Origin of the sequence: Kistimonas asteriae (genome assembly GCF_018263925.1) — a bacterium.
GTDB lineage: Bacteria > Pseudomonadota > Gammaproteobacteria > Pseudomonadales > Endozoicomonadaceae > Kistimonas > Kistimonas asteriae.
Genome location: NZ_JAEVHF010000017.1, coordinates 57,672 through 115,342, shown reverse-complemented (window position 1 = coordinate 115,342; position 57,671 = coordinate 57,672). Strand labels below are relative to the sequence as shown.

General features: G+C 52.0%; 55 protein-coding genes (2 of these 55 cut by a window edge). 27 read left to right on the top strand and 28 right to left on the bottom strand.

From position 1 onward, the window contains the following. On the top strand, positions 1-431 hold the 3' portion of the coding sequence (locus tag KHS78_RS17745; protein ID WP_211829953.1) for a TetR/AcrR family transcriptional regulator. The gene continues 241 nt to the left of window position 1, outside the view; the window shows 431 of its 672 coding nt (coding positions 242-672); its start codon lies beyond the left edge, outside the window; it ends in the stop codon at positions 429-431. Between the two features lie 24 nt (positions 432-455). Here KHS78_RS17745 and KHS78_RS17740 read toward each other — a convergent pair whose 3' ends face one another. After that, positions 456-1,970 carry a hypothetical protein gene (locus KHS78_RS17740; protein WP_211829951.1) on the bottom strand — a complete coding sequence of 505 codons (1,515 nt, stop codon included), beginning with the start codon at positions 1,968-1,970 and terminating at the stop codon, positions 456-458. 235 nt (positions 1,971-2,205) lie between these two features. Between KHS78_RS17740 and dps the strand changes: the two genes are divergently transcribed. Further along, positions 2,206-2,694, top strand: a complete 489-nt coding sequence (gene dps, locus KHS78_RS17735) for a DNA starvation/stationary phase protection protein Dps (protein ID WP_211829950.1) — start codon at positions 2,206-2,208, stop codon at positions 2,692-2,694. Here dps and KHS78_RS17730 read toward each other — a convergent pair. Next, on the bottom strand, positions 2,685-3,722 hold the full coding sequence (locus KHS78_RS17730) for a hydrolase (RefSeq protein WP_211829948.1): 1,038 nt from the start codon (positions 3,720-3,722) through the stop codon (positions 2,685-2,687). The genes dps and KHS78_RS17730 overlap by 10 nt on opposite strands. A gap of 101 nt (positions 3,723-3,823) precedes the next feature. Then, positions 3,824-4,414 (bottom strand): 16S rRNA (guanine(966)-N(2))-methyltransferase RsmD, encoded by a 591-nt coding sequence (gene rsmD / locus KHS78_RS17725; RefSeq protein WP_211829946.1) that lies wholly within the window; start codon positions 4,412-4,414, stop codon positions 3,824-3,826. 212 nt (positions 4,415-4,626) lie between these two features. Between rsmD and ftsY the strand changes: the two genes are divergently transcribed. The 4 genes from ftsY to rpoH all read left to right on the top strand — a co-directional run bounded on the left by ftsY (position 4,627) and on the right by rpoH (position 8,947). Further along, complete coding sequence (ftsY, locus tag KHS78_RS17720; protein WP_211829944.1) at positions 4,627-5,985, top strand: signal recognition particle-docking protein FtsY; 1,359 nt, start codon at positions 4,627-4,629, stop codon at positions 5,983-5,985. Positions 5,986-6,059: 74 nt separating this feature from the next. Next, positions 6,060-6,734, top strand: a complete 675-nt coding sequence (gene ftsE, locus KHS78_RS17715; RefSeq protein WP_211829962.1) for a cell division ATP-binding protein FtsE — start codon at positions 6,060-6,062, stop codon at positions 6,732-6,734. After that, complete coding sequence (gene ftsX, locus KHS78_RS17710; RefSeq protein WP_211829941.1) at positions 6,731-7,882, top strand: permease-like cell division protein FtsX; 1,152 nt, start codon at positions 6,731-6,733, stop codon at positions 7,880-7,882. The genes ftsE and ftsX overlap by 4 nt, the downstream gene beginning before the upstream one ends. A gap of 207 nt (positions 7,883-8,089) precedes the next feature. Then, on the top strand, positions 8,090-8,947 hold the full coding sequence (gene rpoH, locus KHS78_RS17705) for an RNA polymerase sigma factor RpoH (protein WP_211829940.1): 858 nt from the start codon (positions 8,090-8,092) through the stop codon (positions 8,945-8,947). Between the two features lie 71 nt (positions 8,948-9,018). Here rpoH and rep read toward each other — a convergent pair whose 3' ends face one another. Next, positions 9,019-11,028: a DNA helicase Rep gene (gene rep, locus KHS78_RS17700; protein WP_211829938.1), complete on the bottom strand. Its 2,010-nt coding sequence runs from the start codon at positions 11,026-11,028 to the stop codon at positions 9,019-9,021. A 521-nt stretch (positions 11,029-11,549) separates the two neighbouring features. Here rep and KHS78_RS17695 point away from each other — a divergent pair. Further along, on the top strand, positions 11,550-12,728 hold the full coding sequence (locus tag KHS78_RS17695) for a hypothetical protein (RefSeq protein WP_211829936.1): 1,179 nt from the start codon (positions 11,550-11,552) through the stop codon (positions 12,726-12,728). A 175-nt stretch (positions 12,729-12,903) separates the two neighbouring features. On the opposite strand, the gene ppx is transcribed toward KHS78_RS17695, so the two are convergent. After that, positions 12,904-14,406 carry an exopolyphosphatase gene (ppx, locus tag KHS78_RS17690; protein WP_211829934.1) on the bottom strand — a complete coding sequence of 501 codons (1,503 nt, stop codon included), beginning with the start codon at positions 14,404-14,406 and terminating at the stop codon, positions 12,904-12,906. 200 nt (positions 14,407-14,606) lie between these two features. Here ppx and trxA point away from each other — a divergent pair, with 200 nt between their 5' ends. From trxA to ubiD, 3 genes are all read left to right on the top strand, one after another. Continuing rightward, positions 14,607-14,933, top strand: a complete 327-nt coding sequence (trxA, locus tag KHS78_RS17685; RefSeq protein ID WP_211829924.1) for a thioredoxin TrxA — start codon at positions 14,607-14,609, stop codon at positions 14,931-14,933. 341 nt (positions 14,934-15,274) lie between these two features. Then, on the top strand, positions 15,275-16,534 hold the full coding sequence (rho, locus tag KHS78_RS17680; RefSeq protein ID WP_211829922.1) for a transcription termination factor Rho: 1,260 nt from the start codon (positions 15,275-15,277) through the stop codon (positions 16,532-16,534). A 90-nt stretch (positions 16,535-16,624) separates the two neighbouring features. Next, on the top strand, positions 16,625-18,091 hold the full coding sequence (gene ubiD, locus KHS78_RS17675; protein WP_211829920.1) for a 4-hydroxy-3-polyprenylbenzoate decarboxylase: 1,467 nt from the start codon (positions 16,625-16,627) through the stop codon (positions 18,089-18,091). 65 nt (positions 18,092-18,156) lie between these two features. Here ubiD and hdeA read toward each other — a convergent pair whose 3' ends face one another. Further along, complete coding sequence (gene hdeA, locus KHS78_RS17670) at positions 18,157-18,501, bottom strand: acid-activated periplasmic chaperone HdeA (protein ID WP_211829918.1); 345 nt, start codon at positions 18,499-18,501, stop codon at positions 18,157-18,159. A 220-nt stretch (positions 18,502-18,721) separates the two neighbouring features. Here hdeA and KHS78_RS17665 point away from each other — a divergent pair, with 220 nt between their 5' ends. Together KHS78_RS17665 and mltC are read left to right on the top strand one after the other, a co-directional pair. After that, entirely contained in the window at positions 18,722-19,471 is a 750-nt protein-coding gene (locus KHS78_RS17665) for an FAD-binding oxidoreductase (RefSeq protein WP_211829917.1), read from the top strand. Positions 19,472-19,673: 202 nt separating this feature from the next. Beyond that, complete coding sequence (gene mltC / locus KHS78_RS17660) at positions 19,674-20,816, top strand: membrane-bound lytic murein transglycosylase MltC (protein WP_211829916.1); 1,143 nt, start codon at positions 19,674-19,676, stop codon at positions 20,814-20,816. A 14-nt stretch (positions 20,817-20,830) separates the two neighbouring features. On the opposite strand, the gene KHS78_RS17655 is transcribed toward mltC, so the two are convergent. The 7 genes from KHS78_RS17655 to KHS78_RS17625 form a co-directional block, all read right to left on the bottom strand. Further along, positions 20,831-21,313, bottom strand: a complete 483-nt coding sequence (locus tag KHS78_RS17655; protein ID WP_211829915.1) for an MEKHLA domain-containing protein — start codon at positions 21,311-21,313, stop codon at positions 20,831-20,833. Positions 21,314-21,397: 84 nt separating this feature from the next. Then, a complete protein-coding gene (locus tag KHS78_RS17650) occupies positions 21,398-22,033 on the bottom strand; it encodes a class I SAM-dependent methyltransferase (RefSeq protein ID WP_211829914.1) in 636 nt (211 codons plus the stop codon). Positions 22,034-22,071: 38 nt separating this feature from the next. Further along, positions 22,072-22,551, bottom strand: a complete 480-nt coding sequence (locus tag KHS78_RS17645) for a GlcG/HbpS family heme-binding protein (protein ID WP_211829913.1) — start codon at positions 22,549-22,551, stop codon at positions 22,072-22,074. Between the two features lie 90 nt (positions 22,552-22,641). Next, complete coding sequence (locus KHS78_RS17640; protein ID WP_211829912.1) at positions 22,642-23,160, bottom strand: DUF2937 family protein; 519 nt, start codon at positions 23,158-23,160, stop codon at positions 22,642-22,644. Positions 23,161-23,252: 92 nt separating this feature from the next. Beyond that, entirely contained in the window at positions 23,253-23,588 is a 336-nt protein-coding gene (locus tag KHS78_RS17635; protein ID WP_211829911.1) for a VOC family protein, read from the bottom strand. Positions 23,589-23,654: 66 nt separating this feature from the next. After that, the gene (locus tag KHS78_RS17630) at positions 23,655-23,837 is read right to left on the bottom strand and encodes a hypothetical protein (RefSeq protein ID WP_211829909.1); all 183 of its coding nucleotides are present in this window, start codon (positions 23,835-23,837) and stop codon (positions 23,655-23,657) included. Positions 23,838-24,037: 200 nt separating this feature from the next. Then, entirely contained in the window at positions 24,038-24,985 is a 948-nt protein-coding gene (locus tag KHS78_RS17625) for a hypothetical protein (protein ID WP_211829908.1), read from the bottom strand. A gap of 247 nt (positions 24,986-25,232) precedes the next feature. On the opposite strand from KHS78_RS17625, the gene KHS78_RS17620 reads away from it, so the two are divergent. Further along, positions 25,233-25,676 (top strand): DUF3429 domain-containing protein, encoded by a 444-nt coding sequence (locus KHS78_RS17620; protein ID WP_211829905.1) that lies wholly within the window; start codon positions 25,233-25,235, stop codon positions 25,674-25,676. A gap of 72 nt (positions 25,677-25,748) precedes the next feature. Here KHS78_RS17620 and KHS78_RS17615 read toward each other — a convergent pair whose 3' ends face one another. From KHS78_RS17615 to KHS78_RS17570, 10 genes are all read right to left on the bottom strand, one after another. Then, entirely contained in the window at positions 25,749-26,936 is a 1,188-nt protein-coding gene (locus tag KHS78_RS17615; RefSeq protein ID WP_211829903.1) for an iron-containing alcohol dehydrogenase, read from the bottom strand. Beyond that, complete coding sequence (locus KHS78_RS17610; protein WP_211829902.1) at positions 26,937-27,467, bottom strand: hypothetical protein; 531 nt, start codon at positions 27,465-27,467, stop codon at positions 26,937-26,939. A gap of 196 nt (positions 27,468-27,663) precedes the next feature. Next, on the bottom strand, positions 27,664-27,972 hold the full coding sequence (locus tag KHS78_RS17605) for a hypothetical protein (protein ID WP_211829901.1): 309 nt from the start codon (positions 27,970-27,972) through the stop codon (positions 27,664-27,666). A gap of 10 nt (positions 27,973-27,982) precedes the next feature. Beyond that, positions 27,983-28,603, bottom strand: coding sequence for a glutathione S-transferase family protein (locus KHS78_RS17600; protein ID WP_211829900.1), 621 nt, complete (start codon positions 28,601-28,603; stop codon positions 27,983-27,985). 105 nt (positions 28,604-28,708) lie between these two features. Then, complete coding sequence (locus KHS78_RS17595; protein WP_211829899.1) at positions 28,709-29,029, bottom strand: rhodanese-like domain-containing protein; 321 nt, start codon at positions 29,027-29,029, stop codon at positions 28,709-28,711. 87 nt (positions 29,030-29,116) lie between these two features. Further along, positions 29,117-30,031, bottom strand: coding sequence for a cation diffusion facilitator family transporter (locus KHS78_RS17590; RefSeq protein ID WP_211829898.1), 915 nt, complete (start codon positions 30,029-30,031; stop codon positions 29,117-29,119). Between the two features lie 106 nt (positions 30,032-30,137). Further along, entirely contained in the window at positions 30,138-30,701 is a 564-nt protein-coding gene (locus KHS78_RS17585) for a GNAT family N-acetyltransferase (RefSeq protein ID WP_211829897.1), read from the bottom strand. 89 nt (positions 30,702-30,790) lie between these two features. After that, complete coding sequence (locus KHS78_RS17580; protein ID WP_211829896.1) at positions 30,791-31,264, bottom strand: GNAT family N-acetyltransferase; 474 nt, start codon at positions 31,262-31,264, stop codon at positions 30,791-30,793. Positions 31,265-31,288: 24 nt separating this feature from the next. Continuing rightward, positions 31,289-31,795, bottom strand: coding sequence for a methyltransferase family protein (locus KHS78_RS17575; protein ID WP_211829894.1), 507 nt, complete (start codon positions 31,793-31,795; stop codon positions 31,289-31,291). A 49-nt stretch (positions 31,796-31,844) separates the two neighbouring features. Then, positions 31,845-32,216: a SpoIIAA family protein gene (locus KHS78_RS17570; RefSeq protein WP_211829892.1), complete on the bottom strand. Its 372-nt coding sequence runs from the start codon at positions 32,214-32,216 to the stop codon at positions 31,845-31,847. Between the two features lie 217 nt (positions 32,217-32,433). Here KHS78_RS17570 and KHS78_RS17565 point away from each other — a divergent pair, with 217 nt between their 5' ends. Then, entirely contained in the window at positions 32,434-32,721 is a 288-nt protein-coding gene (locus KHS78_RS17565; RefSeq protein WP_211829890.1) for a hypothetical protein, read from the top strand. 4 nt (positions 32,722-32,725) lie between these two features. Beyond that, the gene (locus tag KHS78_RS17560; protein WP_211829888.1) at positions 32,726-32,920 is read left to right on the top strand and encodes a hypothetical protein; all 195 of its coding nucleotides are present in this window, start codon (positions 32,726-32,728) and stop codon (positions 32,918-32,920) included. 123 nt (positions 32,921-33,043) lie between these two features. Here KHS78_RS17560 and KHS78_RS17555 read toward each other — a convergent pair whose 3' ends face one another. Further along, on the bottom strand, positions 33,044-33,784 hold the full coding sequence (locus tag KHS78_RS17555) for a L,D-transpeptidase family protein (RefSeq protein WP_211829887.1): 741 nt from the start codon (positions 33,782-33,784) through the stop codon (positions 33,044-33,046). 224 nt (positions 33,785-34,008) lie between these two features. On the opposite strand from KHS78_RS17555, the gene betI reads away from it, so the two are divergent. The 4 genes from betI (at position 34,009) to KHS78_RS17535 (ending at position 39,196) form a co-directional block, all read left to right on the top strand. After that, on the top strand, positions 34,009-34,608 hold the full coding sequence (gene betI, locus KHS78_RS17550) for a transcriptional regulator BetI (RefSeq protein WP_211829885.1): 600 nt from the start codon (positions 34,009-34,011) through the stop codon (positions 34,606-34,608). After that, entirely contained in the window at positions 34,608-36,062 is a 1,455-nt protein-coding gene (gene betB / locus KHS78_RS17545; RefSeq protein WP_211829883.1) for a betaine-aldehyde dehydrogenase, read from the top strand. The genes betI and betB overlap by 1 nt, the downstream gene beginning before the upstream one ends. Positions 36,063-36,082: 20 nt before the next feature. After that, the gene (gene betA, locus KHS78_RS17540) at positions 36,083-37,771 is read left to right on the top strand and encodes a choline dehydrogenase (protein WP_211829881.1); all 1,689 of its coding nucleotides are present in this window, start codon (positions 36,083-36,085) and stop codon (positions 37,769-37,771) included. Between the two features lie 126 nt (positions 37,772-37,897). Beyond that, positions 37,898-39,196 carry a BCCT family transporter gene (locus tag KHS78_RS17535; protein WP_343216933.1) on the top strand — a complete coding sequence of 433 codons (1,299 nt, stop codon included), beginning with the start codon at positions 37,898-37,900 and terminating at the stop codon, positions 39,194-39,196. A 113-nt stretch (positions 39,197-39,309) separates the two neighbouring features. On the opposite strand, the gene parC is transcribed toward KHS78_RS17535, so the two are convergent. The 3 genes from parC to KHS78_RS17520 all read right to left on the bottom strand — a co-directional run bounded on the left by parC (position 39,310) and on the right by KHS78_RS17520 (position 45,499). Beyond that, positions 39,310-41,583 (bottom strand): DNA topoisomerase IV subunit A, encoded by a 2,274-nt coding sequence (gene parC, locus KHS78_RS17530; RefSeq protein WP_211829877.1) that lies wholly within the window; start codon positions 41,581-41,583, stop codon positions 39,310-39,312. A gap of 253 nt (positions 41,584-41,836) precedes the next feature. Continuing rightward, on the bottom strand, positions 41,837-44,617 hold the full coding sequence (locus KHS78_RS17525) for a hypothetical protein (protein WP_211829875.1): 2,781 nt from the start codon (positions 44,615-44,617) through the stop codon (positions 41,837-41,839). A 171-nt stretch (positions 44,618-44,788) separates the two neighbouring features. Beyond that, positions 44,789-45,499, bottom strand: coding sequence for a sulfite exporter TauE/SafE family protein (locus KHS78_RS17520; protein WP_211829874.1), 711 nt, complete (start codon positions 45,497-45,499; stop codon positions 44,789-44,791). Positions 45,500-45,986: 487 nt separating this feature from the next. Here KHS78_RS17520 and KHS78_RS17515 point away from each other — a divergent pair, with 487 nt between their 5' ends. Further along, complete coding sequence (locus KHS78_RS17515; RefSeq protein WP_211829873.1) at positions 45,987-47,024, top strand: P1 family peptidase; 1,038 nt, start codon at positions 45,987-45,989, stop codon at positions 47,022-47,024. A gap of 364 nt (positions 47,025-47,388) precedes the next feature. Here KHS78_RS17515 and KHS78_RS17510 read toward each other — a convergent pair whose 3' ends face one another. Next, on the bottom strand, positions 47,389-48,924 hold the full coding sequence (locus KHS78_RS17510) for a hypothetical protein (protein WP_211829872.1): 1,536 nt from the start codon (positions 48,922-48,924) through the stop codon (positions 47,389-47,391). A gap of 243 nt (positions 48,925-49,167) precedes the next feature. Here KHS78_RS17510 and KHS78_RS17505 point away from each other — a divergent pair, with 243 nt between their 5' ends. The 7 genes from KHS78_RS17505 to KHS78_RS17475 all read left to right on the top strand — a co-directional run. Beyond that, the gene (locus KHS78_RS17505; RefSeq protein WP_211829871.1) at positions 49,168-50,202 is read left to right on the top strand and encodes an AraC family transcriptional regulator; all 1,035 of its coding nucleotides are present in this window, start codon (positions 49,168-49,170) and stop codon (positions 50,200-50,202) included. A 200-nt stretch (positions 50,203-50,402) separates the two neighbouring features. Next, complete coding sequence (locus KHS78_RS17500) at positions 50,403-50,921, top strand: hypothetical protein (RefSeq protein WP_211829869.1); 519 nt, start codon at positions 50,403-50,405, stop codon at positions 50,919-50,921. A gap of 190 nt (positions 50,922-51,111) precedes the next feature. After that, positions 51,112-52,317, top strand: coding sequence for an acetyl-CoA C-acetyltransferase (locus tag KHS78_RS17495; protein WP_211829867.1), 1,206 nt, complete (start codon positions 51,112-51,114; stop codon positions 52,315-52,317). A 12-nt stretch (positions 52,318-52,329) separates the two neighbouring features. Continuing rightward, positions 52,330-54,489, top strand: a complete 2,160-nt coding sequence (locus KHS78_RS17490; RefSeq protein ID WP_211829866.1) for a 3-hydroxyacyl-CoA dehydrogenase NAD-binding domain-containing protein — start codon at positions 52,330-52,332, stop codon at positions 54,487-54,489. A gap of 39 nt (positions 54,490-54,528) precedes the next feature. Next, a complete protein-coding gene (locus tag KHS78_RS17485; RefSeq protein ID WP_211829865.1) occupies positions 54,529-55,716 on the top strand; it encodes a CaiB/BaiF CoA transferase family protein in 1,188 nt (395 codons plus the stop codon). Positions 55,717-55,861: 145 nt separating this feature from the next. Beyond that, positions 55,862-57,430, top strand: a complete 1,569-nt coding sequence (locus tag KHS78_RS17480) for a WD40 repeat domain-containing protein (RefSeq protein WP_211829864.1) — start codon at positions 55,862-55,864, stop codon at positions 57,428-57,430. Between the two features lie 142 nt (positions 57,431-57,572). After that, positions 57,573-57,671, top strand: partial view of an acyl-CoA dehydrogenase family protein gene (locus KHS78_RS17475; protein ID WP_211829863.1) — the beginning only. It continues 1,059 nt past the right edge of the window; 99 of the gene's 1,158 nt are visible here — the first part of the coding sequence; the start codon lies at positions 57,573-57,575; its stop codon lies off the right edge, out of view.

Genomic DNA, 57,671 nt, shown 5'->3' with positions numbered 1-57,671 from the left:
TCAGTGCGAAACGGCATTACCTTGAAGCGGCGTTGCAGGCCATGTGGCATTACCGGTTTCTGCATCGTGATATGCAGCGCCTGGCCGCAGAGGAAGTGCTTCGCAGTGAGTATGAAAAGCTGGCCGGTTTTGCGGTGCAGCGGATTATCACGATCTACCGCAGTTTGATCGACAGTGGAGTGATGGTGATTGATGAGCGGGAGCTGGAGGCACTGGCTTACAACCTCTGGCTGGTGATTGTCTCCTGGGTCAGCTTTGTGGGGTCTGGTTTGGCGGCCGGGGCGGGGCAATTTTCCAAGGATACGATTCGGCGGGCTATCTATCAGGCACTGTTGCTGGATAAACCTTATGTCACTGATGAGGCCCGGAATGATTTTGAGGCATTGCTGGAAGAGTTCTATGTGCCGATCAATCAGTGGTTCATGCCGTAATTCCTAGCCAAAGGGTAGTACACGTTAATTTGTCTGTATTGTCTCTATCTCCCTATAGGTGATTTGAACGATCGGTTTGGTTGCAACCAATGTCCCTCGTTTCAGATGTTCGCCATCAAAGGTTGCCTGGGAAAAGAGTGTGTATTCCACGCCAGAAAGATTCACCAGTGTGTTATGTGCAAAGCAGTCTGGGCGGGTTGATGTGATGCGATACCCGATGGAATAATCACCATTGCTGTGTTGGGTGATGGTGCATTGTTTGCGGCAATACTTCTCATCAACCATGGCCGTGATATGTAAGGGGGTGATTTGCTGTAAACGCGCAGTTTCCAGAGCGGTCATATAAGAAGGAAAGGTCTGGGTAGCCATTTTGGATAGTGTTTCTGCGATTGTATCGTCGCCGGTAAAACGCTTCAGGTCGGCTTCAGTCAGAGCATTTTCTTTCGATCTATAGATGACGGCATTCTGTGAATCGTCGGCAAGTATGTAATCGTCTCGTCGGCAATCACCTTCAAACTCTTGCCCAAAAGGTGACAATCCATTCGTGTACTTGAGGGTGTCGTCCCAGTCTTCAGCCGAGGCCTTATCCAGCCCTAGCAACTCAGGTTTTATTTGGCCGTTGCTGGTACCTTGATGGAATAACGTCGGCAGTCGTTGCAGTGAAATTTGGGCCAGTTTGTCTTGCTGTGTATCGGCTTCTTTCCTTAGCCAGCGTTTGCGCTTATCGGAAAGATCAGTGTTATTGACTGAGTCGGTTAACTGTTCAAGAAACTTATATGCCGCCGAGAGGGCTGCGTCATACTCAGCATCATTTTCCATTTTCTCATAATGGTCAGCGAGCATCTTGCATGAACAGACAATAGCGTTATTAGGGTATTTTTCTGAGGCATATCGGGTAGCGTTTCGCGTGAGGCCATCAGCCAATGACTGCATGTCGTCGTGGTATTGCCGACTCCATTCACTTTCACGGGTAGTGTTGGGTTCTAACGGCGGATCAAGCGGTTTGCGCGCATTATCTAAAGCGTATATCAGTGAGGATTTATGTCGGTTGATCAATCGGTGGCTTAATAATATCGACAGCTGGTAGTCATCAAGGCGATCGGCAGATAAACATTCATTGGCGATATCCTGGCAGGCACTGTAAAGCACTTCCTGTATTTCCCCGCTAGGCATCTTTTGAGCTAACTGCCTGAGATGCTCACAGAGTGTCAATCCGCTGCAGCCTTGCATATTGGTCAGCAACCGATCAATGACCGTTTCACTGTCCGCATCGTCACACATATCCCAGTCACTATCCGTATCATTTTCATTGTCAGTGGAAGTATCGGAATCACCTTCTGGTTGTTGATTATCGCTGAGGGTGATCTGGCGATCCTGCACTGCGGTGGTGTCGCTGTTGTTTTCCGAGGGATCAATGACGTGTTGCCGCCGGACGTTTCTCAGGCTGGCAACTTTCCGTCGCAACCATGCGCCGAAGGCCAGAAAGGGCTGCCCAACGGTTGTGATGCCGGTTTTTATTAGCCGAGAAATCGATTCCATCGAAGCGCTATTCCTGACGACCTGTCGTTAATTGTAGGAAACTTTTACATCCTGGATTGGACGTCATTTCTCTATCCAGTGCCGCGTTTCAGCATGATTTATTTTGCAGAAATGCCCGTTTTCTCCTAAATGCTTCTTTATACGACTGGATGATAACGACTGACTAATAACTGTGTTGTCATTCCTCAGGATGAGCTTGGGCACGATCATGAGGGGGTATGACGGAGTTTGTCTTATGACGCATACCTATGAAGCATTGAAGGACGATGTCAAACTGCACTCCTCCGGGGAGCTGCAGACGCTGCTCTATTGTGGACTAGACCTGTATCTTCAAATCAAGGAGTCCCACTGGACGCTGGCGGGTCGGGAGTTTCTTTCTGTCCACCGACTGCTGGATGACGTGGCGTCCTGCGTCAGTGACGCAGTGGATGACATTGCAGAGCGGATCGCACAGCTGGGCGTTAGACCCCGTGGTACGCTTCAGATGGCGGCAGAGCATTCCAACCTGTTGCCTTATCCTCATGACGTCGATTCCATCGATCGGCATATTGAGGTCATCAGCGAACGGCTGGCCTTTTTCACCAGTGAGTGTGTACGAGTCATCGGCAGTGTTGATGAGCAGGGCGATGTGATATCCGCCGATCTGCTGACATCACGGGCCCGTGAAATCGATAAGTTGCTCTGGCTGGTGGAATCCCACCTCCCCACAAAAACCTACAAGTGAGCCGCAGACTGTTTGGATGTGTGATCTGATAGCTGTTCTTTCAGCCAGGCAGGGATACGCTCCTCAAGCCAGTAGCGTGGTTTCAGGGGCGATCCTGTGACGAAGCCCACATGGCCGCCACGGGGGGCTAATTCCAGTTGTGTCGATGCTGAGAGTTCCGTTTTTTCTGGAATGGAGGATGCGAAAACAAATGGGTCATCCATGGCGTGAATAATCAGCATCGGTATCTGGATGGAAGGCAGGAACTGGCGGGAACTGCAGCAGGCATAATACGCTTCCCCGCTCTCAAAACCGTGCAGCGGCGCTGTGAACTGGTGATCGAAGTCCTGAAAGGTTTTGATGGATTCGACATCGCCCAGCGCCTCCAGCGTTTCCAGCAGCTCATGCCTCTGTTGCTGGTGGAAATGCTGTTTCTTCCGGGTGATGTAACCCATCATGTCGCGCAGCAGCCGGTTACGGTAGGCGCGGGAGAATCCTTGGTTGATGCGTTCCGAGCTGCGGGAAAGCTCAAAGGGGACGGAGACTGCGACAGCGCATGTCAATGGCGTTGTCGCCTGTTGTTCTCCGAGATATTTGAGCAGGACATTCCCGCCCAGTGAAAAACCGACAGCCCCCAGGGGGCGGTTGGGGTAGCGCTCAGCCAGCTGGTTGGCAACAGCGTCCAGATCCTCTGAAATACCGGAGTGATACCCTTTGGTGTGATGGTTCACTTCTCCCCCGCAGCCGCGGAAGTTCATGGCGACACTCTGGTAGCCCTGTGCCAGCAGCGCAGCCTGCAGGCCGAGAATATATTTGGAGCGTGAACAGCCTGTCAGGCCATGCAGCAGGATGATCAGTGGTTGTCCCTGGGCATGGCCGCACCAGTCCAGGTTGATAAAGTCCCCGTCAGGCAGTATCAGCTTTTCCCGTGTTCGGTGAGGCATGGGCTGGCGCTTCAGCAGGGGCGACCACAGAGTCTGCAGATGCGGCCCGGGTAGCCACCAGGCAGGCTTGAACGGCGCATCAGAGGCAGTGCGAGAGGTTCCCATGCTGGTAGTCCTGACCGTGAGTATTCGGAAGATTCTCTGTTTGTTGGGCTATGATGCCATAACAATATGATCAGGCAGAGCGTCAGCCTGCCTGAGAAATCTTATACAACGCGATAGAGGCAGGAAATCACCTGGCCGGCACTTTTCTCTTTCCACAGTTCCCAGTTGGCGGGTACGGGTAATGGGCTCAGCTCTTTTTCTGCTTCCACATAGACCAGTGCGTCCTGCGCCAGCCAGCCGTTGGATTGTAACTGCTCGCACACCGGCTGCAGCAGTTGTTTGCGAAAGGGCGGGTCCAGAAATACCAGGTTAAATGTCTGTAACGCTGGACGGCTGAGCCATTGCAGGGCATCGGTTTGTTCAACCCGGGCGTTCTCGGAGCGAAGGGCTTGCAGGTTGTTTTTCAGGGTTTGTGCAGCTTTGGCTGAATATTCAAGGAATACGGTCTCGCTGGCGCCTCGGGATAACGCTTCCAGGCCCAGGGCGCCGGTCCCGGAAAAGGCATCCAGGCAGCGGGCATCAGCGACCCAGCCGGTCAGCCAGTTAAACAGGGTTTCCCGCACCCGGTCAGGCGTGGGGCGTAATCCTTCGACATCGGCGACGGGGAGTTTCCGGCTTCGCCAGGTGCCGCCAATAATGCGTAGCTGGCCGCCACCGGCATGGGACTGCTGACGGCCACGTGTATGTTTCATGTTGCGTTCGGGTCAGTTGGCATTGGGCGGCGATTCTAGCATGGCTCAGGATTGGGTATGAAATGCAGGACTTAATGTCGACTAATATCGTTTCAAGCCGGTACAAATGGTAGGATTGCAGTTATCTTCCACGTTGTTTTTGCCTGCCGCTGAATCTGCGTCGATTCCGGTCCGCAACAACGTCCACTCAGCTCGATAATCAAGTAACGACGATGTTTGGCAAAAAAGATGAAAATGGTGCGGAAAAACGCCGTTTCTGGCCTTGGGGCAAGAAAGACGAAACCGTCGCACCGCAACCGGCTGCTGAAAACCAGCCGGAAACCGAAAAGCCTGTAGCGCCAGAGTCGGCCATTGCGGAGGGTCATCAACCTCCAGTGGCTGAGTCTGTCGAAAAACGTGAACCGACGATAGACCCGAAGCCCGAATCCCCTGCAGAGCAGGTAGTCGCCGACAAGGCTCCTGATGTTGCAGATGTAGCGCCAAAGGTCGTGGTGCCGGAAGTGCCACAGGCACCTGTTCAGGCGGCAGTGCCCGCTGCACCGGACGTTCCGCAGGCATCTGTACAGACCGCTGTGCCCGCGGAACAGGGCGTTGTACCAGAGCTTGTTGCTCAGCCTGAGGTCGAGCCGGAGCAGGCCGATGGTGGTTTCTTCAGCCGGATGAAAAAGGGGTTAACCAAGACCCGGGCTTCCCTGGTGGAAGGTGTCGCCACGCTCTTTATCGGTAAGAAAGAGATCGATGATGAGCTGATGGAAGACCTGGAAACCGAGCTGGTCATGGCGGATGTCGGGGTGGAAGCCACCCGCGACATCATGGCCGGCTTGACGGAACGGGTCAAATACAAGGAGTTGGATGACGCCGATGCCCTGATGACGGCGCTCAAGGTCGAACTGGCTAAGATCCTGGAACCAGCCGATAAACCCCTGGTGATTGACCAGAGCCGCCAACCCTATGTCATCCTGGTTGTAGGGGTAAATGGTGTGGGCAAGACCACCACCATCGGTAAGATGGCCAAACGCCTTCAGAAAGAAGGTCGCAAGGTGATGCTGGCGGCCGGGGATACCTTCCGTGCAGCCGCTGTTGAGCAGCTGCAGGTCTGGGGTGATCGCAACCAGATCCCGGTGATTGCTCAGCATACCGGTGCAGACAGCGCCTCTGTGATTTACGATGCTTTCGAAGCCGCAAAAGCCCGTGGCGCGGATGTTCTGATTGCCGATACCGCTGGTCGTCTGCATAACAAAGAACACCTGATGGAAGAGCTGAAAAAGGTCAAGCGGGTGTTAGGCAAACTGGATGAGGCGGCGCCGCACGAAGTCTTGCTGGTGATGGATGCCGGCACTGGCCAGAATGCCCTCAGCCAGGCCAAGCTCTTCAATGATACCGTCCAGGTGACGGGCATGGCGTTGACCAAGCTGGATGGCACCGCCAAGGGCGGGGTCGTCTTTGCCCTTGCACGTCAGATGCAGTTGCCGATCCGTTTTCTGGGCGTTGGGGAGCAGATTGATGATCTGCGGCCTTTCAAGGCGGCGGAGTTTGTGGATGCCTTGTTTGCCGATACCGAGTTTCAATAACAGGGAGATGGGGGCGTCGGGTGTTGCATTCATGATAACACCGGGACGCCCGGTCCATGCCGGACCCGACAAACATGATTCATTTTGACACTATCACCAAGCGTTACCCCAATGGTCACGTGGGATTAAACCAGATCAGCTTTCGGCTGGACCGAGGGGAGATGGCTTTTCTCACGGGGCACTCTGGTGCGGGTAAGAGCTCACTGCTGAAACTGATTATCCTGATGGACCGGCCGACGTCGGGTTCCATCCAGGTCGGTGGTTACCAGTTGTCCAAGCTGCGGCGGGCACAGATTCCCTCGTTGCGGCGCAATATCGGCGTGGTATTCCAGAACCATCAGCTGCTGTTTGACCGTTCAGTGTTCGATAACGTGGCCATTCCCCTGCAGGTCGCCGGCTTTTCGCCCGAGGAAGGTGCACGCCGTGTCAGGGCAGCGCTGGATATGGTGGGGCTGCTCAACAAGGAAAAGCAGAATCCATTGTCGTTATCGACCGGTGAACAACAGCGGGTCGGCATTGCCCGGGCTGTGGTCAACCGACCCCCGGTGCTGCTGGCGGATGAACCGACGGGTAACCTCGACCCGGAACTCTCGGAAGAGATTATGCAGCTGTTCCATAACTTTCATCAGGCGGGTGTGACGGTGCTGGTGGCGACCCATGATCTCGATCTGGTACAGCGTATGGGTAAGCGTGTACTGACCCTGGATCAGGGGCAATTGATCCGAGACTGTCAGGTGGTGTCGGCATGATCGGTTCTTTATTCAAGCGAAAGCCATCGAACCAGCAGCGCAAAGCGTCAGAGAAGCGTGGGCGTGAGCGAGCCCGGAAGCAGGCTGTGACCACCTGGCGTGAAGCGTCCATCGTATCCGATGGACGGAGTCGTGAAAGTAAACATCGACAGAAAGCGCCCGCCCATCAGCCATCCCATCCGGCGCCCCCCAAGCCAGTGGTGCGGGAGCGGCGTAATGGGGCAGGGTTACGTCGGTTTTTCATTCTGCAAAAGCGGGTCGCAGGGGAAGCCTTTTCCCGTCTGATGGCGACACCGTTGGCCAGTTTGATGACGATTCTGGTATTGGGGATATCGCTGTCGCTGCCCACGCTTCTTTATGTCTCGCTGAGTAATATCGAAACCCTGGCAGGCGGCTGGCAGGGCGTTGCCCGCTTATCGTTGTTTCTGAAGCTCGATGCCAGCGAACAGCAAAGCCGGCAATTGCAGCAGGCGTTGTTGAAGGAGCCCGGCGTTGAATCGGTTACCTACATTTCTGCACAGCAGGGGCTGGCGGAATTCGAGCAGCAGTCTGGGCTGGCCGGCCTGGTTCGGCAGTTGGGTAAGAATCCTCTGCCGGCGGTACTGGAAGTGACCCCGGAGCTATCTTTGGCGCCGACCCAGCTTGTCGCGCTTCAGGAGCGTCTGTCACGATTGCCACAGGTCGATGTGGTCCGTCTGGATCGTGATTGGGTGGAACGCGTCCATGCCATCCTGAATCTTGGGCGTCAGGCGACCTGGGGATTGGCGTCCATTCTCGCTGTGGCCTTGTTGCTGGCGGTGGGCAATACCATCCGTCTGCTGGTGACGGCGAGAATGGATGAGATCCGGGTGATCCGGCTGGTGGGCGGTACAGACGGTTATATCATGCTGCCGTTTGTCTACACCGGATTCTGGTATGGCGTACTGGGTGCAATGATGGCCTGGTTGCTGTCCGGTATCCTGTTCCTGATGGCGTCCGGCGCGGTGGATGATTTACTGCGTCTTTACCAGAGTGATTATCGCCCCGGTTTCCTGGGTTTTGCTGATACGCTGATACTGGTTGTCTCGGGTGCAGCCATTGCCACGCTGGGGGCCTTTCTAACGTGCCGTCGGCAGTTGCTGCAGGATGAAACCGCCGCGGAAGGTTGATTTTGGACCGACCTTTTCCTGTTACTTTTGCTGACGGAATTGGTCGGTTGAGTTACCGGTTCTGATCCCTATCTATACGTATCCTGTAGTATACTTTTAACGATAAGTAGCAATAATAATGGCGAAAAAATTGAACTATTTTGGGAAATAGTTGTCTGTTTGAAAGAGTGTTACACTCACTGCAGTTTTTAATGTCGGAGTTCGTCAATGGGTAACAGTTTACAGCGTGTTGAATTGCTTGTGCCGGGGCGCAACCTTGATGCGTACATCCAGGCCGTAAGCAGCATCGCTGTGTTGTCCGCTGACCAGGAGCGTGAACTGGCTGAACGCCTGTACTATCAGAATGACCTGGAAGCGGCAAGACAGCTGGTCATGTCGCACCTGCGTTTTGTGGTGCACATCGCCAGAAGTTATACCGGGTATGGTCTGTCACAGTCTGACCTGATCCAGGAAGGGAATGTTGGCCTGATGAAGGCGGTCAAACGTTTCAACCCGGAATACGGGGTGCGGCTGGTTTCTTTTGCAGTGCACTGGATCAAAGCTGAAATTCACGAATTCATTCTGCGTAACTGGCGTATCGTCAAGATCGCCACGACCAAGGCACAGCGCAAGTTGTTCTTTAACCTGCGTTCCAGCAAGAAGCGGCTGGGCTGGTTCTCTTCCGATGAGGCCGAGGCCGTTGCCAAGGATCTCGGCGTCGATCCCAATGTCGTCCGTGAGATGGAAAGCCGCATGGCGGGGCAGGATACCGCGTTCGACGGCTATGCCGATGATGACAGCGATACCAGCTACCAGGCGCCGGTGCATTACCTTGAGGATCAGCGTTATGATCCGGCCACCCAGCTGGAAGAGAGCGACTGGGAAAGCAATGCCTCCCAGCAGCTGCAGGAGGCTCTGAGCAGCCTTGATGACAGAAGCCGGGATATTCTTCAGAGCCGCTGGCTGGATGAAGATAACAAGGCCACCTTGCATGAGTTGGCAGCGAAGTACGGCATTTCCGCTGAGCGTATTCGTCAGCTCGAGAACAATGCGCTGAAAAAACTGAAAGGTTTTATGGCTGCCTGATATTTCTCAGGGATATAAAAAACGCCGCTTCTCCAGCGGCGTTTTTTATGGTGGGCAGAAACGTGCAGTGCCTACAGATTCAGACTTTTCCGCATGAGAGAGAGCGCGTCATTGCCCCGGGCTGATTGTTGCTCAGGCGTACTCCGTTCTCCCCAGCCTTCATAGGCCAAGTCTTCCTGGGGGAGCTCATCAATAAACCGGCTGGGTGTGGTATCGATGGTTTCACCGAACTGCCGGCGCGTGGCTGCCAATGTCATGGTCAGCGCCTTGCGGGCGCGGGTGATGCCGACGTAGGTCAGGCGACGTTCTTCCTCGACATTGTCTTCTTCAATGCTGGTACGGTGCGGCAGCAGGTCTTCTTCCATGCCTACCATGAAGACGTAAGGGTATTCCAGTCCCTTGGAGGCGTGCAGGGTGAGCAGCTGTACTTTGTCTGAATCGTCCTCTTCTTCCTGCCGCTCCATCATATCCCGGAGCAGCAGTCTTGAAATGGCGTCTTCGATGGTGGCGTCTTCATCGGCACGGTCAAGAATCTGCTGAATCGACTCTACCAGGAACCAGACATTACCCATCCGCTTTTCCGCGACCACTTCACTGCTGGAATTCTGGTAGAGCCAGTTTTCATAATCGCTGTCAGCGATCATCTCCTTGATGGTGGCAATCGGGTCATCCGTGCTGCAGCGGCGGGTGATGTCATCCATCCAGGCGGTGAAACGGCGCAGTTTTTCCACATAACGGGCGTCCAGCACCTGTTCGAGGCCAAACTCGTGGCAGGCCTGGTAAAGACTTACATGGCGATCGCCCGCATAGGTGCCCAGCTTTTCCAGTGTGGTTGGGCCAATCTCCCGGCGTGGCACATTGATGATACGCAGAAAGGCGTTGTCATCATCCGGATTCACCAGCAGGCGCAGGTAGGCCATGATGTCCTTGACCTCGGCCCGTGAGAAGAACGAGGTGCCGCCGGTGATGTGATAGGGCACCTGGTGTTGCTGCAGTTTCAGCTCAAGCAGGCGGGACTGATGATTCCCCCGGTAGAGGATGGCGTAATCCCGGTAATGGGTGTCGCGCTTGAGCTTGTGGGTCAGGATTTCAGTGGCAACCCGTTCCGACTCCGCATCTTCATTACGGCAACGGATAATGCGGATTTCATCACCCATACCGAGCTCGCTCCAGAGCTTCTTTTCGAAGACATGCGGATTGTTATCAATCAGCACGTTGGCGGCTTTCAGAATACGGCTGGTGGAGCGGTAGTTCTGTTCCAGCTTGATCAGCTTCAGGCCGGGAAAGTCTTCGTTCAGCTGGATCAGGTTTTCCGGCCGAGCACCCCGCCAGGCATAGATGGACTGATCGTCATCACCCACCACTGTAAAGCGGGAGTGACCGCCTACCAGCTGCTTAACCAGCAGATATTGGGTTGAGTTGGTGTCCTGGTACTCATCGACCAGCATGTAATGGATTTTTTTCTGCCAGCGCTGAAGCACGTCCGGATTGTCGCGGAAGAGTTGTACCGGCAGCAGGATCAGATCATCAAAATCGACGGCGTTGTAGGCGCGAAGGGTGCGGTTGTAATGGAGGTAGACTCTTGCTGCCAGCATCTCCTGGTCATTACGCGCCATCTGCAGGGCCGTTTCCGGCGGCAGCATGTCATTCTTCCAGTTGGAGATGACATGTTGAATGAAATCCAGGGAGTCGTCATTGTCTGCCATCTCGCGATGCATCAGTTCCTTGATCAACGATTTGGCATCCTGATCATCAAAGATGGAGAAGCCCGGCTTAAAGCCCAGGGTCTTATGCTCTTTGCGGATGATGTTCAGACCAAGGTTGTGGAAGGTCGAAACAGTCAGGCCATGGGAGGCGCGCCCTTTCACCAGTTTACCAACCCGCTCTTTCATCTCCCGCGAGGCCTTGTTAGTAAAGGTCACGGCGACAATATTGCGCGCCTTGATACCGCACTCCTGGATCAGGTAGGCGATCTTGGTGGTGATTACGCTGGTCTTGCCACTGCCGGCGCCGGCCAGCACCAGCAGGGGACCGCTGATGTAGTTAACCGCTTCAGCCTGACGGTCGTTGAGTCTGGACACTGTGGAGAACGACTCCTTGTCAAAAGGGGATATTGTATCCTGACACGTCACAGAGTCACTGCGTAGTTGTGCTTTTGTGTGTTAGCAGGACTGTCAGGTAACAGGACTTAGCTGATGGCGTCCAGATGATTAAAAGGGTCGTGCGCAATGATGGCAACACGGGTAGCCACATTTTGTTGCATGCTCCAGAGATCCACAACGGGATTCGTTTCTCTGTTTTTAAGGGATCAGTCAAATCCTCTCTGTTTGTTCAAACCTGGTTGTTTCTCCAAGATCCAAATTTTGGGCTGAGCGCATTTCAGGTATTCGTTCTGATCCGCCATAGCAGGGGGTCATTGAGGCAGCTATGGCTGATCGAGAGCCTTCCCCTACAGCCATCTATACAGGTTATAACTGCCGCTTTGGCTTGATTGAATAGGTGCAGTTTAATGGAACTTTTTATAGGCAACTTTTGTCATAAAGCCACAATCCGGAGTGATTGAAATAATTGGACAACTGAATACGTGAGGGCTGGGGCTTTTATGGATAGATTAGGTGGGAATAATGGCGCATTAGTGAAAAACACCAGTTTGGAAAGTAACGATAAAAATGGGGAGAGAGAGCAGGCTTCAGCCTTTGTGCAGACTGTTGAGGGCGTTACGACACGCATAAGCAGAGATGGTAATGGCGTGAGTGCATGTCCTCAGGACGGGACTGCCGGAGCGAGATCAAACGACGGACGGCAAGTTTCTGTGATTCAAGTTAAGTGCTCCGATTCTGAACTCCCTGCAGGACACACTTATCAGCCTTATTTTTGGATATCTCGTCAGGCTGAAGCCTATTGCCAAGAGTACAAAGAAGATTATGAAACAACAGATCTTGATTATAAGTTGTGTAAAAAGTACCAAGCCAGTCACCAAGCCTGGTTAGCCGAACAGCTTACCATGACAGAGCAGGCCGCCAGTGAATACTTTAAAGCGCGCTTCGAGTATAGATTTGTTGACTATGGTTTTACCTCTACGGATAAAAGTCCATGTAGGAATTATGGTGTATTTGCTAAGTCGGCAGTAAATGTTGGCGAGTGTCTTGGGGTTTGTTCAGGGGTAGGATATTGTATTCCAGAAGGTGAAATTGCTATTGGGGCCGGAGCTACGGAAAGGCAGAAAGAGATAGCTCTTCGTGCGTTAAAACGTGTGCCGGATTTAATGAGTTACTTCCGTACGGTGGTGGCGGGTCTGCGTAACAAAGGATTGGGAAAGCGAACGCTAATGAAATACATGTATAGTGTGCGTCTTTCAAAAGGTGAAGCATTGTTTCGCTACTTGCCTGATAACGAACACTATACACCTATGCACTTTATTAATTCCGCAAAAAAATATAATGATGTCAATGCTAAGTTTTTCCTTGTCTCTTTAAAAACTACCGGCGGCCTATATCATGTGCCAGTATATCTCGCCGTTAAGGATATTTCTGTTGGACAAGAAATATTGGCAAGCTACATGATGGATGAAGATTATGTAGCCTCAGCCGAAAATACGGCTGAAGATGAGCGAAATGAAATCGTCCGCCGTATGGAGGGTGAGCTTAAAGTACTGGATGAAATCAGTGCAACTCTGGGAGCCTGCCCTGTGTCACGGTACGCTGATGCGCCTGTTCACTATGTATCGGAAGAGCTGCGAAAAAGCCTGTGTAAACAAGGAAAGTCGCAACCCCGCCATTAATTCAACTCGGTATTTATCATTTGGGTAATAATACCCAGTTATTTGATTCTTCGGGAGAGGGGCGTTCCTTTATCAATGCAGAATGTTAGATGAGCAGAGGATATCGTCAATTATGCAATATCCTCATCGTGATTCACGCTTTATTTCTGGCAAGTTTTAAGGCGGATGAATCAGGTTAAATATATTTCAGCTTATAACCTGCACGCTGCAAGTACTCCCTTTCATGCTCGATATTGGTTTTTGTTAAGGAACGCTTGTCCAGCCAGCTTTCCGGAAACTGCAGTAACATCTGGCGGTCTTTGACTTGCAGTTCAATCTCAGGCAATCGATCCGTACGAATCTGGTTTAACAGAATGGCCAGACGCAGCAGAATCATTAATCGCAGCAGTCGGGTGAACTCTGCGCGTGGTAGTTGGTAGAGAGACTGTAGCGGCAATGTCCGGCGGTGACCCCGGACCAGCATGGCCAGTTGCTGCTGTTCGCGGCTGGAGAAACCGAGCAAGTCAGAATTACGGATGATATAGGCGCCATGTCGGTGAAATTGAATGTGAGAGATATCCAGCCCAATCTCATGTAGCAGGGCCGCGCCTTGCAGGAGCTTGAGATCCTGTTCATTCAGTTTCCAGTCATCAGCCACCTGCTGAAATAGCAGTGTCGCATGCTTGCTGACACGGCGGGCCTGTTCCTCATCGACGTGGTAGCGGGTCATCAGGGCGCTGATGGTGCGTTCGCGGACATCTTCATGGCTCTGGCGACCGACCAGGTCGTACAGTACGCCTTCGCGCAGGGCGCCATCGGAGTAATCCATGCTGTCGATATCCAGGCTGTCGAAAGCCGCGGTGAGTATCGCCAGTCCTGCAGGGAAAATAGCAGCACGCTCAGGTTTCAGCCCCGGGAAGTGCACTCTTTCCACTTTCCGGAATTGCAATACATCCCGCTTGATCTGTTTGAGTCCGTCCCGGGTGATACGATCAATACCCTTTTCCGCCAGGATACCGTGCACGGACTTGATGGAGCCGGATGAACCAATGGCTTCTACCCAGCCCTCGCTGCGGTAGTTTTTCTCGATGTTCATCAGTTCCATGCGGGCACTGTAATAGGCTTCCCTGAACCGTTTTTCACTGAGGTTGCCATTGGGAAAGAATTGGTGAGTATAGCTCACGCAACCCATGTGCAGACTTTCCAGCAGCTGCGGTTCAAAGCGCTGGCCGATGATAAATTCAGTACTGCCGCCACCGATATCGACGACCAGGCGACGATCGTTGTCATCGGAGTAGGTTTGCGCCACGCCCAGGTAAATCAGGCGGGCTTCCTCGCGTCCGGCAATAATATCGATCGGGTGTCCCAGTTCCTGCTCAGCCAGCCGGACAAATGTGTCACTGTTTCTGGCTTTACGCAGCGCGTTGGTACCCACGATCCGGATGTTTTCAGACGCCATGCCGTCAATATATTCGGCAAACTTGCGCAGGCAGGTGAGGCCCCGTTCCATGGCTTCATCGGTGAGCAACCCCTGCTCATCAATACCGGCGGCGAGCTGCACTTTTTCCCCCAGTCGCTCGACCGGGCGGATTTCATTGTGATCCTGGCGGGCCACAATCATGTGGAAACTGTTGGAGCCGAGGTCTATGGCAGCCACGAGCGGCTGGCTTTCGGCGTGGGTGACATCGAGTGTTGTCATGGCTTATCAGTCACTTCGAGTAATGGGGCAAGAATACCAGATGTCTCCGGAGAGGGGGACAGCACTAACCAGATGGTCAAGCTTTGCAGGGCATAAATCAGGGTATGATGCAGGCAGTAGGCAAAGGGTTTATCACTGTCGCAGGCCAGTGCTATGATTGCGCTCTTATGAAATTTCTTGATTGTTAGGAGTCTGTATCCATGAGCGAGATTGTCAATATCACGGACGCCACCTTTGAGGAGCAGGTTCTGAAGGCCGAGATGCCGGTTCTGGTTGATTACTGGGCAGAATGGTGTGGCCCCTGCAAGATGATTGCGCCGGTTCTGGAAGAAATTGCCGCCGATTACGATGGCAAGCTGAAAGTCTGCAAGCTGAACATTGATGAAAATGAAGCCACGGCACCGAAGTATGGTGTACGCGGTATCCCAACCCTGATGCTGTTCCGTAATGGGGCTGTCGAATCCACCAAGGTCGGCGCCCTGTCTAAGTCCCAGCTGACAGCGTTTCTGGACAGCAATCTGGCCTGATCCCCGGCGTTTGAAACCGGCGATCAGTGTCCTTACGACTGGTCGCTGGGCATTTTCCCTGCTATTCTTGCCCCGTCCCTTGGTTCTGGCTAAAAAACGTAAAAAAATTATCGGATGGGTGCTGGACGGTCTCTGTAGACAGTGTTAGATTTAGAATAAATCGACCATCGCTGATAGCCGCTTTCCGGCAAGCAAGTAATCTGGCATCACATAGCCCCAGTCGGAACCGCAGGCCAACATTCTCATCTGAATCATAAATCGAACGAAAGCCTGACCATTTTATCAGCGAATAGACCAGCAACCGGATTTCGCCTTTCACTGAGTAACTCACGCATTCAGTTATGAACCTTACCGAATTAAAGAAGAAAAGTGTCCCTGAACTGCTGAAAACAGCAGAAGAAATGGGACTGGAGAATCTTGCCCGTTCACGCAAGCAGGACGTGATATTTTCTATCCTGAAGCGCCATGCTCGCAGCGGAGAAGATATTTACGGGGACGGCGTTCTGGAAATTCTTCAGGATGGCTTTGGCTTCCTCCGCTCCGCCGACAGTTCCTACCTGGCGGGCCCGGATGACATCTATGTCTCACCCAGCCAGATCCGCCGTTTCAATCTGCGCACGGGGGATACCATATCGGGCAAGATTCGCCCCCCGAAGGAAGGCGAACGCTACTTTGCCCTTCTGAAAGTCAACGAAATCAATTTCGACAAACCTGAAAACGCCCGTAACAAGATTCTCTTCGAAAACCTCACGCCCCTGTTCCCCAATGAACGCCTGATCATGGAAATGGGTAACGGTTCCACCGAAGACCTGACCGGTCGAATCATCGATCTGGTATCGCCGGTAGGCAAGGGGCAGCGTGGTCTGGTGGTTTCGCCGCCGAAGGCCGGTAAGACCCTGATGCTGCAGAACATTGCGGCAAACATCACCAAGAATAACCCGGAATGTCACCTGATCGTTCTGCTGATCGATGAGCGTCCGGAAGAAGTGACCGAGATGGCTCGCTCCGTACGGGGTGAAGTCGTTGCTTCTACGTTCGATGAACCACCGTCACGTCACGTTCAGGTGGCAGAGATGGTACTGGAAAAGGCCAAGCGTCTGGTTGAGCACAAGAAGGATGTTGTTATCCTGCTGGACTCCATCACTCGTCTGGCCCGTGCCTATAACACCGTGATTCCATCCTCCGGCAAGGTATTGACCGGTGGTGTGGATGCCCACGCACTTGAGCGTCCAAAGCGCTTCTTCGGTGCGGCCCGTAACATTGAAGAGGGCGGCAGCCTGACCATCATCGCCACTGCGCTGGTGGATACCGGTTCCAAGATGGACGAAGTTATCTTCGAGGAATTCAAGGGCACCGGTAACATGGAAGTGCACTTGGATCGTCGCATTGCTGAGAAGCGTGTGTTCCCGGCTATCGGTATCAACAAGTCCGGTACCCGCCGTGAAGACTTGCTCACCACCGAGGAAGAGCTGCAGCGGATGTGGATTCTGCGCAAGATCCTCCACCCGATGGATGAGACTGCCGCCGTTGAATTCCTGCTGGATCGTATGAAACATACCAAGACCAATGCGGAATTCTTCCAGTCCATGAAGCGCAAGTAATGCATGGATAATCCAACAAAAGGCCGGTTTTACCGGCCTTTTGTTTATGTCGTATTATCGCCAGACTGTTCACAGACGAAGTGACCTTCCATGAAATACCGCGATCTCCGCGACTTTATCGACCAGCTGGAAAAGCAGGGCGAACTGAAGCGTATTACCGCCGAAGTGGATCCCAACCTGGAAATGACGGAAATCAGTGATCGCACCCTCCGTCGCGAAGGGCCTGCCCTGCTGTTTGAGAACCCCAAAGGCTATGACATTCCTGTGCTGGCGAATCTGTTTGGGACGCCCCGTCGGGTGGCTATGGGAATGGGGCAGGATAATGTCGAAGCGTTGCGAGACATTGGGAAGTTACTGGCCTATCTCAAGGAACCTGAACCGCCCAAGGGATTCCGTGATGCCCTGGCCAAGATTCCGGTATTTCGACAGGTCCTGAACATGGGGCCGAAGGTAGTACGCTCAGCGCCTTGTCAGGAAGTGGTTCTGCGAGGCGATGAGGTTGACCTGGAAAAACTGCCGGTGCAAACCTGCTGGCCCGGCGATGTGGCGCCACTGGTGACCTGGCCGTTGGTCATTACCAAGGGACCGCTAAAAGAGCGTCAGAACCTGGGCATTTACCGGCAGCAGTTGTTGGGGCGTAATCAGTTGATTATGCGTTGGCTGTCACATCGCGGCGGTGCGTTAGATTACCGGGACTGGCAGGAAAAACATCCGGGTGAACGTTTCCCCGTCACGGTAGCGCTCGGCGCTGATCCCGCGACCATTCTCGGGGCTGTGACACCGGTGCCGGATACGCTGTCAGAATATGCGTTTGCCGGCCTGTTGCGGGGCTCTAAAACTGAGCTGGTGAAGTGTATTACCAACGATCTCCAGGTGCCAGCCAGCGCGGAAATTGTGCTGGAAGGCTATCTCGAGCCCGGGCTGGAGGCGGAAGAAGGTCCCTATGGTGACCATACCGGCTACTACAACGAGGTTGAGCGTTTCCCGATTTTCACCGTTGAATGTATGACCCATCGTCGTGACCCGATCTACCACAGTACCTATACCGGTCGTCCGCCGGATGAACCTGCCATCCTGGGGGTTGCGCTGAATGAAGTCTTTGTACCGATTCTGCAGAAGCAGTTTCCGGAAATTGTGGATTTCTATCTTCCACCGGAAGGATGCTCTTATCGCCTCGCCGTTGTGACAATCCGAAAGGAGTATCCTGGCCATGCCAAGCGGGTCATGCTGGGTGTCTGGTCATTCCTGCGGCAATTCATGTACACGAAGTTTGTGATCGTTGCGGATGACGATATCAATGCGCGTGACTGGAAAGATGTTATCTGGGCGATGACCACCCGGATGGATCCGAAGCGGGACTCTGTCTTTGTTGAGAACACGCCCATTGATTACCTGGATTTTGCTTCCCCCGTGGCGGGTCTCGGCTCAAAGGTCGGGTTTGATGCCACCAACAAATGGCCGGGTGAAACCCAGCGGGAGTGGGGACAGGCCATTCGCATGAGTGATGATGTGAAAGCGCGTGTTGATGCTATCTGGGATGAGCTGGGAATTGATTAAACCGATGCATTGAGCGTACCTGAAGGGATCAGGCAGATAGCGCTATTGCCACCTGCCTGATAGTGCTACATGTGTTTTTTCACATCGGCATCCATCTTTTTCACCTTGTCTTTCACTTTTGCCCAGAATGAGGCTTTACGGTTCTGGGTACAGACGGTGACGATGTAAGGCGTAATGGTATTGACGCCATCGACATCAAAGTCTGTATCTTCGGGTTTGCCGGATTTGCTGTAGGCCGTGGCCCAGCCAACCGCATAGGGTTGGAAATCATCTTCAATATCCAGAAAATCCGCACAGGTCCATTTGGTAATGGGCTTGGGAGGAACGTTTGACTTCTTGTTGCTGTCTGCAAGGGCGGTGCAGGACAGCGCAGCCAGACCACATGCCAGGCACAGTGTCTTTATTCCCATGGAAGTGTCCTCTGAGTGACAACGTCGGAAAGCCTAGTTCAAACGACAGTTTCTGCCATACGGCAACATTCAAATAATGATCAGGCAAGAGAGCTGGCTGGCAGCCTTTTTGGGGACGTCTTACAGTAAAAGTAGGATATCCCGATAGATTGTGCCGTTGATACCTGACGTAAGCGACCTTATTATCACGCCAAAGCAGTAATAGATCAGAGGGGGCAGCGTGCCTGACCAGAGAACACGGGCCTTTCGTGTAAAACACCTGAACAAGGTGGCGGGAGACATCTACCAGGTGCACCTAGTGGTGGCGGATGGTAAACCATTGTCGTTTGAGGCGGGGCAATACCTGCAGGTGATTATGCCTGAGGGCGATCCCTGTGCTTATTCCATTGCCTCGGCACCGGGTGATAACCGCAATGAGCTGGAATTGCATGTGCAGTGCTATCCAGGGCACGAGCGCGCCCAGCAGGTGATTGAACACCTGTCGTCCGGTGAGATGATTCGGGTAACCCTGCCCCATGGTAACTGCCACCTGGGTGACTGCCCTGATGCACCTGTCGTCCTGATTGCAGCCGGTACCGGGTTTGCCCAGATGAAGAGTATGGTGGAATTTGCACATCAGAACGGACATCTACATCCTGTATCACTTTATTGGGGCGTACGACGTCCGCACGGTTTTTATCTGCCCCATCTGCCGGTGCAATGGAGCAGCGAATGGGGGCTTCATTACCATCCTGTTGTCAGCGAAGCCGAAGCAGAGGATGACTGGGCAGGGCGTCATGGTCAGCTATATCGCGCGGTGATTGATGATCTGGAGCAGCTGGGTAATGCACACTTCTACCTCAGTGGGTCGCCGGACATGGTGTATACAACCCTGGACGGTTTGGTCGCTGCAGGGGTTGATGAAAGCCGGGTACATTCTGACGTGTTCGATTATGCTCCCCGGGAAAGCGTAACCAGGCAACCTGGCTAATCGAAAGCCATTAGTGTCGCATTAACAATAAAACCTGCTGGCTGGCAGGTTTTATTATTTTGGATATTTCGTTTTTTGTTATCGGATACGCTACGGCAGCCACATATTTTAGCGACTATGGCTGGCATGCTAGATTAGCGCGCTTATTTATCAATTCTTCTATACGAAACACCAGTCTGCACTACAGGGATGTTAACCGTTCATGCATTATTCCCGCCGTTTATTTGGGATACTGTTATTCACACCATTATTGTTCAGTTGCACGGCGCAGGAAACTTCTGACTATGCATCCCGTTATGCCAGGAACCAGCTGTTAAAGCAGGCTGGCTCGCCAGGTCAGATTGTTGCGGCGGGTATGGAATACCAGAAAGACCTCATCGGTTTTGAGGCCCTGGTGCGCCTGCTGGCTAAAGAGGCGCGGGTGAACTGGGGTGATGAAAAGCATGCGACACGCAAAGAATATGTCAAATACACCAATAATTACCGTACGCGGGTGTTTGTGGATTTTGATAAGGGCAAGGTGCATGTCGAGACTCTTGACTCAAAGGATTTGCATCACGCAATTGTTCTGACGCTCCTGACGCCGAATGAACCCGAGGCCGTAGACCTGTTTGGTACCCGGGACGTTCCGTTAGGGGGAGAGCCTGTGCTGTATGGTCAGGTGCTGGATCATGAAAAGCAGCCGATACGCTGGCAGTGGCGTGCGGATCGTTATGCGGATTATCTGATTAGCCATCGGTTATTCAGGAAAAAGAGCAAACGGGGTACCGTGTATGCCGTGGACTTTGACCTGACCCGGGATCATCTGCAAAAACGGCAATATCAATATGCCAGTCTGGTGCGGCAGTACGCCCGTCGCTACAAGGTGGATGAAAGTCTGGTCTACGCCATTATCCGGACTGAGAGCAGTTTTAACCCCTATGCGGTGAGTAGCTCTAACGCTTACGGGCTAATGCAGATTATCCCGAAAACCGCCGGAAAGGATGTATTTACCCGAATCAAGAAACGGTCAGATCAACCAACCAAGCATTACCTGTTTAAACCACACAACAATATTGATACAGGCGCCGCCTATATCCATTTGTTGCAAACCCATTATCTCAAGGAAATTCGCGATCCTTTGTCGCGAAAGTACACGATTATCTCTGCCTATAACGGTGGGGCAGGGAATGTATTTGCTACATTTGACCGGGACAGGGGGCGTGCAGTTAGCAAGATTAACCAGCTGAAGCCGTCCCAGGTTTATTGGGCCTTGACCAAGCGTCATCCACGGGCGGAATCAAGGCGCTACCTGGAGAAAGTGACAACTGCCCAGCGTGACTTTATGAAGGGTGGTGTTCTGTAGATGACGACTGTCCTTTAAAGGTATTCCCAGTCAGAAAACGTCGCGGCCTGACCGTGATAAGCGCCCTTGTCATCCAGCAGGTTCCAGACAATGGCGTTGCGGATATAAAACCGGCGGCCGGATGCCGCGATCCTGACTCCGGTGTAGTTTTGTATGAAACCCTGTTCCGAGACTTCACGTAACAGGCGCTCCCGCTCACTTCGCTCTGGTGCCTCGGCAGAATAGCGCGATGGGAGCCGTGTAAAGGTTTCCCAGTCCATCTCGAACAGTCGCAGCGCCTGTTGATTGGCATAGTTGAAGATCGGGTCGGCCTGTGTGCCATGGGAGACAATGATGGCCGTTGCGGTATCCAGCGCGGTTACAGGATCTGGATAGGCGCAATCGACAAGTGCTTTTCCCGTGAGGGATTGAAAGCTATTGGCCATGAGCCGCGTGTGAGCAATGAGCCACGCGTCGTTCCGGTCTACTGCAGTATCCACAGGCAGAGTCTGGTTCATGAAGACAACTCATACTCTTTATCATTGTTGTTGAGAGGATTGCGGTTTGTTGCGCCTGCGTCAATGGATAGATGAAACGGTAGGTTAATAATGGTGGTGCATTTTTTTCACTGCACTGCCCATGAACGTAAAACCAATCGGCTTGGGTACAAAAGGCATGTACTGTGTTTTCAGTGTCTGGATGTGAAGATGGCCTTCACTGATCAGATCCGGAATGGCGCGATTCAGATGGCATCCCCCGAACAGCTTTTTCCAGAGAGGGTTCAGGCGATTCTGCCATCTGCACACCCGATTTTCTGGGGATCGTCCATGCTCGCAGAAGAGTAATTGGCCACCCGGTTTTAATACGCGATATATCTGCTGCAGAGCGCAGTACCAGTCGGGTATGGTGCAGAGTGTATACGTCAACACGACACTATCCATGCTGTCGTTCTCAAGCGGGATTTCCTCACCGGGAAGTGCCAGCCACTCAATATCTACCGTTGCCTGCTGATAACGTTTTTTCGCCAGAGATCGCATGGCATCTGAGGGTTCCAGTGCCCAGACTTTTTCTACCGCATCAGCGCGGTAAAACGGGAAGTTCAAACCCGACCCGGCACCGACTTCCAGTACGCGGCCTGTTGCATCCGGAATAATGTCTGCACGTAACCCCTGGATATCTTTACAGCCGCAACAACAGTTGAGCAGGTGTGGCAGACAGTACTTGTCGTAGAAATTCATACGTTGTCACATTGATAGAATATAAAGGGAGCCGCTTATTAACGCAGGACTTCAGCCCCCGCCAGGGCAATAACGCCATCCTGCTGCGAGGTAACCCCGGAAACGCCAATGGCGCCGATGAGCTGGTTACTGCGAAGTAGCGGCAGGCCACCCTCGACGGCTGTCATTCCATTAAGCTGGAGATAACGCAGGCCGGCTTGCCCCTCAGCCAGTGTCTGCTGTGCCTGAGCGCTGGGGATGCGAAAAGCGCAGGCTGTGTACGCTTTGTCCTGGGCGATGCGTGGACTGGCAAGTTGCGTGTTATCCATTTTTTGCAGGAGCACCAGGTTGCAGCCTGAATCCAGAATCGCAATGGCCACACGCCAGTTCTGTGCGCTGGCCACGTCTTCAGCAGCTTTCATGACCACACGCGCTTCGGACAATTTGATCGGCGGTCCATAGTCTGGCCGCTGACTGTCTGACAAGGTGGGCAGGGAGAAGAGAGCAAGAGAAAGCAGTATGAGTTGAATCGTGCGCATCGTGTCATACCCACTGAAAGAAGTGGCTCAAGTAAAGTGCCTGTCTTCGTGACAGGCAAGTGTTGAGTACTGGAATTACTCTGTTTCAGGTTAAGCGGTGTGTTTCATGGCAACCTTGCGTCGTAAGCCGATAAGTTGCAGTAAGGCAATGAGGAGGCTTTCGCAGAGAAAGGTGACAAGGAAAGCAAATCCCGCTCCCCAGCTAATGGCTTGCCAGGTCATAGGAATCGAGTGGGAAAATGACGACAGTGTTTCGTTAAAAAATGCATTGCCGTAACGGGATGCGACATGTAAGGCAACTCGATACCAGGGCTGGCTCAGGGCAGCCTGTTCCCTTTCCAGCATCAGGTAGCGATCATAAATCTGCCGGACACTGCTTGCATCCTGTGTGAAAACAGGATCAGGGCTCGATTGATAATGGTTAATCAGGGCGTTCATACTGCCTTCGAAGTACTGGTCAGCCGTTGCCTGGAAGCCACTCAGGTTGATCGCGGCTTCCCTGAAATGGGCGTCGATGCGTTTCTGGTACTGGTCGATGAAACCAGGTACCTGAATGCCTGTCAGCAGGCAGACGGAGAACAGTAATAGCCTGAAATAGCCTCTTATCATTGCTGGATAATCCCGTCCGGTATTTATCAATAAATTGTCTTTTTTTATCAGACCGCAAGTTGCAGGATGGGTTCAAGTCCACATTTCAAGCATTAGATGCCAGGTTCTGCAATCGAGCGGTCTATCTGCAGAAATTCAATAGGGGCACCATCAGCTTCTATAAAGGCAACAACGACACCAGGGCTGGGACTGTTGGGTGGAATAATGACATGCTTACCTTTGATAGCTTTATGAATATCGTCCACTTCAAAGGCAATATGCGGCAGGTTTTTCACAATGTCCGGATAAGGTGCATCAGCTTCGTAACGTACCCACTCAATACCATAAGGATTTCTTCCATAGCCGCTGACGTACATTTTAAGGTGCTTGAGATGGATTTCATCCTTGAGCGGTATTTGTGTGGGAATTCCCAGATGGTGGTACTTCATAGCGTTTAAGGCTCCAGATTCCAGATAGATAACGGCATTACCGCACAAAGTATGTCATTAATGGCATCACTCTTTGTGCGTTGAAGCAAGGATGCTTAGCTGATCCTTGCCTTTGCCGCTCTTCTGGTGCTGTTCGAAGGCCCATGCTTCAATATCTTGAATTAACATCTCATGCGATTCGTCTGAGCCAATCAGCAACGAGCAGAAAATGAAGAGCACGATACAAAACAGTATGGCAATCCTTTTCATAAGCAGTCCATATCAGGCTTGTTAAGCGATAACCGTAATTATTACTATAGCTACTCTAGTTATACATTATTTAAATTTTTTATTGTTGTTGTCGAGCCGATTAAGTATGACGAATAGATAGTGATCGATGTTTTAACGGTATAGATGTCACTTCGCAGGATGAAATTTTTTGTCATTCAATAGGAATATCAAGGCGGTGTTTATATGAACTCCTCAGGAGATATCTCATGCAACGCCAGGGTATGGTACATGATTATATTTTTTACCCAGGTGTCAGTGTGGGAAGAAATATTGATCCCCAGGACTCTTTGGTCTTTAGGAAGTATGTTGAACAATTTATCAAGAGCTTGGTTCATGGCGAATCTATTAGGATGGTTGCTATAACGTTCAGTTATTTCTCCGATGAATGCATTTCTTCTTTTATTGTACTTTTTAGTGAATTTCGCTTTTGATTTAAAATGAATTTGTGCGCTTGCAGCTTTAAACACTCTAATTCCTTTGTCGCTAGTGGCAGCCATATATTGTTTGGCGGTCTCTTCTTCCCACTCGGAAGACTTTTTAATGAGCTCTACTAACCGATCGGGTAATTGTTCAAGCGTTTCAGATTCACACCATTTAAGATAGCCAATGGTTTCATCGCATATACTATGCCATAGCATGATGGCTTGTTTTGCTTGCGTAGATTTTCCCAGCGGGATCATTCTCTGACGCTTTATCTGCGCAATAAGTGGTTCAACTTCACTTTGGTGAAAATACCCGACATGATTGCTAAGGCAGGCGTCAAAATCGACAAGGCTTCTTTTTATATGATCAATATCTTGTTTGCTTAAATTGTAAGGATCTTCTTCGACTTCAAGCGTGTTGATGCTGTCAGTAGAGCTCGATGGGCTTTGTGTTATGGTTGGGCCTAGAAGATTTTCTTCATCCGGTTCGGTCGAGCAGCAGCTGAAGCAGAAAGTGCATAGCTCTGTAATTTTCTCTGCTAACCAGATAAATGGATAGGCCATTGCTAACAGGCATTCTTTCAGTGATATGGTGGGATTAGTTTGCTTGATGCGTGGACTGGTAGAGTAATTTTGACGATCTGCTTTTGGTGCAACTGTAACACTGTTGCTCGGAGACTGTGCTCCAGGTTGTGCGGGTTTCATAGATATTGCCAATATTTCTGTGGTGTGAGCTTGTTTCGGTAATTGGGTGCGTTGCTTTGACACATTAAGCATAGAAAAGTTTATTTTTAAATTTTACTAGATGTTCAATTTTCCTGTCTTACTTGTTTGTGATAGCTGACAGGCGTTATGGGAAGATTTAAGATATGATCTGTTGGTGTGAGTAATTGCCTAATAGTTATGGTTTTTATAGCGAAAACAAGAACCTAAATCATTGATAGACATTGGCATGAATAATCAAAAAATCAGTACGCTGTTGGCTTATTTGGGGCTTCTGCCGTTTGTCGCGGGAGCATTGATGGATTATGTCGGCTGGTCACTGCCCGGACTGCCGCCATTCATTGTTTTTGCTACCTACAGTGCCATTATATTGAGTTTTCTGGGAGGAGCTGTATGGGGGCAGGTCTTACCCCAGGCAGAGTATCGCGTTGTACTATTGATTGTCAGTAATGTGGTTGCCATATTGGCATGGGCTGGATTATTGCTGATGTTTCTTCTGGGTAAGATGGCTCTGGTATTGCTGTTACTGGGATATCTCCTTGTTTTATTTTTTGAAGTGATTCACAAAGAAACCTTATCCGGTGTTATTAGCTGGAAATACTTAACGCTCCGCAGCAGGGTGACGGCTATCGTGGTTGTTCTGCATGCAGTCGTATTGCTGAATCAACATTGAGTTCCCTGATGTTAGCTTGGCAGCCATCCTCGGATGACTGCCAATGCCGTTTAACGCATCATAGAGACCGGATTAATCCCAGGCTCTGGTCAGAATCGCCAGCACCTGTTCATAACTGGCATCAATACGGTTGTAGAGCATGGCGCCGTCATCAATGCTCATACCAGCGATATCCGCAAGCTGTGATTTGTCGACTTTACCGGTTTCCGACAGCGTGCGGGGCAGGTTGGTTTTGCCATGCAATTCATCACGCAGTGCGCGAATGGCGGTAATGGCTGCTTCTGCGCGCTGATCTGCGGGGGTATTGCTGTAGATGTCAGGCCCTGCCAGAGGCAACAGCAACTCACCAATCGCTTCCTTACAGGTTGGCAGGTTGTATTCCAGTACGTAAGGCAGCATCAGACTCATGCAGAGGCCATGGGGCAGGTGAGTGATGGCGCCAATGGAATGTCCCATCGCATGGACCAAGCCCACCATGGAGTTGGAGAAGGCAATGCCTGCCATGGTGGCCGCTTCTGCCAGCTTCAGGCGAGCCTCTGCATTATCCGGCGACGCCAGCACGGTACCCAAATTTTCACGAATCGTCTTGATCGCTGCGACGGCATAAGCGTCACTTAACGGGTTCTTCGCTGTGCCAATGTAGGCTTCCACAGCGTGAGTCATGGCATCCATTGCCGTTGCGGCGGTGATATGGGGCGGCAGGGTCAGCGTCATGCGCGGATCCAGTACGGCCACATCTGGCAACAGGAAAGCGGAACCAAACGGCACCTTGCGTCCGGTTTCATCATCCTTGATTACTGCGACCTTGGTGACTTCAGAACCGGTGCCTGCGGTTGTCGGCAGGATAAATAACGGCTTAAGTCGTTTGGTCAGTGCACCGACTCCGCTGTAGGCCAGCAGGTCGTTCCCACCTTCTGAAACAAGAATATTCACCGCCTTTGAGGTGTCAATGACGGAGCCACCACCAATGGCAATGATGGCGTCAGCCCCTGTCTGGCGGTACACCTCTGCAATCCGGCTGACCAGCGACGAGGAGGAATCCGGCGGTACATCGCTGTAGATATCGGCAATTGGCACTTCACTGACCAGCAATGCCTGCTTAACCGGTTCAACCAGCCCGGCCTGTACGACACCGGCGTCGGTAATGATCAGTGGTCGGCTGGCGCCAAAGCTGGCCAGCTCATAAGGAACATGCTCCAGGGCCTTGTGGCCTGCGATGATTTTGACTGGACTGAAAAATTCTGAGTATCCCTTGCTCATTTACTTGTACCCCATAACAAAACCGCCCAGCACGCCGAGGTAGATACGGCATGCGCCTGATAATTTCTCGCCCAGTGTCAATGCTGGATATTGCCGCATGATCCGTCGGGCGATCAGTTTTGGCAACGTCATGGCCTCCAGCCGTTCAAAGCAGCGCACCAGACGCATGGAGGCCGGGATATCGCCATCGACAATCATGCGTTCCCTGGCGAAGGCATCGGTTGTGCCTTCCTGGAATGAGAGCGTCGAAAAGGCATGCTCAAGGTGCTTGAACTGGATATCCACATGCGGTTTACCGACCGCGTCTTTTGATAGAGGCTTCATGCCGCCGTCACGTTTTTGCATATACAGGGCAGGTCCTGCAGGCATCACGCGCATGGCGAAACAGAAGTTGTCTGGCAGCGGTGCCAGTTCCTTGTTGATGATGGGATCGGATCGGCTGGCTTTAGCCAGGGCATGACCCAGAAAGGCGAGCATGAAACGGATATACAACCGCTTAATGCGCCAGAGCCAGGGTAGGGATTGAGACACGGTTTACTCCTGCCTGTTCACGCCCGGAATGACCGGGGCTGATTTATTGTTGGATCGTCGTATATCACGGATTTTGGGTGGCATCAACATGCCCTTGTCACCTGTCGGGCAAGGCGTATAGACTGTATGGCGATGGTTCGGGCATTCACTGTCAGTTCGTAAATATTGCGAAAATCCTTCTGGATTCCTGCCAGGGTTACGAGGTACTGACATCCACATCACGAGCGCCCGCTGCCAGGCCGACTTCACGCATACAGCGTTCTTCTACTTCCGAGAGACCACCCTCCGTTTTTTCACGGGCAATGATATGCAATTTTGGCGCACGTTTGAAAAAACCTGTAAAACCGGCCTGCTGCAGACATTCCTTGAGGCAGTTGACGGCAGGTTCAAAGTGGCCGACTAACAGTCGTGTGGTGGTGAATGGTTCGCTGGCGTTGACGCTGATGCTGTGTTCGTCTGAGGTCAGAATCATTCGATTGGCATAAATCTCAACACATATTTTCATTCATGGGCCCTCATGATGTGGTGTGTTCGGTAATCTGCATGGGCATATGCTTTGGGTGGGATTCGACAGCTTCAATCCAGCGTCGTATGGCAGGAAACCGCTGAAGGTTGAAACCACCTTCATGGGCCACATGGGTGTAGGCAAAGAGAGAAATATCAGCAATCGAGAGTGTGGTGCCCGCCAGGTAAGGCGATACACCCAGTTGTTGTTCCATGACTTCCAGGGCCTTGTAGCCGCCGACCTGCTTTGACTGGAACTCTTCCTGCCGTGATTCCGGCATGCCCTGGTACCGCGCAATAAACCGGGCAACGGCGATATAGGGCTCATGACTGTATTGTTCAAAGAACTGCCACTCCAGTACTTTGGCGCGCTGGTAACGGTCATTGGGCAGATAATCAGTGCCTTCGGCAAAGTAGTTCAGGATTGCATTCGATTCAGCCAGTAGGCGGCCATCTTCCAGTACCACAACCGGAATTTTTCCGTTGGCATTAAGCTCAAGAAACCGTGCTGTGTGGGTATCCCCATTAAGGATGTCCACAGGGCGCCAGTTGTGATCAATTGCGAGATGATTCAGCAGTAGCTGAATTTTATAGCAGTTACCAGATAGGCTATCACCAAAGACCTGGATCATTATTCCCCCTGCCATGATTATTGTTATTGTCCGCGTATTCCTCTCATCGTTATTCGCTGAAGCGGACGGCGTATCATGGTGCAGGCAGCATAACCGCTGGTGATATTAATTGGAATCCTGCAGGGTTTTGACGTCTTCTATGCCGCCACGGTTGACTACATGGGTGAACCCCATTTGCTCCAGGCGTTTTTTGGCCATTTCAGATCGCACGCCTAGCTGGCAGTAAACGTTAATGACCGTGTTCTTATCTTTGACGATCTCCCAGATACCGGTATGTATTTCAGTATGCGGAATATTGAGATGCCCGGGGATCGACTCAGCCTGGAATTCATCTGCTCGCCTGACATCAATCCAGAGCTCACTGGCTTGTGCGGCACTCGCTAAGGTTATGGTTAGTGTGGCCAGTAGGTTTCTAAGGAGGTTCATAGCGCTTGCCTTGTCTTGTTCTCTAAAGATTCTTAGTCTAAACAGAGTAAGATTTTCTCGACAGGCTGTTTGCGTGACAGTGTCAGGTCATAACCAGTCAGGATCCTGGGTGAAACTGATGGAGATCCAATGGTCTGCCGGATCCAGCTTCAGCCGATTGCTGATCTGGTGTCGTACTTCATCCAGCCTTTCCAGGGTGGCGTCATACAAGGGCGATTGTTCATCCAGCAGGATATTGATCTCGATATCATACCGGCGACCCATTTTTGCGACATGGGTGGAGATCTGCTGTACCCGGTAAGGCTTCATCTCGCTGTATGCCACTTTTCGGATCTTGCCTGCCATTTCTGGCGGTGCGACCAGCAGCACTTCCCCCAGATTGCGTCGGAGTACCCGGTAAGGAATAACGACGGCAAAGGCGGACAGCAGGGTCACCATGGCAGGGTCAAGGTAAGGGGCGAGATGCGCATAGGGCGTTTTTTCGAGGTAGTAACCCAGCAGGAAACCGAGTGTCAGGGTGATCGTTAGGATGGCATCGACCAGCCATTCCTTGGAATCCACATGGACCAGTTCTGAGTCCAGTTGCTTGGCCATCAGGCTTTCATAAAAATACATGACCAGGCAGAGAACGGTGACGGGAATGGCATAGAATAGCGCCAGATTAAATGACACATTGTTTCCACCGGCGAGCAGCCCGGCAATGCCATTGGTAAAGGAGTAAGCACAGACGGCCAATATGACGATGCCGTTAATGCTGTTCATGAGCGGTTCCAGGTGGGCATAGCCGAACTGGAAGCGGCGATCTTCAGGGCGCTGGATCAGGTAAGCCGTAAAGACGCTGAGGCCGGTCATGCCCATGCTCAGCAACGAGAAAAAACCATCCAGCAAAATGGCCTGGATATTCAGGTAAAGGCCAAAACCGATACCCATTACGGCCATGAAAATGGTGCCGGCCAGGGAGAGTTTCAGGGCGCGCTGTTCAGCACGTGCGGCTACGCTCATACATCCTCAAAAAAGAGCTGCCATTGAACGGCGCCATTGAGCCACAGGCCGGGATTTTAGGCAATATGCGTGTTAATGCGCCGCTAATAGAGTGATCACTGCTCTTTTAATGTTGCTGCTCTTGCCACTGTGCTTTGGTCAGGCGGTACAGGCAGTGCTTACGAAGCGGATTGCACTCAGGAATGGCGGGGTGTTCGAACGAGTGTGGATCCTGCTGCATATCAAGCCTTTCCATAACCGCACGGGATTTCTGATTGCCCAATGCGGTAAACGACACAATCTCACTGAATCCCAGTGTATCAAAGCCCGTCTGCAGGGCTTTTTGGGCAGCCTCTGTGGCATAGCCGTTTCCCCAGTATGTTGAGGCCAATCGCCAGCCAATTTCAATACAGGGTGAAAAGGGCAGGTCAGCTTGTGGGATATGCAATCCGGTAAAGCCGATGAAATTGCCGCTGGATTTTTCTTCCAGTGCCCACAGACCCCACCCCCGTTCTGCAATGAGTGACTGGCAGCGTGAAGCCATTGCATCGCTGGCTGCTCGATCCAGTGTGGCAGGGAAGTGAGCCATAACTGTTGGGTCGGCATTCATATTGGCAAAGGGGGCGAAATCCTCCGGCTGCCATTGTCGTAAATGCAGACGGCTGGTGTCGAGTTCAATGCTATGAGGCATGGGGGCTACCTTACAACTGGCTAATATCGTACGTCTTGACTATTGCTTTCAGGGCTTATGTCAGCCGTGCCCACAACAGATAGTCATTGTTATACCGTCACATCTTCCAGAGACAAGTGATAGGTATAAAAGGCGGTTTCCCGCTGGTAGCCCGACGATTCATACAGGGATTGCGCCGTATGGTTGTCAACGGCGGTCTCCAGTGTGATGCCTTCAGAGAACGTTGCTTCTGCGAAGCCTCTGGCTTTGTCCAGTAACTGACGGCCTATACCTTGCCCACGGGCTGCCTGGGTTACAAATAGATCATTCAGTATCCAGCTGTTTTGGGCAGAGATGGAGGAGAATGTTGGGTAAAGCTGTGTGAAACCCAATACTTCACCGCTGTCGTTCTGGGCGAAGAATATGATGGACTGTTCGTGTGTCAGTCGAGCGCTGAGAAAGGCTTCAGCCAGTGCTAGATCGCTTTCCTGTTCATAGAAAACCCGGTAAGCATTGAATAATAGTGCGACTTTCGGCGCATCAGCGACAGTTGCTTGTACGATGGTGATGGACATTGTTGTCATCTCGGTTTCAGTGTACGAAAACGTTTAATGGGGCTCTGTGGTTCCTGCGGCAGGTTTGAAAACGATCCAACTCACCCAGCGAGGTGCCTGTTGCTTGTAATTGGCATACACCTCACCAAACAGTGTTTGCAGCGCCCGTTCTTCAGGAATGATTTGAAATCGATTCATGTACAACACAAAGCCGACCGACAGAAGTGCTGAGGCGGGGTTGGATAACACCGTGGCCCATCCAAGCAGCACCAGCAGGAAACCGACGTACATGGGATTACGCGTGACACGGTAGACCCCTTCAGTGACGAGGTTGGCACTACTTTCGGGTGACATGGGATTTACCGTTGTACGGGCTTTCCTGAAATGCCTGACTCCGGCAATCGCAATCGCCGCCCCCGCCAATAGCAGCAATGTGGCCAGTGTGTATTGAAAGGCTGGATGCAGCGCTATGCCGGGTATCAGGAAATCAACGACCAGCATCAAAAAAGCGAAGAGAATGACCAATATGACAGGTGGGATTTTTAATTCCAGGGAATCCATAAGTATGCCTGTACTGCGTGTCTGTGAAGGAATGGAAAGGCTGATCAGCTCACTTATTATTCGCCATGAGAAAGGCAAGAGCGGCTGCCTTGTCATCCAGAGCGAAACAGCGGAGTTCAATCTGGCTGAACAGTTTGTCTTCCAGTTCGACCACTTTACCAATCCAGGGTTTGTCGGTCAGGACGGCGACTTTGTGAATGTTTGAAATCCCCACCTCAAACAGGTATTTGATTTTTTCCAGAATGGCGCCAGGGGCGATGCTGCCAAGGCGCTCAATCTCTTCATAAATGACGATATTGCCGTATTCAGTTGTTTTCTCTCGTGCAGCTGCCAGTACCTCTGCCATTTCCGCCTCGGAGATACTGCCTGCACTGCGGATAGCAACAGCGTTTTCAATCGGAATACTGATGAGTTCCAGCATTTATTATTCTCCGTTATAGGCTGTAAGCAGATGAATAACTTGACATGAATCGTTAATGATTCTGCCTGATTTGTTGATCCTGTGTTAGCCCTGTTTTTTGAAAACGCACATAAGCCGTGATCGAAAGGAAGGAGCTGCCATAGAAAACCCTTTCATTAAAGATGCTACCTGGCAGGCCGACGATACTGGCATATCGTTTAAGCGGGGGGGATGAATCATGGATTTTGAATACATTGCGAATACTGCAGCGATGCTGTTTTCATCGATAGCCATGGTGGTTTTGCTGAAGGTGGCCAGCCAGTTTGGGGGGGTGATCGGGAAGACCCTGAAATTCATCACCGCCGGCATTTTTATGTCCGTATTTTGCCATGCGGGCTTTGAGCTGTTAGCTGTGATGGAACTCATCAACGAAGAATTGCTGTTCCCGGTAATGGGAACACTATTGACCGTTGGTTCTATCAGTTTTGTCTGGGGTGGATGGATTGCTATCAAGAGTCTCGATTGATGGTATGAACGGTTCTGACGAAAGCGCCGGCCCAACCCGAAAAGAACAGTGCAAACAGATCATGCTGGAGTTGTTTGGGCCGTCGAATGCGGCCAAGGTCGACTATATGGATGAATCTGAATGCGTTGAAGAGTGTCGGGAAAAAGTGAGAACGCTTTTGGGGGAGGCTTTCGCCAAAAAGTTTGACGATCTGGAATAGTGTGGGAATCGCTAGCCGAGATTAGTCGCCATCAATCATACCATTCCATCATGGCTTCAGCCTTTACGAGTGTAACGCCCGGTCCCATCGACCTTACTCTACAGAGTCGCTGACCGGGCCGCGTTACAGCACCGGCAACGTCCATAAAGGTTGATTTTCCTGATATTCCTTTTCCGGCAAAACCACAAATAGCGGCTTGCTGTCTTTATCCAGCCATGCGAGTAGCGAATCCAGCTGAGATTCCTCCATCGTCGTGCAGCCGGCACTGGGTTTGTCGGCACTTCGCCACAGGTGGATAAAAACACAACACCCTTTTCCAGCGATACTTTCTGGGTTATGCCTGATAATGATGCCTTTGTCATAGAGATGATCACCCGCATGAATATCTCGACGCATAGGTTCTGTTGACTCCTTAGCGGCGTCTTCCCCCACGTCGTTCACATGAACAATCTGGTTATAGAAAGGGCTGGCTTCGTTATCGATACAGTAATGGCCTTCGTCCTGTGGCTGATAATCCAGCCCTGTGTTCACGTCATCATATTTGCCAAACGCTGTCCCCAGTTCGAACACACCGGCGGGCGCCTTGTTATCGCCTTCCTGTTTGTAGAGCCCGGTCTGATCCGGGTGCAATCCAAGTCCCCACGCAAGACCATTAATTCCCAGGTTGACCTTGCCCCTCACGCCAGCAGGCACCCACTGGCTGCCCATTTTTTCGAAGGTATAAAGACGGCCCGTTGTGGCGTTCCAGTCTGTGGCCGTGACGACCACCAGTTGCCGGGACGCTGTTTCCTGCAGGGAAAAATCACCATGAACCATCAGGCTGATACTCAATAAGAGGGCTGTAGTGATTACTGTATGTTTCAAATTCGGTACCTGTCCAAGCATTCGAATACGGATGTTGATGCGGTGGCATAACCACGCGTAGGTAGTGGCTTTTAATTAGAGTTCTAAAATATCTGTATGCCAAAATCGCTTGATGCTGCTTAACTTAGTCGAGATTAAGCATGTTGCAGGTATTTGTTTGTGTGTTGATTCATCGACGTCAAATCATTAGACTTGTAATTAATTGATCATTCAATAAAAACAGCATGCCAAAAGTCGGGATTGAACCCATCCGCCGTCGACAGCTCATTGATGCCACCTTGCAGTGCATTGAGTCCCATGGTTTCCAGGGCGCTACCATTATCAGGATCAGCCAGTTGGCTGGCCTGTCGTCAGGCATTATCAGTCATTACTTCGGGGGGAAGCAGGGCGTCATTGAAGCCGCCGTCCGGCACCTGCTGGAACAGCTCCGACAGGGTCTGTTAGCCGCTGTCAGTAAGAAGACTGTTACCCCGCACCAGCGTCTGAACCATATCGTTGCCGTCAATTTCAGCGGTTTTCAGCAGTCATCACCTGCCATACGCACCTGGCTCTGCTTCTGGGCGCGTGCCGTGCATGAACCAGGCTTGGCACGCCTGCAGGCTGTGAATAGCCGGCGTCTGCTCAGCAACCTGCTGTATTCCTACCGGCAACTGATTCCCAACCGACAGCAGGCAATGGACGCCGCCCGTATGACGGCTGCCATGATTGATGGCTTCTGGTTACGCAGTACGCTCAGCTCCGCTTCTGAGGCCGATTTCCGCCAGGCAGAACGGCTGTGCAGACACTTCATAGAACAACAGATTCAGCAGTACGGAGAAGTTTGATGCGCCTCAGAAATTTTGTCGATGGCGACTATCGCAGTAACAGCAGCGGGGAAACGTTTGAGGTGATCAACCCGGCTACCGGGAAGGTCGCGTACGAGGCCGAGGTGGCGGATGAATCGATCCGGCAGGTGGCGATTGCAAGTTCGCAACGGGGGTTTGAACAGTGGTCTGCGATGACTGGCATGGAGCGCAGCCGGATTCTGCAAAAAGCGGTAGCTCTGCTGCGGGCACGTAATGATGAGCTGGCGGCTATTGAGGTAGAAGATACTGGCAAGCCCTGGCAGGAGGCATCGGTCGTTGATGTGGTGACCGGCGCCGATTCCATTGAATTCTTTGCCGGGTTGGCACCGGTCATCGAGGGCAACCAGCAAAGTCTCGGTGAGGACTTCTATTACACCCGGCGTGAGCCGTTAGGTATCTGTGCCGGCATTGGCGCCTGGAACTATCCGTTACAGATCGCCTGCTGGAAAGCGGCGCCGGCGCTGGCCTGCGGCAACAGCATGATCTTCAAACCGTCCGAAGAAACCCCTCATGGCGCGTTGAAACTCGCAGAGATTTTTATTGAAGCCGGAGTGCCGGCTGGTGTCTTCAATGTCGTGCTGGGAGATGCGGTAGTCGGCGCCTGGCTGACCGGGCACCCGGATATTGCCAAGGTGTCCTTCACCGGTGAAGTCAATACCGGCAAGCATGTGATGGCAGCCTCGGCGTCATCCCTGAAAGAAGTCACCATGGAACTCGGTGGCAAATCACCTCTGATTATCTTTGAGGATGCTGACTTGGATGAGGCGGTGTCTGCCGCCATGCTGGGGAATTTTTATACCCAGGGGGAAATCTGCACTAACGGAACCCGGGTATTTGTACACCGCGCAGTGTACGACGCCTTTGTGGAAAAACTGCTGACGCGCACCCGTAACAATATTGTGGTCGGTGATCCCATGGATCCTGAAACCAATTTCGGTGCCCTGATTTCAGCGAAACATCACCAGGTGGTGATGAATTTTATCCAGTCAGGTCAGGAAGAGGGAGCCACCTTATTACACGGCGGTAAGGCGCTGTCACCCGCAGCCGCACCGGATGGTTACTTTGTCGAACCCACTATCTTCACGGATTGCCGTGATGACATGACGATTGTCAGAAATGAAATCTTCGGGCCGGTCATGGCATTGCTCACCTTCGATGATGAAGTCGAGGTCATTCGCCGGGCTAACGACACCACCTATGGTCTGGCCGCCGGGGTTTATACCCGGGATATCCGTCGGGCGCACCGGGTGATTCAACGTCTGCAGGCGGGTATCTGCTGGATCAACAGTTACGGGTTGTCGCCAGCGGAGATGCCGGTCGGCGGTTACAAGCTATCTGGCATTGGTCGTGAAAACGGCATGGAGACCCTGCGACACTACACCCAGCTGAAGTCTGTCTATGTGGGCATGACACCTCTGGAAAGCCCCTTTTAACGCATAAGGCAGAGCAGTTTATGTCAATAGCATCGCATTACGATTACATCATTGTGGGCGCCGGATCCGCCGGTTGTGTACTGGCCAACCGCCTGACGGAAGACGCCAATGTCAGCGTACTTCTGTTGGAGAATGGCGGCAGTGACCGCAGTATTTTCATTCAGATGCCCACGGCGCTCTCCATCCCGATGAATACGGAGAAGTTTGCCTGGCAGTTTGAGACCGAGCCGGAACCTTTTCTGGATAACCGTCGTATGCACTGCCCACGGGGCAAGGTGCTGGGTGGATCATCGTCCATCAACGGCATGGTGTATGTCCGCGGCCACGCACGGGATTTCGACGAATGGCAGGCTCAAGGTGCAGATGGGTGGAATTACACCCGCTGTCTGCCTTATTTCCGCAAGGCCGAAACCTGGGCGTTTGGGGGCGATGACTACCGGGGCGACAGTGGCCCCCTTGGTGTCAACAATGGCAACCGGATGAAGAACCCGCTCTATCAGGCTTTTGTCGATGCTGGTGTTCAGGCGGGTTACTTTGCCACCGATGACTATAACGGCCAACAGCAGGAAGGTTTCGGCCCCATGCACATGACCGTGAAAAATGGACGTCGCTGGTCCACGGCTAACGCCTATCTCCGGCCAGCCATGCAAAGGCCTAACCTGACGGTTATCACCCATGCACTGGTGCATAAGGTACTGTTGGAAGGCAAGACTGCGACAGGTATTCGTTACGAACAGCAGGGCAAGGTGCAGGAAGTGAGTGCCAAGCGGGAAGTCATTCTCTCGGCCGGTTCGGTCGGCTCACCGCATCTACTGCAGCTGTCGGGTATTGGCCCGAAGGCTGTGTTGGACGCGGCTGGGATTGAAGTACAGCATGAACTGCCTGGCGTCGGGGAAAACCTGCAGGATCACCTGGAATTCTATTTCCAGTTCAAGTGCAAGCAGCCTATCACCCTGAACGGCAAACTGAACTGGTTTAGCAAGGGCTTGATCGGTGCCCGCTGGTTGCTGGACAGGAAAGGTCTTGGGGCCACGAACCACTTTGAATCCTGCGGGTTTATCCGTTCCAAAGCCGGTGTCGAATGGCCTGACCTGCAGTACCACTTCCTGCCGGCTGCCATGCGCTACGATGGTCGCAGTGCGTTTGAGGGGCATGGCTTCCAGGTGCATATCGGTCATAACAAACCGAAGAGTCGGGGCTGGATTCGGGCAAAAAGTGCCAATCCGTCCGACAGTCCACGAATCCAGTTCAACTACCTTGAGAGCGAGGTGGATCGGGAAGGGTTCCGCGACTGTGTGCGTCTGACCCGGGAGATCATCAACCAGCCTGCCCTGGATCCGTTCCGGGCGGACGAAATCCAGCCAGGTAGCCAGGTGCAAACGGATGAGGAGATTGATGCCTTTGTCCGCAGTGCCGTGGAAAGCGCCTATCATCCGTCCTGCTCCTGTCGTATGGGGATTGATGCGCTGGCGGTGGTCGATCCGGACACCCGTGTGCGTGGCATCGACCGGTTACGGGTGGTCGATTCCTCCATTTTTCCCACTATTCCGAACGGCAACCTGAATGCGCCGACCATCATGGTGGCGGAGAAGGCGGCGGATATTATCCGGGGCAAGACGCCACTGGCGGCCTCTTCGGCGCCGGTGGGGATGGATAACCAATGGCGTGAACGCCAGCGTTCAGGGAAACCGGAACGTTCTGTGGCGTAAGCTGTTGTGACGTGTACGACGATTGCCAGTTGAATAACGCCGGAGTGGGGAAAGGCGACGATTCAGCTGGCAGAGATTCATGATGTTTGGGGTTTTTGGGGTCGGACAAGGATAACCGACCATCAGGTGGTTTGCCGTTACATTCACAGAAAGACAGGCAGATCACGACCATCTAACAATAAAAAACGAGCAACTTTGGAGAAGCCTATGACTGCCTGGTTATCTGCCGGCATGCTGTTCACCTTCCTTGCGGTGGTGTTCATTCTGATCAAGTGGGGCAATGTTCGGTGCATTGGTAATACACCGGTACGTACCCTGACGTTTATTGCCATTTTGTTCACCTCGGGCCTTGATGTGGGACTGATCATGTTCCCGCTGACTGAATTCGCCGGTTATGCGGATCTGCAGGCCAGCCCAGAGTATGGGTTCACCAACCCACTGGCCATTGAGTTCGGATTCTGGGGTTTCCTGATCTGGGCCTTTTATTTCCTGACCTGTTTTTATTTCAGCGTGATTGAACCAAAGGTGGGTTTCTTTGAGCTGCCGCTGGTGAAGATCATCAACAATATTGTCATCATCGGCACCTGTGCTTTCACCGCTTACCTGCTGTTGGCGAACCTGCCCTGGTACCTGCCGCAGGTCGGGGACGGTGAGACCATTGTCGCCTCCTTCTACCTGATAGTGTTCGTCGCTATTGCCATTGCCGTCTATTCCAGTACTAGCCTGCGTTATGTGCGCTTTCTGAGCATCTCGACCAGCCTGTTGTTCCTGGGGCTGATCGCCGTCATGTGGGGCGGTGCGATGCTGTCGACCGAAAACGGCGCGGTTGAAATGGCCAAGACCTTAGCACTGCTGGGCGGCTATTTCGGCAATATCCATGAGTTCGTGTTGCCGATGAATGATTACCACGAGTTTTACCTGTTCTGGTGGTTCTCCTGGAGCATCATGATCGGTCAGTTTACTTCCCGCTTTGTGGGTGGCCTGACCACCTGGCAGCTGTTTGCCGCTATGCTGGTGGTGCCGTCTATTCCGCTGGGGATCTGGTTCTCGGTTCTGTACTACTACCATGCCAACGGGCTGGAAACGGCTGGTTTCTACAACCTGGCGATGGTGTTTGTAGGGGTTACCTTCGTGATCAATTCGCTGGATTCCCTGATTCGCCTGTATACCGATAACCTGAAGCTGACGGTGGCACGGCTTGGCAAAGTGAAATACATTCTGGGCAACATCGCTGTTATGAGTGTGCTGACATTGTTGTTCAAGCTGGACTTCCTGCAGATCCAGTGGGTTGGTGCGCTGGTGATCGGCCTGTTCTTCGCCTGTTTCGTATATATTCTGGCGACCAAGCTGAAGCCGGTTATGCAGATCAAAGCCGCAGAAGAAGACGAAAAAGTGGATTACAGCAAGATCGAACTGGCGAATTGATTCGCGTTCGACCGTTGTAAATTAAAAAGCCCCAGTTTCTGGGGCTTTTTAATTGTGTGGCAGTGTGTTTGTTGAAAGCCGTGCCGGCCGAAACTGGCCGGCAGTTCAGGTGATTATTCCTCGGGATCATTCCCTTTGGTGACGGTTTCGATCCTATCCACCTTCTGGAAACCGCGGGGTAGCTTGTTGCCGCGGCGACCACGCTCACCCCGGTAATGATCCAGGTCAGACGACTTCAGGCGGATATAACGCTTGCCGGAATGCACGATCAGGGTATCGTCCGTGCTCAACAGGGCGACACAGACCACATATTCCTCACGGCTGGCAGCCTTGGCAGAAGGAATGTTGATCAGTTTGTTCCCCTTGCCGCGCGCCATCACTGGCAGTTCGCTGAGCGGGAACACCAGCATCCGGCCTTCATTACTAATGGCGACCACGAAGAGTTCATCCTTCGTTTTCATCGATATCGGTGGCAATGCCCGCGCCCCTTTGGGCAGAGTCAGTGCGGCTTTCCCGGCCTTATTGCGCGCGCTCAGGTCGGCGATGCGGGTGACGAAACCGTAACCGGCGTCGCTGGTCAGCAGGTAGTGGTCGTCGTCGTTGCCGATCAGCGCCGCGTCGAAGGTGGCGCCGGGCGGCGGGTTGACCCTACCAGTCAACGGCTCACCCTGGCTGCGGGCCGAGGGTAGGGTATGGGTGGCTATGGTGTAGGCCCGGCCGGTGGAGTCCAGGAATATCGTCGCTTGGTTGCTGCGACCCTGGACGGATAGCAGGTAACTGTCGCCAGACTTGTAGCTGAGTTTGGCGGCGTCGATATCATGGCCCTTGGCGGCGCGCACCCAGCCTTTCTTCGACAGTACGACAGTGACCGGGTCAGCGGTCATCAGCTCGGTTTCAGACAGTGCACGGGCTTCGCTGCGAATCGCCAGAGGTGAGCGACGTTCGTCGCCGAAGGTCTCAGCATCCGCCTTCAGCTCTTTCTTAACCTGGGTCTTGAGCCGGCGCTCGGAGCTCAGGGTCAGTTCCAGGGCATCCCGTTCCTGGCTGAGTTCATCCTGCTCGCCGCGGATCTTCATCTCTTCCAGCTTGGCCAGCTGGCGCAGCTTGATCTCGAGGATCGCTTCCGCCTGACGCTCAGACAACCCGAACCGGCGCATCATAGCCTCTTTCGGCTCATCCTCGGTGCGGATGATTTCGATGATTTCATCAATGTTCAGGAAGGCGATCAGCAAACCTTCGAGGATATGCAGGCGTGCCAGCACCTTGTCGAGGCGATGCTGCAGACGACGGCGGACGGTTTCCGTCCGGTAGGTGAGCCACTCAAACAGGATCTTGTCCAGCGCCTTCACCTGCGGCTTGCCGTCAATGCCGATCATGTTCATGTTGACCCGGTAGGTGCGCTCCAGATCCGTGGTGGCGAACAGGTGGTTCATCAGCTGCTCGGCATCGACCCGGTTGGAACGGGGCGTAATTACCAGGCGGGTCGGGTTCTCGTGGTCGGATTCGTCACGGAGGTCGGCGACCATGGGCAGCTTTTTCTTCTGCATCTGGTCGGCGATCTGTTCCAGCACCTTGGCACCGGAAACCTGGTGCGGCAGGGCGGTGACGACGATATCCGGGCCTTCCCGCATGTAGACCGCACGCATCCGCAGGCTGCCGCGACCCTGGTGGTACATCTTCAGGATTTCATCCCGCGGGGTGATGATCTCGGCTTCGGTCGGGAAGTCCGGCGCCTTGATGAATTCGCAGAGGTCTTCCACCCCGGCGGCCGGGTTGTCCAGCATGTGGATACAGGCCTCGGCCACTTCCTTCAGGTTGTGGGGCGGAATATCGGTCGCCATGCCGACGGCGATGCCGGTGGTACCGTTGAGCAGCAGGTTGGGCAGCCGTGCTGGCAGAGTGCATGGTTCGTCCAGGGTGCCGTCGAAGTTGGGTTGCCACTCCACCGTGCCCTGGCCCAGCTCGCTGAGCAGCACCTCGGCATAGGCGCCCAGACGCGCTTCGGTGTAACGCATGGCGGCGAAGGATTTCGGATCATCCGGGGAACCCCAGTTGCCCTGGCCGTCGACCAGCGGGTAACGGTAGGAAAACGGTTGGGCCATCAGCACCATGGCTTCGTAGCAGGCGCTGTCCCCATGGGGATGGTATTTACCCAGTACGTCACCGACAGTACGGGCGGATTTCTTGTACTTGGCGGTGTTCTTGAGGCCCAGCTCGCTCATGGCGTACACAATCCGGCGCTGAACGGGCTTGAGGCCGTCGCCGATGTGGGGCAGGGCCCGGTCCAGGATTACGTACATGGAGTAGTTGAGGTAGGCCATTTCGGTATAGGCCCGCAGTGACTGGCGTTCGACGCCGTCGTCACCGATTACGATCTGGTCCGTCATTCTGTCGTCCGGTTCTGAAACGGTTTTCCAAACATAGCACCGCCGGGCCGGTGTCTCAGGTTCGGCATGCGGTGTCAGCGGGAAAGAGTAATCGGCATAGTTTGCCAGTTATGGGGGCGGGATGGCCAGTGGGAGATTGGGCGGCGAGTGAATTGCAGTGCATTAGTGAAGGCCGGAAAACGTCACTTCTTACTGTGGCTGTTTGATGAATGGGAAATGGTTATTTTACTGCACGACTCAGTGGCTGATCGAGCTAGCTACCCATTTCGTCAATAATATCTTCAATCTCACCTATCGTTTTATTGTCCAGATCATAGATTTTCTGCGCGACGTTCTGCACCTGTTCTGGCGGTAATTCGCTATTCTGACTCAGTATTAAGCGCTTTATTTTACCGACTAATTGTTCGCGTTTGTGTGTAGCCTCTTCTGCTTTGCTATCAGACTCATAACCATCATCAAACAGCTCTTCTATTTTCTCTGCAAGACCACCATCAAGAGCTCCTCTGTTGCTAACTATAGAGTTATGGATAGATTGAATGCCTGTTGGAGCATTTGATTGTTTCGTAGTCTCGCCAACAGGTTTTAGCTTGTACTGTTGTGATCTTATTGCTTCTAACGTGAGTGCCCGGTTGTCTTTCGGCTCTTTGGCTTTGGGTAACGTTAAATCTACTTTTGACATGTTCGCTTGAGAGAGAGACTCAGAATCTACGTCAGTGTTTTTCTCTGGCTGGTGTTCTGTATTTGAGTCTGGAGATGTTACGGTAAGGTTTGAGGGCAGTGGCTCATTTGGGCTTTCTGGTGGATTCGTTTTTCCTGATGTTGCCGTGTTTTGAGCCTGTGCATTGCCTAACGTTTTAGTTTTCTGGCGCTGTTCTCGAGCTTCTACGGCTGCCTTTATTGACGCTTCAAATGCACTCATTGAGCTGCTGCCCTGTTCATCTCTAGGGCTATTTAACGTTTCTGTGTCGGTGTTAAGCTCTGACGGTTTTGGTGCTGCTACCGTATCTGGCATCGCAGGCGTTGCATCAGGTTCATTCAGAACACGCAGATTTTCATAAGCATGTGAAGGGCTTTCCTGAGGGGATTCGGTTGTCGTTGCTTTCTTGTCAACGTCAGGCTGGGCCAATGCATCAAGGTTTTCGTACGTTTGTAACTTGCTGATGTTTTCGTAAGAATTTAAATGGTTGGTATTTTCATAAGTGGTTGACGGTACAGCGTTTTCGACACTGCTTTCACTCCACTCCTCAAAGTCATCATCGTCGTCATCCCATTCATTCCATTCATCCTCATCATACCCTGAGCCAATGTCACTCGTGTAGAGTGTATCAATTGGTTCAGACTGGCTATTCGCATCAGCAACTGTGTAGTCGCTGCTCTCTTCCTCTAGCGAGGCCAGGTCTGCAATATCAGAAGCGTTACTGGACGCTATCGATGATGGGCTTTTTACGGAGCTGGACTCGATACGGGCTAAATCAGTGTCAGTCTTTGATTGTTTCTGGAATAACTGACTAATAAACGCTTTAAATTTTAGAAATAGAGATTTATCGGGAAGCGGAGGTCGTGAATCTGATGGAGGAGCTGTTGTTTTGATTGGATCAGCCTGCAGAGCAGATACCTGGTTCTCAGCCTTTATTGAAGAGTCAGTCTTATCGGCTGGCTGCAGAGCAGCTGCGTTTTGATGTCGCGTGTTATTTGCGGATGCTGCTACGCCTGATCTTACTTGTGCACTCCCACGATTATCCAGCGGCTTGGGGGAGCTGGTTTGTGTATCTGCGTCGGGCCGGTTGTTTGCTTTTTCTGTATTGGTCTCGGTAGTCGATAATAGCGGCTCTGCTGTTGTTTCTGGCAGGGAGGACGCTGCCGGTGTTTTGCCTATCGTAATGCTCAGATTGGATGGCTGTTTAACTGTTGTTTCTGCTTCGACAGATGTGCGGGCTAAATGCTCAGGCTTTTGGGGTATCTCGGGTTTTATTTTGGTGGATGATGGTTGATTCGACGCTTTATCAGGGGAGGGGGCTACCGGTGTTTCTTTATCGATCGGTGCTAATGGAATTGTGGTTTTTTGAGTCGGCTGTTCCTGTGGTGGTGGCGTAGGCACTACAGTGGTTGGGTCGCCAACAGGAGATAATCCTGTTGCAGGCATTTCAATGGTGTCGTTGGGGTAGGCGATCTCGCCTTGCTCTGCCAGCGTCGGGTCATCGATTACGTCTGTTGATGACGCTGCAACAGTCGGTAGAGTAGACTCTGTTGTTTCCTCTGTATCGAATATATTTCTTCCCGCTATTGTCAGCAGGCCTGATTCATCAGCCAACGCTTCATCGGTAATGTCACCATCATCAGCCGTGATATCTCGGGCGGGGGATTCACGTAATGATGAAGCTGGTGCGGTTTCTATATTCCGGGGAGCGATCTTTTTGTGCTCACCTGTATGGTGGGGCGCTTTGCTCGTCTGGGGAGCCTCCCTGCTTTTAAAGGCGCTGTACTGCTCATGGCTATCAATATTCTGAACCAGGTCTTCGACATGCCGAATGGTTTCCAGAGCCATCTCGTTTTTCAGTTTTTGTATAACAGTCTTTGCCTCGGACACTGTATTTGCCTGAAACCCTTTTTTTTGCAGTGACGGGCGCAAACAGGTCGCGACTGTCTCCAGAACATGATCCTGGTTGATTGAAGCATCCTGCTGCCACAGTCGGTTGTATTCATTGCGCAAGGCATCCCCTGGCTGCTGTTGGGGGGGCTGGGGGCTATGGCTTGGTAGATAATGCCCGTGGTGTGCAGGCTTTGCTGTCTGTGGTGCCGCCATGGGAGGGTAATACATGGCAGGGTTCTTTATAACCTGGACACTCCAGCCTTTCGGCACATGAATTACGGTATTTTGTGCAGTAATGGGGATCACATACTGTATGGGGACTGGAACGTATTTCACTGACCGTCCAAAGATGCCCCCAGTAGCCGTGTAGAAGGGTTTGCCTGCCTGAATATAAATGTGCTGTGTGGCAGGAATCGGTGAAGTTGGGATGCCGTTTTTTGCCATTTGCTATCCGTGCAAGACAGAAAGTCCATTAAGAAAGCATAGTTAATTTGATCTTCCATGTTTTTGGCTTGTTGTGACTGGCACGCCTTTTTTATTAGAGAAAACGATATATTGTTTGCTGCATATCGCATTCAATTATTAGTCTCTGGTTTGAAAGAAAACCTTTAGCCTTTAACTGAGAGTCATACCAATCAGGCGAAGAGCCAGGATACTCAGCAAAAGCTTGAAAAAGCGCTGAAAAGACACGTCTGGCAAGAAACGGCGCAATCCTGTGCCAACCCATGAGCCGACAATGGCTGCCAGGCTCATCCATAGCATCAGGGTCAGGTAAGGGGCGAAACTGAACCCGAGCAGTATAAACGCCAGGACTTTCAGGGCGTGGGCTGTGCCCATAAAGGCGCCGGTGGTGGTGACCAGCGGATCCCGTGTCAGCCCTTCCCGGCTCAGGAAGGCTGAGCTGAGCGGCCCGGTGGCACCGGCCAAGGTGGCCAGCAGGGTGTGTATGGCGCCAAAGGAGAAAAACCGGTAAGGCAACCGGTGCATGGGCAAGGGGGGCAACCACGTTAGAAGTAGGATACAGATACCAAGCAGCAAGGGAATCCACTCGGGGTTCAGAACCAGAACGGTTTCAGAGCCAATCAGTGCGCCCAGGCAGGCACCACCGGCATAGCGACCCACGATGTGCCATTCAACCGTTCGCCAGGCAAAGAGGACGCGACTGCCATTGCTGGCCAGCTGAACAACAGCATGAACGGGAATGATTGCAGCAGGAGGTAGCAGGCCCGGCATCAGTGCGATCAGCAGGACTCCTCCGCCAACACCGAAGATAGCGGTGAATGTTGACGTCAGGAAAGCGATGAGGCTGAGCCAGAGTTCCTGCATGTCTTTTTTATCGGTGTGGTGATAGGGAGATTATCCCGTGCTTTGTGGTACAGATAAAACGTTTTTGAATGATATTCGCCTAATACAGGAAGACGGTTGAAACAGTCCCTATGTTGGAGACTTGGTGCTGATCTGTTGATGGGTAAGGCAAGATAATCAAAAAGTGATCCCTGGCAGGAATGGATGGAGCATAGCCATGAGCCTGATAACGAGTTATTAAAAATGCATAACCATTAGTATTGATAGAGATGTGTTGTAATTTTTAGTATCCGGTTTCAGCTATTGAGGGGGGACTTTTAACGGAGCACAGGGGTAATCACAGTGTTTAAAAACAGACTCAATAGCTGACTGAAAATTATAATAACGGTTATTTATTTGTTTAAATGATGTCATCTGGTCGCTATTGCTATCCAAGAGGCTGCCAAAGTCGATTGTGGTTAAGATCGCCAGATATGTTTGATGGCACACTCAAGCAAGGACAAACACAATGACTGACTGGCAGGATTCACTCACAAACCTGGATATCCCATTTCAGGGACAGAAGGATTACAAGCCTGATCAGTTCTTCGCTATCAAGAATGTGAAAATTGGGCAGGTCAGTGATGAGAAAGGCATGACCGGTGTCACAGTGCTGCGTTTTGATGCCGGAGCCATCGCGTCAGTGGATGTGCGTGGTGCGGCACCCGGCACCCGGGAAACCGATCTATTGAAACCGGAAAACCTGGTGGACAACGTGCATGCTGTAGTCCTTGCCGGTGGCAGTGCTTTTGGTCTTGAGGCCATGAGTGGCGTGGCTCGGCAACTGGAGAAGGAGGGCATCGGTTTCAATACCGGGGAGGCACGGGTGCCAATTGTCACGGGGGCTGTGCTGTATGACCTGAGCGTCGGTGATCCCTCTGCTCGGCCTGATATCGTGATGGGGCAGACGGCAGCCAGGGCAGCAAATCGGATCGGCCTGGCGGAAGGTAACGTCGGGGCGGGAACTGGTGCTACTGTGGGTAAGATCCGCGGTATGTCATATGCGACGAAGTCAGGCTTGGGAACATACAGCATCGAGTTGGATAGCGGTCTTGTGGTCGGTGCTATTGTTGCCGTTAATGCCTGGGGCGATGTTTACGATCGCAGTGGGCAAATTCTGGCCGGTACCCGGAATGACAAAGGATTTATTAGTGGTACTACTTTGGTTATTCAGGATGCCAGTGAACCGGGTTTTGTGAGCCGTAACACAACCATAGGAGCCATTGTTACGAATGCCACACTGACAAAATCCGAGGCGCTCAAGGTCGCCCAGATGGCACATGATGGTTATGCTCGGGCCATCAGGCCAGTCCATACCTTAAATGATGGTGACACGATATTCTCAGTGGGTACTGGCGAGATAGCGTCTGTTAATGTCAACACGCTAGGGGTGATTGCTGCATCTGTGATGGAAACGGCTATTCATCGGGCTGTGTTAATGGCAGAAAGTGTTTCAGTATTTCCTTCAGCAGCAGAGATACATCAGAGCATGATGAAACAGGATTAAAAAGGCTATTCAGGAGCAGGATGGCTCTGAAAAATGTGCTGGTTTTTGTGACTAGCCCATCCTGTTGTAGTGCATTGAAGCTACAGGAAGTAGAAGTTGATGGAGGTGGTAGTGCTAACCTGAGTGGTTAGCAGTATATGGTCAACACCTTATGAGATAAACCGTCTGCACAATCACTTTCGATTGGTCAATCAATGGTTTACCAAGCATCAGTACAATCAGCAATCTCTCAGCCAACATCAAATATAGCGCTGAATATTGACGTCATGACGGCGATGATATTGAGCCAGTGTTCCTGTAAAAACGCCTACTTATTGTTAGCTTTGCCACTCATCTAATTTTCGTGTCTGGCACTAGTGGAGTTCTATAAGATAGATTCTATGTCTTCTTCCTCCAGTGATGTGGTGGATGCCTGTGAGTCAGAAAGAGTCGGTGGACAAACTCGTTGACGCAGTGACAAAATCCTTGATTTAACGCAGTCGGATTGCTTAAGACAAAATCCTGTGAGTCCTCCTACAAAAGCAAGAGACAAGAGCAATGTTAGGCAAGGGGAAAATTTATCATCTTTATCGTGTTTGGCAGCCTCTAATTGATCTGAGAAGACAATGCAAATAATACTGCCTGCCACTATGAAAAGAATCATGCCGATTATTGTGCTCATGAAAGGCGATATATAGTGCCTAATTTTATAGCTGGCAGGGGCAAAATCGATCAGCTCTCTCTTCAACTTTTCTATATCAAGGTAATCGCCCCTGCCAGTAACCCATCCGCCGTTGTTTTCATACAAATCATCTATGGTAATAGTGCTTTCCTTTAATCGATCGAATGTTTCCTTTTCTTTTTCGCTTAGGTCTTCGTAGCGTGCTTCAGTTTTAAAGTCATCACTGGACGGTCGATTGTATAGAGTCAGCAGTTCTTCTGTGATTTCTTCGGGTGTTAATCCGGCGCCTGGGAATCCAAGTGCCGTAAAACGACAGAGTCCATGCCGTTTGTCGGATAGCATGACATTAAAACCCATCGCTGCTCCGTGAGGGTGTTTGCCAAGATAGTCTTTGTGGTTTTTAAAGTAGTAAACCGTACCGTATTTTACATCTTTAGGGGGACTGTGTTTTAACTCAGAATGAAAAGGCGTGTTGCGATAACTAATGAAAAACTTGAGTGGTGTTTGGCTGTTACCTTGGTAGTGTACTGATAGTGCTCTATCCGTATTGCTTGGAAACAGACGGTTAAACTTTATCTCATCTTTAACGAAAATTGATATTAAGCGATAGATGACTAATTGATAAATAATGTTGCAGTCAATATTACAAAATTTTCCCGTTAGACATTCTAATGCATTAGCGGCTTTTTGATCAGGTTTGGCAATGTAATGAAGGAAACCTTTTTTGTTCATTAATGGTTGTTTTTCATAAATGTCTGTAGGGGGTTTAGTATTTCTAAGTGTGTTTCCTAAATCCGCAAAGAGTGTTGTTTTAAATTTTTCACTGTCAGGATATCTCTCGAGGAAGTGGTGTCTGAATATATGACAGTCAGTGTCATATATAGGGCCTTCATTTAATAAAGAAAGTGCTCTTTCTTCATCTAAAGTACAATCAGTTTTTTTTAATTCGCAAAGCTCTGTGTAACGTCGATAATAACGATCGCATTCTTGTGCGAAATACCTTGATAACATTCTATCAATGTCTCTTTGTGTTAGTTTTCCTGAGAATAGTGCGTTGATAAGTGAATTTTCTTTTGTAGTATGTCTGTGCCTGGCTCCTCTCTCATGGATACTTGTTCCTGGTGTTAAATCTTCAACGAATACTTCGGTCAGAAGCGTTCCTTGTTCATTGGAGGGGGTAGCCTTTTCTTTCAGTGGCGTTGTGTTAGCCGTCATTTGATAGGGGGATGTCGCTTCCATTATTTCTTCGCCTGGTCATTGGTCATATTTAAATAAGCTTTGATTCCTGTCAGTGATTTTTGTTGTGACTAATAGGTGAAAATAGCTGACTTAATTTTATAAGGGCATTAGATTCATTTCTGCACTTATAAAGGTCTTCTTTGACAGAGTTTGCTGGATATTAAAACCATTTGTTTTTTATGGCTGCTTTACGGCAGGATGTTGGGAAATAATCATCAGACGTCTTCAGGAACGATGGCAAAGATGTATAATCAGGATTCTCGTTCAACCATTGCCGGGTGTTTTGTTGTGGCTGCACTTTATGGGGTGCAAGCGAGGCAGGGGGACGTTGGTGCGTTGTTGGATCAGGCAGGTATCGACAGGGCTGTGATGGATGATCAGAACCTACGTGTACCGCGTGAGGCATTCACACGGCTTATCCTGCTGATACGGGAAACCCTGCAGGATGAATTCCTGGGATTATCACAGATGCCTTGCCCAGTGGGCGCCTTTGCCATGATGTGTCATGCCTGTATGACCTGTGAGACATTGGGACAGGCGCTTGAGCGCTGTATCCGCTTCCTGAGTCTGGTTACGCATAGCATCGAATTGTCATTGCGTCAGGATGAGGATGAAGTGGCTCTGACACTGCTGCATGAGCGGGCAGAGGGTTTGGATGACCGTTTCCTGATCGAGACATTGCTGGTGAGTCTGGTGCGCTGGTCAAGCTGGATGATTGATCGTCATATCGTGCTCCGGCAGGTGGATTTTGCCTTTGATGAGCCGGCACACCGTGATGAGTACCTGCAGATATTTCCGTGCCGTTGTCGGTTTAACCGACGGGCGACAACATTATTTTTTTCATCAAGCTACCTGTCTGCGCCAGTCGTGCAACAGCCGCTGACACTGAAATCTTTCCTGGCCCAGGCCCCGGCTAACCTGATGAGCCACTACCGGCACGATGACAGTGTATCAGCCCTGATTCGCAAACGGTTATCCGGGCTTGAGCCTGCTGAGTTTCCGACATTTGATGCGATAGCCGGGTGGCTGCATCTGTCCCCCCCCACGTTGCGGCGCCGATTAAAGGACGAGGGTGCCAGTTATCGTGGCATTCTGGACGCTGTCCGCCGTGACCGGGCCATCTTCCATTTATCACGCAATGAGCTGCCGGTGGCGGCGATTGCCAGCCTGACTGGTTTTGCAGAGCCCAGCACCTTCCACCGTGCGTTCAAAAAATGGACGGGCCTGACGCCGGGCGCCTGGCGCGCCTCTAAACAGGTGGCCTCTGAGGCCGGTTAGGCATTATTTCACGTCATTTTTTTGTAATGTCGCCATTTGACCGTTAGGTCAGAATAGCGTTTGTCCTTGTATAGCAGTGTGAAACCCCTGTCAGTGCATTAATACGTCATTTGACGTGTTTGGAGGCGGCCGATTTTTCATTTTCCATACCGTTTCGGTCGGGTTACACTGAAATTGAAGTGACGAGTGGGGAGGATGTCATGAGCGATAAAAAAACAGCCATGAGCCGGAGGGAGACCGCCATGAGTGACCAGCATGACTGTGGAGATGACCTGCTTGAGCGCTATGAAGTACTGATCAGCCGTTTCCGGGAATCCAGCCAGGAACCACAGGACTTTATAGCTGACTGCTTACGGGAGGGAGCCGTTACAGCCAATGATGCGCTCGACCTGATGAAGTATCTCAAGTCCAGCGTCGATTCACGTTCGTTCGCCCTGGCCGACCTGAGTGATGATGAACACTTTCGTCTCGGCCTCTATGAAACCAACCGTCCAGACTCCGAGAACAACCCGATATTTGTCATCCAGTTTGATGACAAACTGAGCCGTTTCAAAGAAGAAGTCGATGTTGTTCTGGAAGAATTCGCCCGTTCAGTGGCTGAAATCGCCTGCATGGATACTGAGGTGTTGCCGCTGCCTATTGATGACAATCAAACCAACCAGGAAGAAGCCGTTCAGGCCATTTTTGACGCCATGCCGACGGACACTACCTGCCATTAAGTGGCTTTTATCGCTACTGATCACGACAAATATCCCCGTTCCGGCACTGCCCGCAACGGGGATTTTTATGGCGCGATAAAACCAATCATTGTCATTTTGTGCCACTCAAAATGACTGAACCCGCCATTGTGGTGTGCCCGGGTTGCGTTAGTGTGGGTGGCAAATGCCGAAACACGCAATGGAACCTGTCATGACTGAAGCCTTTATCTACGATGCGATCCGAACGCCCCGGGGGCGTGGCAAGGCCTCCGGGCGACTGCATGAAGTCAAGCCGGTGACGCTGTTGGCAGATTTGCTCAATACCCTCAGGGAACGGAACGGCTTCGACAGCGAAAAAGTGGATGACATCGTTCTGGGGTGTGTCACCCCGGTGGGCGATCAGGGGGCAGATATTGCCAAGACCGCGGCCTTGGCGGCCGATTGGCATGATGATGTAGCCGGGGTCACCCTCAATCGTTTCTGTGCCTCAGGCGCTGAGGCCGTGAATATGGCGGCCATGAAAGTCCGTTCCGGCTGGGAACAACTGGTGGTGGCAGGGGGCGTTGAATCGATGTCTCGGGTGCCTATGGGCAGTGATGGCGGTGCCTGGGCGATGGATCCCGAGACCAACCTGTCTACAGGGTTCATGCCGCAGGGCATCGGCGCTGACCTGATTGCAACGCTGGATGGCTTCTCTCGGGATATGGTGGATCAGTTTGCCGTGGCGTCCCACCAGAAAGCGGCTTCAGCTTCGCAACGTGGAGCATTCTCCCGCTCACTCATACCGGTACAGGACCGAAATGGGATAACGATTCTGGCAGAGGATGAGCTGATTCGGCCGGCGTGTTCCGTCGAGAGTCTTTCCGGGTTGAAACCCTCGTTTGAAATGATGGGCGCGATGGGATTTGACGGCGTGGCCCGTGAGAAATATCCACACGTTGAGCGCATTCAACATGTTCACACCCCGGGCAATTCTTCCGGCATTGTTGATGGAGCCGCTCTGTTGTTGCTGGGCAGCGAGACGATGGGGGAAACACTGGGTATCAAGCCCCGCGCCAGGGTGGTGGCCACGGCGCTGGTGGGGACGGATCCGACCATCATGCTGACTGGCCCGGCGCCTGCCGCCCGCAAGGCATTGGCCATTGCCGGCCTGTCTGTCGACGATATCGATCTTTTTGAGGTCAATGAAGCCTTTGCAGCCGTCGTGCTCCGGTTCCAGAAAGAGCTGGGGGTACCGGATGAAAAAGTGAATGTGAACGGTGGCGCAATCGCCATGGGGCATCCGCTGGGTGCGACCGGCGCCATGCTGATCGGCACATTGCTGGATGAACTGGAAGCGCGACAGCAGCGATATGGCCTGACGACCCTCTGTGTCGGCGGCGGTATGGGCATAGCAACCATTATTGAGCGGGTGTAAGAGGGACAGGGCATGACTTCGATTCGTTACGAAAAAACATCCGACCATATCGTTCACCTGGTCATGGATCGTCAGGATGGCTCCACCAATATTATGGATGCGGCGTTCCAGCAGGACTTCCATGCCGTGATCGACAGGCTTGAGGCTGAAAAAGAGAGTCTTGCCGGTGTCATATTGCGTTCTGCGAAGAAAACCTTTTTTGCTGGAGGAGACCTGAAGGCGCTCATCCAGGTGGGTGCTGAGCAGGGGGACATGTTCTTCCGCAGTGTTGAAGCCATGAAAGCGGACATGCGTCGGCTGGAAACCCTCGGTGTCCCGGTGGTCGCTGCCATCAACGGTACGGCACTGGGTGGTGGCTGGGAGCTGTGCCTGATGTGCCATCACCGGATTGCACTGGCGGATGACAGCATCCGCCTGGGACTGCCGGAAGTGACACTGGGGTTATTGCCCGGTGCCGGTGGCATTGTACGTACCGTACGACTGTTGGGGTTGGAAGCCGCATTCCCGTTGCTGATGGAAGGCAAGCAGCTGCGTCCCGCTGCCGCGTATCAGCGGGGGCTGATCCATACGCTGGTGGAGACGGATGATCAGTTACCGGGTGGGGCGGAAGCCTGGATCAGGCAGCATGCGAAATCTGTCCAACCCTGGGATGAAAAAGGCTACAGGATACCGGGAGGTGCACCTTCCACCCCCAGGATGGCGCAGAAACTGGCGATTGCGCCAGCCATGTTGAAAGAGAAAACCAAGGGTTGCTATCCAGCGCCGGAAGCGATTCTCAGCGCTGCCGTTGAAGGCGCGCAGGTGGATTTTGATACCGCGACCCGAATTGAGTCCCGCTGGTTTACCCGGATGGTGACCGGTCAGGTTTCAAAAAACATGATTGGCACTTTCTGGTTCCAGCTGAATGCCATTAAGGCGGGTGGCAGTCGACCAGATATAGCTGGCACAGAATCTGTAAAGAAAGTCGGGATTCTGGGCGCCGGGATGATGGGCGCGGGTATCGCTTGGGCCTGCGCTTCGCGGGGTATTGATGTGGTGCTGAAAGATGTCAGTTTCGAGCAGGCTGAAAAGGGCAAAGCCTATTCCACGCAGTTGCTGGACAAGCGCCTGAAACGCAAGCAGGCCACAGAAACTGACAAGGTTTCGATGCTGGAGCGGATACAGACCACCACGTCGGCCGAAGATCTGGCAGACTGTGATCTGGTGATTGAAGCGGTGTTTGAAGACCGGGCGTTAAAGGCATCGGTCACGCGTGAGGCTGAAGCCGCTCTGACCGCATCCTCGGTGTTTGCATCCAATACGTCGACGTTACCGATCTCCGGGCTGGCTGAGGCCAGCGTCAGACCAGCCAACTTTATCGGCCTGCATTTTTTCTCTCCGGCGGACAAAATGCCGCTGGTGGAGATTATCCGTGGCCAGCAAACGTCCGATGAAACGCTGGCGAAAGCCTTTGATTTTGTCCTGCAGATCAACAAGACCCCCATCGTGGTGAATGACAGCCGGGGCTTTTTCACATCTCGGGTATTCGGCACATTCACCAATGAAGGTATCGCCATGTTGGCGGAGGGTGTTGCACCGGCGGCCATTGAAAATGGCGCGCTGCTGGCGGGAATGCCGGTGGGGCCGTTGGCAATCTGTGATGAAGTTAGTCTGACGCTGATAGGACGGATTCGAAATCAGGCGATCCAGGATCTGAAAGCGGAAGGAAAGACATATCAGGATCATCCAGCTGATGCTGCCGTGGACCGGATGCTGGGGCTAGGGCGTGAAGGTCGTGCTGCAGGAGGCGGTTTCTATGACTATCCAGACAAAAGTCAGAAACATCTATGGCCAGCACTGACAGAGTATTTTGCTCCGGCGGATGAAGACATGTCACTGCGCGATATCAAGGATCGACTGTTGTTTATTCAGGCGCTAGAAACCGTACGATGTCTGGAGGAAGGCGTACTAAGTAGCATTCGGGATGCCAATATTGGCTCCATCTTTGGAATCGGCTTTGCGGCCTGGACGGGGGGCGCACTGCAGTTTATCAATCAGTATGGCATCCGTGATTTTGTCACCCGATCGCAGGCGCTGGCGGAACAGTTTGGGGAACGTTTTACGCCGCCTGCCTTGTTACTTGAACAGGCGGCAAAGGATGCGCCCTTCAAGGATCTGGATAGCGTTTATTGACGGTTCGACGGATCGGATAACACAGGAAACCATCTGACCATGACCAGCCCTCTTGCCGGACTGAAAGTTCTGGATTTCACGACCTTGCTGCCCGGTCCCTATGCGACAATGCTGCTGGCGGATATGGGGGCAGAGGTCATCCGTATCGAGGCGCTGAACCGGCCGGATATGCTTCGGTTGTTGCCGCCGATGGTGGAGGCGGGTATCTCGGCCGCCCATGCTACGATCAACCGGAACAAGCAGTCCATTGCCCTGGACTTGAAACAGCCGGAAGCGGTTGAGATATGTCGGCGCTTGGTGGAAACCCACGATATTGTCATTGAGCAATTCCGTCCCGGCGTGATGCAGCGCCTTGGGCTGGATTACGACACCCTTAAAGCCATTAATCCCGCGCTGATTTATTGTTCCATCACCGGTTATGGTCAGAATGGCCCCATGAAAGACCGGGCTGGTCACGATATCAATTATCTGGCCCTGTCAGGTCTGGCCAGTTACAGCGGTAACCGCGAAACTGGCCCTGGACTTCACGCGGTGCAGATAGCAGACATTGCAGGTGGTTCACACCATGCTGTGATGGGGATTCTGGCGGCAGTGATTCAGCGTCAAAGCAGCGGGCAGGGACAACATATCGATATCAGCATGTTGGATGGTGCCATCGTACTGAATGCGATGGCAGGCGCCGGATTCCTGGCCGATGGGCGTACGCCGGAACCGGAACGGGAACTCCTGAATGGTGGCAGCTTTTATGGTTATTACCGTACCCGTGATGACCGATGGTTCTCTGTGGGCAGTTTGGAACCGCAGTTTGCTGAGGGATTTTTTCGAGCGATTGGGAAGCCTGAGTGGCTTTCACGCGTAGCGGATGCCAGTCCTGAACAACAGCAGCAGTTACGAAACGATATCCAGACCCGGTTTGCGAAAAACACGTTTGAAGAGTGGCGGATGGTATTTGAGCCGTTGGATCTCTGTGTTGAACCGGTGTTGACGTTATCTGAGACAACCTGTCATCAACATAGCCAAGCTCGCGACTTGATCGTGGATGTACCGGATTGCAGCGGTAAGCCACAGGCTCAGTTGGCTTGCCCAATACAATTTTCCAGCGCACCTTTGCAGTATGAAAGGACGGGTGTCATGCCCGGAACAGATACCTACGAAGCTCTACGTGCACTTGGTCTGGATCAGCAGGCGATTGATGAATTGATAGAAAAGGGGGTGGCAGGTCATTAGTGGTCGCTATTTCGTCGTATTCCTGATCTATTGATGGGTAAGAGTACTGAAAGCTTTGTGAAGTAAAACTAACTGATTGGTTATGCAGAATACTGGCTGATTCCTTCATAGTGTCGGTTTAATAGGGATATTGAAGGAATCAGGGATGAGTTTAGAACGGAGTACCGGTTTTAATCGGAATAAAGATATTGCTACAACAGGGCCTGTTCACATATCTGTCGACAATTTTTACGGTAAAAACAAGAAATATTGCCGTATCGTTGAGATATTAAACGAGCGGCAGACTCTAGAATCAACAGTTTCTTCAACGCTAGCTGAGTCGCAATCCAGTGATGTTGCAAACCCTGTCCAGGATACACTCTTGTCACAGCATACGGTTAGTGCATCTACGGTAGCTCGATCGGTGAACTTTCCGCCTGAAGTTGACTCCCGTAATTCGGTGGTTGCTGATCAACCGGTTGCAGAATATTTGCCACATGGTTCTGCAATACCCGCTCAGGAAATAAGAATACTAGAGCCTGAAGCCAGCCTATCCGCAGCATCAAACCCAGTTGGCAGTCTTCCTGAAATTGACTCTCTCAGTGATGTTATTGCCAGCGCTCCGTTGCTGTCTATTGATGAGATATCACGGTTCGAAATGTCAGATGATGTGGCGGCTATTAGTTTGATTAAAGATGACTCTGTTCTGGTTGTAGCACAAGACAATGGTGATGTTTACCTTCTGGATACCTTGTCCGGAGCCATTCAAAGGGAGTGGCGACAAGCATCGCAAAATAACCATCCGGTTGAACCCATGCAGACTTCTGATGAAGAAGCATCAATGGATGATGGCTCGGAACTGGCGTCAGATGAAGAGCCAATGGATTATGACTCTGATTCGGATGACGACACTCGAGTTTCTTGTCTGGCACTGTCTGTTGATCAGCAGCAATTTGCGGTTGGGCGTGATGACGGGCAAATCAGGCTTTATAACTTGTCCAATGCTCGAGGCCCTGGTGCTGATAATGCGTGTCCTCCGCAAGACTGCCGCCAGATGCCAAAAGATGAGTGTGTCGGGTTGGCATTTACTGCGAACGAGCGGGGGCTGGGGCTTATTGCGGTAAGGGAGAATGGCAGAGTTGATCTTTGTGACATCCAAAATGGTAGCGTCTTTTTGAGGCAACAGCTATCGATAGGCCAAAGACGCTCCGATCATATGGCAAGTCTGGTGACCAGCCATACGGTAGCCAGTACCGTCACCGTTATTACGCCATCTAATGTGCTCCAGCAGGTTAATGCGCTTACTGGGGAGTGCCACAGTATCGGGCAGCTGGGTGCTGGCGCCACAGCGGTTTTGGAAACGGATGATTACTATGGTATCGCTCATTGCCCGTCAGATGGTCAGGCTGAACTGTTCATTTATGACAGGCATACCGGTGACCTTCGACATCAGATGAATGTCTCTCCTGATGAGATCAAACAAGGGAAATTGACGATGAGTTCTGATGGCCGGTGGTTGCTCTGTGGTGCCAGAGGGCGTATCAGGATGGTTGATTTGTACGGTTTCGAGTCAGAGAGGACGATCGCAATCGGCTCTCATTGGGAACTTGCAGGTTTAGCGTGTCATCCTGAGCGTCCGTGGATTGTGCTGGCACACGAGAGAATGGTGAGGATTGGTGAGGTCATCGCACAAGAGTCAGGGATCATGCAGAGAAATGCTTGGGTAGAAGAGTAAAGCACAGTCCCCAACGATTGTTATACTGTCATCTGCGTGCAATCGACCAGCGCCTGCGCTAGCGTGGAGATGTACAAAAATGCCTGTCGATACATCGGGAGGCTGAGGCCGCAGCGCGTTGCCAGTGACAGGATAATAATCAATGCATTTTGAGCTTACCGACGATCAGAAAGCCTGCCAGCAAACGGCAAAAGCCTTTTCCGACAAAGAATTGCTTCCTCATGCTGCTGAATGGGACAGT

Excerpts from the sequence above, each read along its gene's own strand:
- KHS78_RS17595 (WP_211829899.1), bottom strand. The coding sequence starts at position 29,029 with ATGAACCTCCTTAGAAACCTACTGGCCACACTAACCATAACCTTAGCG.
- KHS78_RS17520 (WP_211829874.1), bottom strand. The coding sequence starts at position 45,499 with ATGCAGGAACTCTGGCTCAGCCTCATCGCTTTCCTGACGTCAACATTC.
- KHS78_RS17730 (WP_211829948.1), bottom strand. The coding sequence starts at position 3,722 with ATGGGAACCTCTCGCACTGCCTCTGATGCGCCGTTCAAGCCTGCCTGG.
- parC (WP_211829877.1), bottom strand. The coding sequence starts at position 41,583 with ATGACGGACCAGATCGTAATCGGTGACGACGGCGTCGAACGCCAGTCA.
- KHS78_RS17635 (WP_211829911.1), bottom strand. The coding sequence starts at position 23,588 with ATGAAGTACCACCATCTGGGAATTCCCACACAAATACCGCTCAAGGAT.
- KHS78_RS17695 (WP_211829936.1), top strand. The coding sequence starts at position 11,550 with ATGGATAGATTAGGTGGGAATAATGGCGCATTAGTGAAAAACACCAGT.
- trxA (WP_211829924.1), top strand. The coding sequence starts at position 14,607 with ATGAGCGAGATTGTCAATATCACGGACGCCACCTTTGAGGAGCAGGTT.
- KHS78_RS17480 (WP_211829864.1), top strand. The coding sequence starts at position 55,862 with ATGAGTTTAGAACGGAGTACCGGTTTTAATCGGAATAAAGATATTGCT.
- KHS78_RS17490 (WP_211829866.1), top strand. The coding sequence starts at position 52,330 with ATGACTTCGATTCGTTACGAAAAAACATCCGACCATATCGTTCACCTG.
- mltC (WP_211829916.1), top strand. The coding sequence starts at position 19,674 with ATGCATTATTCCCGCCGTTTATTTGGGATACTGTTATTCACACCATTA.
- KHS78_RS17650 (WP_211829914.1), bottom strand. The coding sequence starts at position 22,033 with ATGAATTTCTACGACAAGTACTGTCTGCCACACCTGCTCAACTGTTGT.
- KHS78_RS17560 (WP_211829888.1), top strand. The coding sequence starts at position 32,726 with ATGAACGGTTCTGACGAAAGCGCCGGCCCAACCCGAAAAGAACAGTGC.
- betA (WP_211829881.1), top strand. The coding sequence starts at position 36,083 with ATGTCAATAGCATCGCATTACGATTACATCATTGTGGGCGCCGGATCC.
- KHS78_RS17620 (WP_211829905.1), top strand. The coding sequence starts at position 25,233 with ATGAATAATCAAAAAATCAGTACGCTGTTGGCTTATTTGGGGCTTCTG.
- KHS78_RS17630 (WP_211829909.1), bottom strand. The coding sequence starts at position 23,837 with ATGAAAAGGATTGCCATACTGTTTTGTATCGTGCTCTTCATTTTCTGC.
- KHS78_RS17640 (WP_211829912.1), bottom strand. The coding sequence starts at position 23,160 with ATGATAAGAGGCTATTTCAGGCTATTACTGTTCTCCGTCTGCCTGCTG.
- ppx (WP_211829934.1), bottom strand. The coding sequence starts at position 14,406 with ATGACAACACTCGATGTCACCCACGCCGAAAGCCAGCCGCTCGTGGCT.
- ftsE (WP_211829962.1), top strand. The coding sequence starts at position 6,060 with ATGATTCATTTTGACACTATCACCAAGCGTTACCCCAATGGTCACGTG.
- hdeA (WP_211829918.1), bottom strand. The coding sequence starts at position 18,501 with ATGGGAATAAAGACACTGTGCCTGGCATGTGGTCTGGCTGCGCTGTCC.
- betI (WP_211829885.1), top strand. The coding sequence starts at position 34,009 with ATGCCAAAAGTCGGGATTGAACCCATCCGCCGTCGACAGCTCATTGAT.
- KHS78_RS17600 (WP_211829900.1), bottom strand. The coding sequence starts at position 28,603 with ATGATCCAGGTCTTTGGTGATAGCCTATCTGGTAACTGCTATAAAATT.
- KHS78_RS17515 (WP_211829873.1), top strand. The coding sequence starts at position 45,987 with ATGACTGACTGGCAGGATTCACTCACAAACCTGGATATCCCATTTCAG.
- KHS78_RS17525 (WP_211829875.1), bottom strand. The coding sequence starts at position 44,617 with ATGGCAAAAAACGGCATCCCAACTTCACCGATTCCTGCCACACAGCAC.
- betB (WP_211829883.1), top strand. The coding sequence starts at position 34,608 with ATGCGCCTCAGAAATTTTGTCGATGGCGACTATCGCAGTAACAGCAGC.
- KHS78_RS17565 (WP_211829890.1), top strand. The coding sequence starts at position 32,434 with ATGGATTTTGAATACATTGCGAATACTGCAGCGATGCTGTTTTCATCG.
- KHS78_RS17740 (WP_211829951.1), bottom strand. The coding sequence starts at position 1,970 with ATGGAATCGATTTCTCGGCTAATAAAAACCGGCATCACAACCGTTGGG.
- KHS78_RS17655 (WP_211829915.1), bottom strand. The coding sequence starts at position 21,313 with ATGAACCAGACTCTGCCTGTGGATACTGCAGTAGACCGGAACGACGCG.
- rho (WP_211829922.1), top strand. The coding sequence starts at position 15,275 with ATGAACCTTACCGAATTAAAGAAGAAAAGTGTCCCTGAACTGCTGAAA.
- KHS78_RS17615 (WP_211829903.1), bottom strand. The coding sequence starts at position 26,936 with ATGAGCAAGGGATACTCAGAATTTTTCAGTCCAGTCAAAATCATCGCA.
- KHS78_RS17580 (WP_211829896.1), bottom strand. The coding sequence starts at position 31,264 with ATGACAACAATGTCCATCACCATCGTACAAGCAACTGTCGCTGATGCG.
- KHS78_RS17570 (WP_211829892.1), bottom strand. The coding sequence starts at position 32,216 with ATGCTGGAACTCATCAGTATTCCGATTGAAAACGCTGTTGCTATCCGC.
- KHS78_RS17510 (WP_211829872.1), bottom strand. The coding sequence starts at position 48,924 with ATGGAAGCGACATCCCCCTATCAAATGACGGCTAACACAACGCCACTG.
- ftsY (WP_211829944.1), top strand. The coding sequence starts at position 4,627 with ATGTTTGGCAAAAAAGATGAAAATGGTGCGGAAAAACGCCGTTTCTGG.
- KHS78_RS17625 (WP_211829908.1), bottom strand. The coding sequence starts at position 24,985 with ATGAAACCCGCACAACCTGGAGCACAGTCTCCGAGCAACAGTGTTACA.
- ftsX (WP_211829941.1), top strand. The coding sequence starts at position 6,731 with ATGATCGGTTCTTTATTCAAGCGAAAGCCATCGAACCAGCAGCGCAAA.
- KHS78_RS17505 (WP_211829871.1), top strand. The coding sequence starts at position 49,168 with ATGTATAATCAGGATTCTCGTTCAACCATTGCCGGGTGTTTTGTTGTG.
- ubiD (WP_211829920.1), top strand. The coding sequence starts at position 16,625 with ATGAAATACCGCGATCTCCGCGACTTTATCGACCAGCTGGAAAAGCAG.
- KHS78_RS17585 (WP_211829897.1), bottom strand. The coding sequence starts at position 30,701 with ATGCCTCATAGCATTGAACTCGACACCAGCCGTCTGCATTTACGACAA.
- dps (WP_211829950.1), top strand. The coding sequence starts at position 2,206 with ATGACGCATACCTATGAAGCATTGAAGGACGATGTCAAACTGCACTCC.
- KHS78_RS17645 (WP_211829913.1), bottom strand. The coding sequence starts at position 22,551 with ATGCGCACGATTCAACTCATACTGCTTTCTCTTGCTCTCTTCTCCCTG.
- KHS78_RS17485 (WP_211829865.1), top strand. The coding sequence starts at position 54,529 with ATGACCAGCCCTCTTGCCGGACTGAAAGTTCTGGATTTCACGACCTTG.
- KHS78_RS17575 (WP_211829894.1), bottom strand. The coding sequence starts at position 31,795 with ATGGATTCCCTGGAATTAAAAATCCCACCTGTCATATTGGTCATTCTC.
- KHS78_RS17590 (WP_211829898.1), bottom strand. The coding sequence starts at position 30,031 with ATGAGCGTAGCCGCACGTGCTGAACAGCGCGCCCTGAAACTCTCCCTG.
- KHS78_RS17500 (WP_211829869.1), top strand. The coding sequence starts at position 50,403 with ATGAGCGATAAAAAAACAGCCATGAGCCGGAGGGAGACCGCCATGAGT.
- rsmD (WP_211829946.1), bottom strand. The coding sequence starts at position 4,414 with ATGAAACATACACGTGGCCGTCAGCAGTCCCATGCCGGTGGCGGCCAG.
- KHS78_RS17495 (WP_211829867.1), top strand. The coding sequence starts at position 51,112 with ATGACTGAAGCCTTTATCTACGATGCGATCCGAACGCCCCGGGGGCGT.
- KHS78_RS17605 (WP_211829901.1), bottom strand. The coding sequence starts at position 27,972 with ATGAAAATATGTGTTGAGATTTATGCCAATCGAATGATTCTGACCTCA.
- rpoH (WP_211829940.1), top strand. The coding sequence starts at position 8,090 with ATGGGTAACAGTTTACAGCGTGTTGAATTGCTTGTGCCGGGGCGCAAC.